Below are 57671 nucleotides of genomic sequence, written 5' to 3' on the forward strand. Positions count from 1 at the left end.
GCCCTGCCCACCGGTGGCAACTACCGGCGCTCCATCTGCGTGGATTACATGTACTACAACCCGGACGGCACCATCAAGCCCATTGTGCAGACTACGAAGGGCGTGGCCCCGGTCAAGTAGAAGCCTGTTTTACGGTCATTCGAAGCACATTCAGAAGTGTGTCTCGTCCGGCTATGTGTTGACACTTTTCCAACAGCTGTCATGAAAAGCCCTTTAGCACCGCGCGAGCGGCCTAGTCAGCGCGACTATAGCTTGCCGTTTAGAGCGGATTTCAGGTTAGTGTACGTGGTATCCACAATGGTCAAATCAGTTTCTAGCGTCCTGCTCGGCTATTCAGTCGATAGCTGCAATGACCTCCTCCAGCGCCTGACGGGTGCGGGCCTGGGCCGTGCACAACCAGGTTTTGAGCTTACTGAAGGCCTGTTCGATGGGATTAAAGTCGGGCGAGTAGGGCGGCAAGTACAGCAGCCGTGCGCCACGGGCTGCGACGAGTTCGGCCAGCCCGGCAGCTTGGTGGGCCGGCAGGTTGTCGAGCACGACCGCGTCACCGGGCACGAGCGTGGAACCAAGCACTTTCACGAGGTAGGCGGCAAACATGTCGCCTTTAACGGCCCCGCTCACGGCCATGGCCACTTGCGGGCCCTGTGGGGTCAGCGCGGCCACCCGCGTCAAGTTTGGCCCGCTGTGCAGGGGCGTGGCTTGCCGGGCGCGCCGGCTGACTTTGGCCCGGGCGTAGCGCCGGCAATAGGTCAGGTTCGTGCTCGTCTCGTCCACAAACTTGAAATAAATAAAACTCTCAGTTTGCAGCGCTTCCACAAAATCCTGGCGCAGGGCCCTCACGCGTTTGGTGTCGCGTTCAGCGGCGTGAACACTCTTTTTTCGCCGCCAGCCCAGCGCCTGTACCGCCCGCCAGAGGGTGGTCTGGCTCACAGCCGGGCCGCCGAAGGCGGCCAGCCAGATGCACAGTTCGGCCAGCGTGGCATTGGGCTGCTAGCGTAAACAGGCCTTCGCCTGGGCCACGGCGTCCAGGCGAAGGCCCGCTGCGTTGCGAAATTTGCGCACGAACGAATCCGATGCGCTAAACTGCGCCGCCACTTCCCCAATCGTGCGATCTGCCTGCTGGCATGCGGCGGTCACATGTTCGCATGAGTCAAGTGAATAGGCTTTCATTGACTTAAGTTAACAAGTGGCCTGTACATAAACTTGAAATTCGCCCAAAGTAGCTTCTAATGTTATGAGTTAGCGCCTGCTATTTCAACTCCAGTAGCTTCCAGCCTTCCAGTGCGCTGGGCTCGGCCATTAGCTTTTCGATGTCGGCCACGGTGCGTGGCGCTTCGGCCGACATGTTTTCATAGGCCGAGGGGGTAATCAACACGTCGTCTTCGATGCGTACCCCGATGTTCCACCACTTGGGGTCGCAGGGCGAGCCGGCGGGGATGTAAATGCCAGGCTCCACGGTAATCACATTGCCGGCTACCAGAGGGCCGTAGCTGCCACGGTCGTGCACATCGAGGCCGAGGTAGTGGCTGGCGCTGTGGGGATAGTACCGCCGGAATTCTTCTTTCTTTTTGATGATGCCCAGCTTCAACAGGCCATTGGCTACTACGTCCTGGGTGGCTTTGTTGGGGGCATCAAAATCGGCGCCGGGGCGGCAGGCCGCAAAGCCGGCTTCCTGGGCCGCGAGCACCAGCTCGTATATCTGGCGCTGGGTGGGGCTGAACTTGCCGGAGGGCGGCGCGGTGCGCGTAACATCGGCGGAGTAGCCATGGTACTCGGCCCCGCAATCCATTAGCACCAAGTCGTTGTCGAGGCGCTGGCGGTCGTTGGTTTCGTAGTGCAGAATGCAGCCGTTGGCGCCGGCGCCCACGATGCTGGGGTAGCCCTGAGACTCGGCGCCATAGCGGCGGTACACGTATTCGTGGAGGCCTTGCACTTCTATTTCGCCCATATCGGGCCGCATCAATTTCATCACCTCGCGCTGGCCCTGGGCGCTGATGCGAATGGCGCGGCGCAGCAAGGCTAGCTCTTCGTTGGTTTTGACGGCGCGCAGCTCGTCCAGCTGCTCGCTTAGGCTGATGCCATCGTAGCGACCTGCGGCGTTGGGATTGATGGCACGTTGGCGCTCGGCATCGTTTTTAGCCGCCAGATAGGCCTTTATGGAGGGCTCGTTGGCCATGCCGGGGCGCTCCTTCACCAGGTTGGTGAGGTAGGCACTCACTTCTTTGGGGCTGCTCGCGCCGTAGCGCTTCAGCACGCGATAGGCGACGGTGCGGCTGGGGTCGTAGTCGGCTGGGAGGCCGGTTTGCTGGCGGAAGGTGGCGACCAAGCTGGCCAAGTCGGCGGGGTCGCGGGGGTCGTCGCGGGCATCGGTGGGCAGGTCCATGAACATAATCTGGTCGAAGTCGGCCCAGGGAATACCGGCGGTGGCGAAGGTTTTGTTGTCGGCGGCGAATTGCAGACCCAGCTGGCTTTTGGCGGCGGGGGCACCCATGCGGCGACCAGTCCACTGCTCCCGGGCCGGGTCGCGGGGCTGCGTGAACAGCGCCTCGGTCACTCCGGCTTGGCCGCCTACGGTACGGGGCTCCTTGAAGAGCACCAGCACGGCATCGGGCTCGACGCAGCCGGTGAGGTAGTAGAAATCGGGGTTCTGGTGGTAAACGTGGTCGACGTCGTTGGCCCGATTGCGGATGGGTGCGGCAAAGAGCACTACTACGCCTTTGGGCGGCAGCTGGGCCCGCAGCAGCTCGCGGCGATGCTTGTGGAAGGCGGGCGACAGAAAGTCGGTGGGCCGGGCTGGTGCAGCCGCGACATTGAGTGGCTCAGGAACGGAAGCAGGCTGCTGAGCCATCAGCGGTGCGCTGGCCAGCATCAGCCAGCTGCCTGCTACTGCTTGAGAGGTGCGCCGCAGGAAACGCCAGGAAAGCAGGCGAGCAAAAGTCGGAAGCCGCATAGGGGGTAGTAAGGTTGCGAACTGGCTGTAGAGAGGCCAGGCTGCGGTAGAGACACCAGAACTGACATCACCGTTGCCCGAACCATACACAATGCTCCTGCACAAGCTGCTCAACGGCGCAATACTCTGAAGATAAGATATGGCCAACAGACAAAGCCAGCGCCGATACAGTTGCCGCGAGGGCAAGCGTATCGGCGCTGGCTTAGAATATTTTGCAGGCGGCAGAGAGGAAGAATAATAGTCTCCCTATTTAGCCAACGTACTAAATACCGGAATCTAGTAAACGATGAAGCCCTGCTCCTTGGCCTTCTTCAATACCGACATAATGCCGTTCTTGTTGATGGTGCGGATGGTGGACGTAGCTACTTTCAGGGTAACCCAGGCGTCTTGCTCGGGAATGTAGAAGCGCTTTTTCTGCAGGTTCGGATAGAACTTGCGCTTAGTCTTGTTGTTAGCGTGCGAAACGTTGTTACCAACGCGGGTACGCTTGCCGGTCAAATCACAAACACGGGCCATAATATCGGAGGGTTAAGAATTACAATGCAGGGAAACGGGCCGCAAATATCGTGAAAAGTATGGTAACTGCCAAATTGCTCACGCATCTTACTGTTCACCACCAGGATTCTTCGTGCCCACAAGCGCAGGGTTAATGCTGGGCTAAATCAGTAGCTTTGCGCCCAATCAGCTCTGCCCGCTGAATAAATACCCGTCCGATTATGCTCAAAGAACTGTACCGTTTTGTTTCACCCAAGTACCAGAATCTATTTCTGGACTATAAAGTAGACTTCCAGCCACGCTATGGGCACGGCAAGCCACCTCACCAGCAGCTCTACGATATTATCAACCGGAACAGGGCCACCTACCGCGAATTATTGCTGGAATTTTTGACTCACCAAAACAATTTTGAGCAGATAAAAGAAGCTAAAAACGAAACCGACGCCAACCAACCGGCCTGGAACAACGCCTTCCTGCCGGGCCTCGACATTGTGGCCATCTACGGCATGCTGGCCCACTTCCGGCCCGCGCAGTACGTGGAAGTTGGCTCGGGCAACTCCACCAAAGTAGCCGCCAAAGCCATCCGCGACCAAGGCCTGGCCACCCGAATTACCTCTATTGACCCCTACCCCCGAGCCGAAATAGACCACTTGGCCCAGAACGTAGTGCGCAAGCCTTTCGAAGACACGGATTTTTCGTTTCTCTATAACCTGAAGGCCAACGATATTCTTTTCATCGACAATTCGCATCGGGTGCTGCCGAACTCTGATGCTACGGTGTTTTTCCTGGAAGTGCTGCCCAAGCTGGCCCCTGGCGTTATCGTGCACATCCACGACATCTACTTGCCTTACGACTATCCACAGTTTATGTGCGACCGGGCTTATTCGGAGCAGTACATGCTGGCTGCTTTCGTGTTGGCCAACCCTGCTAAATACGAAACCATTCTGCCCAATTTCTTCATTAGCGAGGACGCCGAGCTGAATAGCGTGCTTGCTCCGCTGTGGCAGCAGCCTGCACTGCGTGGCGTAGAGACTCACGGCGGGTCTTACTGGCTTCGCATTGGCGCCTAGACATTTGCGAGCAGAAGCATCGCGAAGGGCCTCACCTCTACTATATAAGCTGATTTATAACGAATTATGCCGAATAGTTTCTGAGGTGAGGCCTTTTGCTTTTAACTCCACAATGCTGGAATGAGTGCTGGGTGCTCTGCCCCGCGAGAAGCAAGCTATTTTTTAAGCGCTGCTTTGGCCTTAAAATTCCAGGGGCAATGTCGGCAACCGCTCTGGCAGCAGCTGCCCCGGCGCCGGTGGTACTGCTCGGTGAAGACGAGGTAGCCCTCGGGCGTGTAGTAGAAATCGCCGGGCTGAAGCGGCTTAGGGACAGGTGCAGGCATTGGTGAATCAAAGTTACGGCCGGATGCGTTGAGAAGGTTGCCGGGCGGCATTTCGCTGTTGTCACTTTCAGCCGTTTGCTATGAAGACTCCTCAGGCTTTTGTGTTGCCGCTGCTTGCGGGCGCGGCACTGCTGCCCTGGCCGGTAGCGGCCCAGGGCTCGACCCCCGTTGTACTTACGGTGGCTTCGGCGCCAGCTGGCGTGCGCCCCGCCTTGGTTCGCGACGAAGTGGCTTTTGCTGACCCCATCCGGGAAGCGCAACGCACTCTGCCGCAAGCCAAGAAACGCTTTCTGGCGGGCCTGGCCCACGGCGACCAATTCCTGCTGGTGGTGCGGGTGATGGCAACGGACACCAGCTTCCGGCAGGCCTCGGCGCGGGTGTTGGGCTGGCATGGCAACAGGGTGCAGGCCTTGCTGCTACCGGAAGCCGCTGGTTCGGCCAGTTCCGCGGAGCCGGTGCCCGTAAGCTTCCCCGAAACCGCGGTGGTGGACTGGACGCTGCGGCGGGCCAGCGGCCGCGAGGAAGGCAACTACGTGGGCCGCTACCTCGACACCGCCTGCCAGCTGGAAAGCTTGCCTTTCCGGTAAGTAGAATTCGACCTAACGGGCCAAAATCCCGTAGTTTCGTGCGCTCACCTACTATTCCCACCTGCTTATGAATACTTCCTCCCCTACCGCCACCGCCAGCCGCGCCGAGCAGCTCATGCAGCTCGAAGACCAGTACGGTGCCCACAACTACCACCCGCTGCCCGTGGTGCTGAACCGGGGCGAGGGCGTGCACTTGTGGGACGTGGACGGCAAGCATTATTACGACTTCCTATCGGCTTACTCGGCCGTGAACCAGGGTCACTGCCACCCGCGCATTATTGGCGCGCTCACCAAGCAGGCACAGCAGCTTACGCTCACGTCGCGGGCCTTTTTCAACGACCAGCTGGGCGAGGCCGAGAAGCAGCTGTGCGAACTGTTTGGCTACGACAAGGCCCTGCTGATGAACTCCGGCGCCGAAGCTGTGGAAACGGCCCTCAAGCTGGCCCGCAAGTGGGGCTACCAGGAAAAAGGCATCGCCCCAAACACGGCCCGCATTCTCGTGGCAGAGCACAACTTCCACGGTCGCACTACTGGCATTATCTCATTCAGCACCGACCCCGACAGCACGGGGGGCTTTGGGCCCTACATGCCTGGCTACCAAGTGGTGCCTTACAACGACATCGATTCGTTGGCGGAGGCCCTGAAAGACCCGCATGTTTGCGCCTTTATGGTGGAGCCCATTCAGGGCGAAGCCGGCGTGATGGTGCCCGCCGTGGGCTACTTGGCCCAGGCCGCGGAGCTGTGCCGGGCACACAAGGTGCTTTTTATAGCCGACGAAATTCAAACCGGTCTGGCACGCACGGGCAAGATGCTGGCCTGCGACCACGAGGCCGTGCACGCCGACATTCTCATTCTGGGCAAGGCCCTGAGCGGCGGCGTGCTGCCGGTGTCGGCGGTGCTGGCCAACGATAAAATCATGCTCACCATACAGCCCGGGCAGCACGGCTCCACGTTTGGCGGCAACCCGCTGGCCTGTGCCGTCATGCGGGCCGCGCTAGACGTGCTGGTTGAGGAAGACCTGGCCCAGAATGCAGCCAAGCTAGGCGAGCAATTCCGCGAGCGGATGCGGCAGGTGCAGGCCAAGCGCCCCGAAGTGGTGGAGCTGGTACGCGGCAAAGGCCTACTGAACGCCATCATCATCAAGCCCGCCGACGACGGCCGCACCGCCTGGGACGTGTGCGTTACGCTGATGGAGCGCGGCGTATTGGCCAAGCCCACGCACGGCGACATCATCCGCTTCGCGCCGCCGCTGGTGATTACCGAGGAACAGCTGCACGAAGCCTGCGACATTATAGAAAGCGTGATAATGGCTTTTTAAGGTTTCTCGCACAGAGTCAGGGGAGAAAAAAGGAGTTTCACCGAGCCGTAACTTGCGCTCTCAGTGAAACTCCTTTTTTCTCCCCTGACTCTGTGCGAAACAATTCAAACCTGTCTTATTGGGAGCACCAATCGTTTTTCGGGCCGGCCGAGGTGGCGATTATAGGGGCGGGACTGGTGGGGCTAACGGCCGCTTTGTACCTGAAGCAGCTGCGGCCTACTTGGCGCGTGGTGGTGCTGGAACGGGGCGCCTTGCCTAGCGGCGCCTCAACCAAAAACGCAGGGTTTGCTTGCTTTGGGTCGATTTCGGAACTGATTGAGCAGGAAAAGCGCGGCGACCTGGAAAGCGTGGTGGCGGCACGGTGTGCGGGACTGGCCCGGTTGCGGGAGTTACTTGGCGATGGGGAGCTGGACTACCAGCCGGTGGGTGGCTACGAGCTGTTTCGCCACGAAGAAGCTGCCCTGGCTGCGGAATGCCGCGAGAAAATCGATTACTTCAACAAGCTGCTGGCGCCAATAACCGAGCACGCTCGCACCTTCCGCGACGCGAGCGACGAAACTGGGCGCTTCGGTTTTAGCGGGGTGAGCACCTTGTTCAAAAACGAGTGCGAAGGCAGCCTAGACACCGGCCGCATGATGCGCGCTTTGCTGGCCCGCGCCTGGGCCGCCGGTGTGCCGGTGCTCACCAATTGCGCGGTGGAAGCAATAGCAACCGCCAGCGACGGCTCCGTGCGGGTGTGCCTGGCCAACGGCGCCGTGGTGGAGGCTAGCCAAGCCTTGGTAGCTACCAATGCCTTTGCCACCGAGCTACTCCCTGAAGTGGCGGTGTCGCCGGGAAGAGGGCAGGTTTTGGTAACAGAGCCGCTGCCCGACGTAGCGCTGCCGGGCACCTTTCACTACGACCGCGGCTACGCTTATTTCCGTCAGCTGCCCGACAAGCGCCTGTTGCTGGGTGGCGGCCGTAATCTCGATTTTTCCGCGGAAGCTACCACCGTGCCAGGCCTTACAGATGTGGTGCAACAATACCTGGAGCAGCTGTTGCGCGACGTTATTGTGCCCGGTCAACGGCCTCGCATCGACTATCGGTGGAGCGGGGTGATGGGATTTGGGCCGGCGCTGGCGCCCATTGTAGATTGGGTGCGTCCGGGTGTGCTGGCCGCTGTGCGCTGCAATGGCATGGGCGTGGCCCTGGGCGCGGGCATCGGCTGGCAAGTCGCCGAAAAGCTGACCCGTACATAGCGGAAATAAGCAGATATTCGTAGAGCACAACGCAGCCCTTACTTCCCGCTCTTCTTTATGCTTTTTGCTACGCGCTTTCGCTTATTCCGCTTTCGTTTACTGAGCTTATTAATGGTCGCTGGCGGACTGGCCAGCGGCTGCCAAAGTAGCCGGAGCAGCTTTTCCTTTCAGCCGATGATGGGTCACACACCAACCACGCTCATGGCACAGATGGTTGCGGAAGCCCCGGCAACGGCAGCAATTGCAGCTGACGAACCAGCGGCATTGCCGCTAGCACAGATAACCACGAAGCCGGTGGGTCGAATCTATCGCCGGAAGTCCTTAAAACCACAAAGGCTGCCGGTAGTGCCAAGAGTTGCTAATGCAATGGTTGTCGTGCAAGTGCCGAAAGTGGCACATAAACGCGGCTTATTTAGCCGCCCGCAGGCTACTGCCGAAGTAGGACTCGGTACCACCGTGTTCGGCGTGCTGGGGTTGGTGACGCTGCCGATTGCGCTGCTTGGCTTGGCCTTGAGCGGAGGCGGGCTTGTTTGGGCCATTGTGGCCGGGGCCGCCGCGCTGGCAGTATTGGTGGCTTATATCGACCCGTTTGGGCGGTAGTCCCTAATTGGCCAAATTTTGCAGCTCCATCTTAACTTAGCGTTTCTCCCAATGCTATGTTGACCAACCGCTTGTGCTCTCTACACACACAGTTAGTGTTACTGTTGCTGTTAGTTGGGTGCCGTAGCGAGCGGGTGGCCTTTCAATTACAGCCCTTGGTTTTTGAAGGTAAAGTGCCGCTTACTGACTCAATAACAGCGAAAAACATAGTAGCCCCGAATTGCGCTGTCAGTTATTTACCAGTTAGCCCAAGAGCCACTTCTGCTGCATTTGCTATTGAACGTGCACACCGGCCCAAACGACTTAGGAATAGCAGTGCTACTAATACGGTGCGCCATGAGCTGCTGCTTTGTCCGTACACATTCCAGAACCACGTTTTGCCTCAGGCAGTTGTAGCGCCGAAGCGCTCGGTTGATGACCCTCCTTGGGGAGGCATCATGTTCTTCCTTGGTATTGCAATTTGTGTAGCTGCCGTGATTATTGGCTTCAATCTAGGCGGGTGGCTGGGCCTGGGGGTAGGAATCGTTTTGTACCTCGCGGGTGCCTACCTGGGTGCACGAGGCTTTGCAGGTCCCAATAAGCCAAATTCGCAGCCACCCAACAGAGATGGACGCCCTTGACATTCTGCGTCTATAACCTGCTTGGCTACAGCAATTTAAAATCTGTTTGTTAGCGCTTTGCATATCACAGCACCCAAGCTGACTATTTTCCGCTGGAATTGCCGCGCATTTGCCCACATCTACTCACATAAAGCTTAGCGCTTCCTTCTTTTCTTAATGCTTCCCACCTACTGCCTCCGCCGCAACTACAAGGCGCTGCTGCTACTGGTGGCAGGGCTGCTGGCCGGTTGTCGGGCCGAGCGGGTAACACATAATTTTCAGAATCTATCACTCGCCGGGACAAACCGCACAGCAGGTAGTTTGGTTGGAAAACCAACCACGTTTATTACGGCACCGACAGCGGGAGCCGCGAAAGCCCAGTTCAGCTCTGGGCGCATAATACTACAAGCGACGGAACCCACAACATTGCTAAAAAGGACACGTGGCGCTGCAACAACTTTACCCGCACCCTACCCAACCGATGCGGCCAGGTCTCTTTTGCCGATAGCCGCCATTAAGCAGCCCCTAGGCAATAAGATATCATTGACTCCCCACGTAACGTTACCGGCTGTTCATGCAGAGGAGTTGGCACTACGTACCAGCCTTACCTGGGGCGATGTATTGCAGGGCTTGGGGACGGTGCTCGCCATTGGGGGCGTTGTGTTGGGATTTCAATTGGGCGGTTGGCTGGGGCTGGGTGTGGCGCTTCTGCTACTGCTGGTTGGTGGCTTCATCGGTTTATTTGGCAATTTGAAGAATGGCGACTTGCCTTAACTAAAGAAGCATGCTCCTAACCTACCGCCATAACTACGGGCCGATGCTGCTAGTCGCACTGGTGCTGCTGGCCGGGTGCCGGGCGGAACGGGCAGCATTTGAATTCCGGCCTACTCTATCTGCTGAGTCACAGATTTTGGCAAACGGCCAGCCCCAACTAACTGGGCGATTCATTAGCAATAAACCAGAGTACAATGCCAACCAAGGAGCGGCAGGTTGGCAACCGTAGTCTATCAAAGGCAGAAGTAGCATTACTGAGGCCGGACCAGCGTAAGAACTTGTCCTTTCCCCCAATATATCGCCCTAGTAAAATTCTGCCATTTCCCTTCTCTGCTCAAAGCAAATCCTATCAGGAAATCACAAAAAGGCAGGCCCGGATTCCTAGAAGCAAAGTCCCCTTTTCATGGATTTTGAACAAAATGTTTCTGGTTAGCGGTCTACTTTTATTAGCAGGTGGCCTAATCACAGGAATTTCTCTGGGCGGTATCAGTGGATTAATAACTGGGCTGCTTCTAGCTGTGGCTGGCCTGGTCATACTGTTGGGAACAATGCTTTTGTTGGGCTTTATTGTCTCCAGCGCAATGGATAGCCTCCGGTATCCTTCACTGTCCTTTGCTGCGCTAATTATTGGTGCTCTGGCTGCTTTAGTCTGGCTAATAATTGGAATAACTCCAGGGTATATACTGCTTATTGCAGGTCTGTCGATTACAATAGCTGGTCTTTTACTCGCAATTGGATCCGTTATCAAATCAAAAACTTTCTAATTTTTAATTACAGTTTCCTCCATGCTGTCCACCCACCGCCCCTGCCGCAGCCGCAATCGCAAAGCGCTGCTGCTAGTATCGGGGCTGCTGGCCGGGTGCCGGGCGCAACGGGCAGCATTTGAATTTCGGCCGAATAACATCTCAAAATTATCAAGTTATGAGACTTACAGCCAGCTTAATCCAGCTGATATTTGGCAAGGACCGACGCTAGTAAGCAAGGCAGAAGCAAAGCTGAGCGGCTCCGGCCTTGCGCCTAAGCGTCTTGCCATTATGGGAGCCAGGCAATCCACGAGGATAATCCTATCGCCTCACAAAACGAGGACTTCGGCAATTGTTCGTTATCGAGGCCACATTAAATCTGGGGTTGCGAATTTGTCGCTGCCTCTTATTTCTGCTTCACTGCCAGCTCCGCAACTCAAAAACCTGCACGACGCCCCCCCCGATTCTGCTACCAGCCTTGGAGAGGCAGTTTCTATGATAGGCGGATTGCTGATTTGGACCGCACTAATCTTAGGAATTATAACCCTGCTCGGCGGTGCAAGCTTGGGCACATCGGCGTTGTGGCTACTGTTGGCTGGCGTGCTGCTGGGAGGAATTGCCTATGGCGGAATCAAATAACAAGGCCTAGGCCCTTAACCTTACCTTTGTGAGAGCTGTTTTCCCTGCCCTCACTGTAACACTATACGCTTTGTCTATCCTCCCCACCCACCGCCCCCGCCGCAACCGCAAGTCCGAAGTTATCCGCGACATGGTGCAGGAAACCCGCCTCACCACCCACGATTTTATCTTTCCGCTGTTTCTCATCGAAGGCCAAAACCAGAAGCTGGAGGTAAAATCCATGCCCGGCATCAACCGCCTCACCGCCGACCGCATTGTGGATGAGATTGGCCAGTGCGTGGAACTTGGCATCAAAGCATTTGCGCCGTTTCCGAGCATCAGCGACAACCTGAAGGACCGGCTGGCCAAGGAATCGGCTAACCCCGAGGGCTTGTACCTCAAGACCGTTGCCGACATCAAGCGGCAGTTCCCCGACGTGGTGCTGATGACCGACGTGGCCATGGACCCCTACAGCAGCGACGGCCACGACGGCGTGGTAGATGCCGAGTCGGGCGAAATCCTGAACGACGCCACCCTGGAAGTGCTCGGCCAGATGGCCCTGGCCCAGGCCCGCGCCGGTGCCGACATCATCGGCCCCAGCGACATGATGGACGGCCGCGTGGCCTGGATTCGGCGGGTGCTCGATGAGAATGCCTTCCAGCACGTGAGCATCATGAGCTACACGGCCAAGTACGCCTCGGCCTTCTACGGCCCGTTCCGCGACGCGCTGGACTCGGCCCCGAAAAAAGGTGACAAGAAAAGCTACCAGATGAACCCCGCCAACAAGCGCGAGGCCCTGCGCGAGCTGGCCCTCGACGAAGCCGAAGGCGCCGACATGGTGATGGTGAAGCCTGCCTTGAGCTACCTCGACGTGATTCACGCCGTGAAAGAGCGCACCCACCTGCCCGTGACGGCCTACAACGTATCGGGCGAGTACGCCATGGTGAAGGCCGCCGCTCAAAACGGCTGGCTCGACGGCGAGCGCACCATGATGGAAGTGCTCACCAGCATCAAGCGCGCTGGGGCCGATGCCATTCTCACCTACTTCGCCAAGGAAGCAGCCGCCGTACTGCGCCGGGGCTAATGCAGCGCTGAGATGCTAGTAACCCACCGTGCTGCGCTGGCCGATATGCCGGCTATTCTCGCCCTGGTGCAGCGAGTGGTGCCGCTGATGCATGCCAACGGCAACTTCCAATGGTCGGCCGACTACCCCAATGAGGCTGTATTTACCGATGACATCGAGCGCGGCCATCTCTGGGTGGCAGAGCTCGACGGCGAAGTGGCTGGCGTAGCCGCCCTTACTACGGACCAGGACGAGGAATACGCCCAGGCTGACTGGGACGTGACCGAACCGGCATTGGTAACGCACCGCCTTGCCGTGGACCCGGCTGCGCAGGGAAAAGGCATAGCACTAGCGTTGATGGAGCAAGCTGAGAAACAGGCGGTAGCGCAGGGGCTACAGGTGCTGCGTGTGGATACCAACTCCGAAAACGTGGCCACGCAGCGGCTGTTTCCGAAGTTGGGCTACCGGTTTGCAGGCGAGATTACGCTGGCATTTCGGCCAGGGCTGCGGTTCTTTTGCTATGAGAAGCGGCTGGGGTAAGTCCTATTACAATGCCTAGTTATGTTATTCAGGACTAATGCATCTGCAAGAACAATCACTGCTCTGACCGCCTTGGGTCAAGTTGGGCTAAACGATTAGTGCCAGCGTTAGTCCTAAAAAGCAGTTGCGAAGGCGGCGAGCTCGGCCAACTCCGCGGCCAACTGACGCTCCCATTCCTGCTGTTTATCCAGAAACAAGCCGTACTTGGTTTCGTCAGCATACTGGACCGTACGGCGGTTCCCTTCTTCATGGGCTGCCCGAAACAAGTCGTTGACGTCAGGTTTTCCTACCAGAATTATCTTTTTAGCGGAAGCGCGGAGCTGCTGCCGGAGCCGGCGCGCCGACACCTCGTAAATGTCCCACTGCGTTTGCATATACAATAGGTGGCGAGCCACTTCTGCCGAGTCTGTGGAATCAATGTAAGACCCAGACCGGTGGAAGTAATTTTGCACCATATGGTTTGCCTGCTTGCTTAGCAAATCCATATTGCTTCCGTTCATCTGTAATCCGAAGCTGGCCAAGCTTTGGTTTAAGTTGTTCTGTGGCCGGAGCTTCATTTCGAAGTCACTCGCTTTTAAGCGGCGTGTTGGGCTCCAGAGCAGGTAGTCGGCAGGCAGAGGCTTTACGGGCTGCCACAATTGTGCTGAGCCGGGCAACCCCGCAAGCAACAGGAATAAAACCAAGGTCAAGCGAATGGCCATGAACACCTTTAAAGTTAGATTGATTCGTTCGACTTTTTCTCAAACGGCCAGCGCCCCAGCCGCCGGCTCCAGAGCAGGAACACCACCACGCCCAGCGCCGTCACGGCCAGCCCCGAGAGCATAAACTTGGTGCCGGTGCTGTAGAAAATCAATAGCCACACCGCAATGGCGATAATCACCGGCAGCGGGTAGAGCGGCATTTTAAACGGCAGCGCGGTCGTGCCATTTCGCCGCCGCAGCAGCATGAGACCCACGGCCTGGCCCACAAACTGCACCAGGATGCGCATGGCCAGAATGGCCGTAATCACCTCGCCCAGTCGGAACAGCAGGCTGAACACGAAGCCGGTACCGCCGAGAATCAGCAAGGATACATGGGGGAAATTTTTGGTGGGGTGCAGGCGGCCGAAAATGGGCAGGAACTCGCCGTCGGCGGCGGCAGCGTAGGGAATGCGCGAGTAGCCCAGCAGCACCGCAAACAGCGAGGCAAACGCCACCAGCAGCACCAGCGCCGTGGCCGCCTGGGCGGCGGCAGGGCCGTACAGCCGCTCCACAAAAATGCTGACGATGAACTGCGACTTGTCGGCGATGGCGCCCGCGCCGCCGGCCTGCCAGCTCTGCACTTCCTGCCAGGGTATGACCGTGCCCACGCTCCAGTTCATGAGCAGGTACAGGGCCATGATGCCGAGAATGCTGAAGAAAATGCTGCGCGGAATTACGCGCTGGGGGTTTTGGATTTCGCCGCCCAGGTGGCACACGTTGTAGTAGCCGAGGTAGGAATAGATGGTTTTGATGGCGGCCTGGCCCATGGCCGCTGAGAGCAGCACGCCGGGCAGGGCCGACACGCCGCCGCTGGGCAGCCAAGCTACCTCGTGGTTGGCATGGGTGAGGCCGCCGAAAATCAGCCAGCCCATGAGGCCCAGCACGCCCACCCAGAGGGCCACGCCCAGCCGGCCAATGTCCTCGATGCGGCGGTAGAGTAGCACGATGAGCAGCAGCACCACGGCGCCACTCACCATTTTGGGCTGCCACCACTCGGTCATGGGCACGAGGTAGCCGAAGTATTGAGCGAAGCCAATGGCGCCTGAAGCCAGCACCAGCGGCGACTGCACCAGCGTTTGCCACACGTAGAGGAACGACATCAGCCGGCCCCATTTCTGCTCACCGTAGGCCAGCTTGAGGAAGCGGTAGGAGCCGCCCGCCTCAGGGTAGGCTGCGCCCAGCTCGCTCCAAATCAGGCCATCGACCAGGGCCAAGCCGGCGCCCACCAGCCAGGCCAGCAGGAAGTTGGGGCCCATGAAACCCATCACGAGCGGCAGGGTGACGAATGGTCCTATGCCGACCATGTCAATCATATTCAGGGCCGTGGCTTGAACGATGCCGAGGCGGCGCTGCAAAGTGGGTTGAGACATGGGGCGAAAGTAGCGCCTGAGGCGGTAGTTGTAGCCTCCTCGGCAGGGGAATGCAGCAAAGACAGGAGCTTAACTAAGCGGGTCCATCGTAGATTTCGAGCGCCTGCCAACTAAGCTCGTCGGTAACCAAGGCGGCCTCTTTTCGGTATGAATGAACTTCGGCCCGCCGCTTCGCTACTCCCTCATCTCATCTTATGGCTGTAACTTCTGCCAACCCTTTTCGCTCGTTTTGGATGGGCGGCTTCGAATGCACCGACCAGCTTAACGCCTTCGGCAACCGCGTCGATTTCCTGACCCTGACCGGGCATTTGCAGCTCCTCGACGAAGACTATGCAGCCCTCGACCAGTTTCAGGTACGCACCGTGCGCGAAGGGATTCGCTGGGCTCAGATTGAGAAAATTCCTTATCAGTACGATTTCAGCACGGTAAAAACCATGCTGGCCGCGGGCCAGCGCCATGGAATTCAGCAGGTGTGGGACCTGTGCCACTTTGGCTACCCCGACGACCTGACGCCCCTGCACCCCATGTTTGCGCGGCGCTTTGCCGCGCTGTGCCGGGCCTTTGTAGACTTCTACCGCAGCGAGCGCCCCGAGGGGGAGCTCATCGTGACGCCCATCAACGAAGTCAGCTTCATCTCCTGGCTCGGCGGCGATGCCCGCGGCACCTCGCCCTACTGCCACCACCAGGGCTGGGACGTGAAGTACGGGCTAATGCGCGCCTACATCGAAGGCAGCTATGCGCTCCGGGAGGCAGACCCCACCATTCGCTTTCTCACCACCGAGCCGCTGGTCAACATTGTGCCGCCGCCCAACCCCTGGCCCCAGCACCGCCGCGAAGCCAAAGACTCGCACCGCAACCAGTTTCAGGCCACGGACATGCTCTGCGGCAAGATGTGCCCCGAGCTGGGCGGCTCGCCGGAGCTGCTTGACATTGTGGGGTTCAATTACTACTACGACAACCAATGGCAGCTGCACCCCTACCGCAAGCTGGGTTGGAACGACGAAGTGATGGACCCCAACTGGCGCCCCCTGCGCGAGTTGCTGCGCGCCGCCTACAAGCGTTACAAACGGCCCTTCGCCATCACCGAGACCAGCCACCCCGGCATAGACCGCCCGCTGTGGTGGCACATGATTGGGCAAGAGTGCGCCGCAGTCATCAGCGAAGGCTTGCCGCTGTGGGGCGCGTGCATCTACCCCATCATCGACCGGCCCGACTGGGACCATACCGACCAATGGCACCAGTCCGGCCTCTGGGATGCCGACCTCAGCCAGCCCGGCCCGGCTCGGGTGCTACACCAGCCCAGCGCCGAAGCGCTGCTCAAAGCTCAGGCGGCAGTAGCCGCTGCAGTGCCGCCCCGCCGCCGACAAGGAGTCAAAATCAGCACGGTGCAACCCCTCGTATCCCAGGCAGTGCCTAATTTTAAGCTATGATTACCACGGCTTACCTCGACTCTCCACTAGGACTGGTTTCGCTTACTGGTTCCGACGCGGGCTTGAGTGCCGTGAGCTTTCACAACACCGAGGGGAATACGGCCACGCCGTTGGCGGCCGTGCCTGCTTGCCTGCAGGAGGGGCACCGCCAGCTGCAGGCTTATTTTGGCCGCGAGCTACGGGCCTTCAGCTTAAGCTACGCCCCGGCTTTTGGCACCGACTTTCAACGTCAGGTCTGGACGGTGCTGAGCAACATCGGCTACGGCCGCACCGCATCTTACCTCGACGTAGCCAAGCTGCTGAACAACCCCAAATCGGTGCGGGCCGTGGGCGCTGCTAATGGCCAAAACCCGCTGGCCATTGTGTGGCCCTGCCACCGCATTATTGGCGCCGATGGCAGCCTGACGGGCTACGCTGGCGGCATGCACCGCAAAAAGTGGCTGCTGGAATTTGAGCAGCCCACGCGGCAAGGCGGGCTGTTTGGGTAATACCTGCTAGGGTACAGAGATGAAAAAAGGCGTCATGCTGAGCGCAGCCGAAGCATCTCGCGTGTGGTTGTAATTCAATCGTTCAACGAAGCAAGCGAGATGCTTCGGCTGCGCTCAGCATGACGTTCTGTTGCTATGACGGTCTACATGCCGTGCTGTTACAACTGCTTCTTACATCGAATTGATAGTTGGTATAATCAGCCCCTACGCTCCCACCATCTTCAGCAGGCCTTTGTAGATAATGTTGTGCTGCCAATACATCTGTAGCACCATGGGAATGTGGTGGCGCCCGGGAATGACGGTATAAGGTGCCGGCTGCCCAATGGTCTTGAGACGGTCGCGAAAACGGCCGGAACTGCTGCTGATGCTGGGATACGTTTCGCCGCCGATGAAAAACAGAAACGGTGGAATACCGGGCCGGATTTTGTAGATGGGCGACTGCGCCTTCCACACGGCTGGGTCTTTGCCGAAGGGCACGAGGTACTGCTGGTCACCGTCGTACTTCATTTCTTTGAGGTAGCTGTACATATCGAGTCCGGCCGGGTCGTTCATGATGGCGCCGCGCACTGGGTTTTGAGGCAGGCCATGACGCGCCAGCAAGTCGTCGTCGGTGGCGAGCAGGGCTGCCAGGCCGCCCCCGGCCGAGTGGCCCATCACGAAGACCCGGGCCGGGTCGCCCTGGTACTCGGCAATGTACTGCACGGTCCAGGCCAGGGCGCGGGCGCAGTCGGCGGCTTGCTCGGGCACCTGCACGGCGGGCGCGAGGCGGTAGTTGATAATGACGGCCACCACCCCTTGTTTGGCCAGGCGGCGCCCGATGAAGGTGTAGATGTTCTTGCTGCCGCTCGTCCAGCTACCACCGTGGATGAACAGTACCACCGGGTAGCCGGCCGCGCTGGGCGAGGCTTTATTGGGCGAATACACGTCCAGAATGTGCCGCTCTTTGTCGAACCCGGCCACTGAGGTGGGCAGATAAGCCAGGTCTTTGGTGCGGCGGCTCGGGCGAGCCGCCACGTATTCGGTGGCCAGAACCAGCACTACCACCGCCAGCAACAGGGCCACGGGCATCAACAACAGGAAACGACGCATACAGTCAACAGCAAGGAAGAGCCGCCGCCAACTGCTGGCGGGGTGGCCCACCTACGCCCTGGCGCCGGCTGCAGTTTGCCGCAAGCGCCGCCCAGGGCCATTGAATGCCCGTGCCGCTATTGGCTTTATCTTTGTCAGTAACCTTACCCGGTGTTTTTTAAGAAGATTGGGTTCACTTATTATTTATTTCCCTGCCGTGTTGATTTCTGCTTTTTTCAAAACTGTTTCGCAGTCGCTGGCTGCGGCGCTGCTCTTCGGGCTGCTTGTAGCGGCACCTGCACAGGCGCAGCGCAAGGGCCGCACCAGCTCAACCGCCAACGCCGATGGCAGCCTGGCCGCCACAACCGGCTCCCGCGCGGCGCGGCTGCAGCCCCTGTTTGGTGGCCTTAGCCCAGCGCAAGCCACCCAGATAATTGGCGAGGCCCAGCTAAAGGCCATTACCGCCAGCTTTCCCTCCTCTGCCGAGGCCAGCACCTTTTTCACCACCAAAGGCTACGAGTACCTGAGCGAAAACCAGCCCGATACCGCCGCTTACCGCTTCAATCTGGCTTGGCTCCTTAACCCCCAAAACGCCGACGCGTACCGGGGCCTGGGCATTGTGGCCAGCGCCCAGCCTACGCCCGATGCCGCCATCGACCTGCTCACCAAGGGCCTGGCGCTTTCTCCCAGCAACACCCTAATGATGAGCGACCTGGGCACCAGCCACCTCATTCGCTACGGCCAGACCAAGAAGAAAAAGGACCTCACCACGGGCATGAGCCTGCTGCAGCGCGTGACAACCCTCGACCCCAACAACGCCATAGCCTGGCAGCAGATGGGCCGCGGCCTGTACTACCAGGAGAAGTACGCTGAGGCGTGGGAGGCCGTGCACAAAGGCCAGTCACTCAATGTAAGCAGCCTCGATTTTGACCTCATCAGCGACCTGCTGGCCAAGCAGCCCGACCCGCAGGGGACTTTCAAATAAGGCTGGCTCGCGCATCAGGTTTCGGCGGTTTGAGCGTTAAGCTTCGTATAAGCGGACTTCACGCGGCGCTCTGGCGGTGAGCCTACCCAAACCAGATGTCCGGTTTAGTGGCCAAACGCCTCAGCCAACGCGGCTTTTTTTAACTTTAAACCGTTTCTATGCAGTTTCGTGCATTGTTTTTTGGACTCGTGGCCGCTGCCCTGTTGGGGAGCCATGCGGCACAAGCCCAGTTCACCCGCCAGGTGCGCCACTACAACACCCAGGGCCGGCCCTACTACCGCGGGCCACTGCACGTGACGCTGGGAGCGGGCACCGCTCTCTACGACGGCGACCTGGGCAACAGCCCAGCCGACAACTTCTTTGGGCCCGCCGCAAGCCTGGGCGTGCTCTACCGCCTGACTACGCGCCTGCACATTGGCAGTGAATTTTCGTACGTGAAAATGGGTGCCCGCGACAAAGCCCAGGAACGCGGCCTGGCTTTCACCAGCAACAATGGCTTGGGCACGGTCTTTTTCCGGTTCGACCTGCTGCACGACGAGTCCATTTTTGCAGCCTCGCAAGCGGAGGCGCCCATTTTTCAAGTGTACTTGCAAGCCGGCGCCGGGCTGATGCTTTACAACCCACGGTCGTACATAGGCAGGGAGCGGCCTGTCGGACAAACCGTCTATTTGACTCCCGAGCGCAATGACTACCCGGCCCTGGCCGGCGTGCTGCCCGTAGGCGCCGGCTTTCAGGTGCGCCTTACCGACCGGCTGCGCACGGGCATAGAAGGTAACTACTACTTCACGTCCACCGACCAGCTCGACGACATCAACCTGCGGCTTGGTGGCGCTTCCCGCAACAAAGACGGGTTCGGAACGCTGATGCTGAAATTCGATTACGCCCTGGAGTAGCAGCCGGGCTGGCAACACCACACCCACTCACGCCACCACAAGAAAGGCCCGTCAGCATTGCTGACGGGCCTTTCTTGTGGTGTTATGCAGTCAGGCTATTCCTTCACAAAGCGCTGATGGAACACTTTCTGCCCGTCGCTCACGCTCAGAGTGTACATGCCCTTGGCCAGGCTGCTCACATTGAGGGTGCCGTTGCTGTAGCTGGCGCCGGACACCCGCACCCCGCGGATGTCGGTGAGCACAACGCTGGTGGCCTCGGCATTGCCGGGCAGCACGAGGCGCACGGCGTTGGTAGCGGGGTTCGGGTACACTTCCAGCGTGCGGGCCATCTCGTTGCCGAGAGGCGTTGCGGCGCCGGTCAGGCTGTAGGAGTCGGCGGCGAGGGCTGCGCCGCCGGTGATGTTCACGGTGTAGTCTTCGGTTTCGCCGTAGCTGTAGCTGTTGCAGCTGGTGGTGGCCGAGTTGTCGCTCACAATAACCCGCATGCGGGTAGTGCCCGTTTTGGCCGTGGTGGGCACCGTGAAGGTTCCCGACAGAGTGGCCGCGCTGCTGCTCGAGCCGCTTACCACCAGCTCCCCGGCATCGGTGAACACGCCGTTTTTGTTGTAGTCAATGTATATTTTCCAGTACTCGGTGTAGGCAGTGCCCGCAAAGCCGGCGCTGAAGCTAACAGTTTGCGAGGTGCCGGCGCCTATGCTCGGAGCGGCCAGGGCCGTGCCGTTGTAGTAGCCACCATCGGCGGCCGAGGTCCGCGCCAGGGTGCCCAGCTTCACGTAGTCAATCCACTCGTAGGCAACGCTGCTACCTTTGGAGGTGCAATACGTAACCGTAGCGGGAGGAGTGCTGCCACCGCTATACGCGGCACCCACGCCCACGGCGCTCCAAGCGTTGGTAACGGCGATTTCCTGGGCCGAGCCAGCCCCATACAGGTCTTTGGCCGACTGGATGGAGTAGGTGCGGGCGGCCGCGTAGTTGCTCGAAGCCGTGAGGTAGACGCTCTCGGTGCGGTAGGCTATTTTGGCCGCCGCATCAATGCCAATGCCGGTCACGCTGTAGGCGGTGCCCAAATCGTTGGTGCCGCTGCCTCCCACCGTGAGGCGGTAGAACCAATGGTTGAGCACGCCCGAGTTGGTGTGCACGCCGCCGTTGTCGCCAGTGCCGGCATACCAACTAGTGCCTTTGTAAGTATCGGGCTGGCCTTCGGCGTTGGGGTTGCTCATGGAGCGCAGGGCGGGCCGCACTTTGTCAATGTCTTCGCCGATGAGCCAAGTTTGCTTGCTGGGTGCTTTATAGTACTCCACGCAGGCCCCCCAGATGTCGGAGAAACCTTCGTTCAGAGCGCCCGACTCATTAGAGTAAGTCAGATTGGCGGTGCTAGAGCACACGGCGTGGCCAATTTCGTGCGCCGCCACGTCGAGCGACGTCAAAGGCTGAAAGCGGGTGTCGCCGTCGCCGTAGGTCATCACCGAACCGTTCCAATAAGCATTTTCGAAGCCCTTGCCGTCGCTCGGGGTGTCGTCGAAGTGCACGTAGCTCTTGATTTTGGCGCCCGCATTGTTGTAGGAGTTGCGGGCGTGCACGTTTTTAAAGTAATCGTAGGTGCTTTGGGCGCCCCAGTGCGCGTCGAGGGCGGCGTTGTCGAAGTTGGCGTTGTTGTATTCCGTCCAGCTGTTGTCGGCGTCGATGAAGTCGACGGCGGCGGTGTAGCTGTTGCCCTTGCGGGCGTTGTAGGTTTCTATGCCCGAGCCGCGGGTGAACTCCCGCAGATAATAGCCTCCGGTAGTGGTTTCGGTGGCGCTGCTCACAGTGCCCGAATAGCGCGTGCCAAAGGTGCCGGTAGCGGCCGCATGCTTGATGATGTTGTCCTGCAGCACCACTTCGCCGGTGCGGGCGTCCACGTAGATGTAGGCGCGGCTCACGGGCTGCTGGGCGTAGATGTTAAACTTCCAGGCCAGCACCAAGGGGCCGTTTTCGGCGTCGCGGCGGCTGTCGCGCACTACCACTAGCTCCCCTTTGGGCGCGTAGGTGGCGGCTTGGTCGTTTTCCTGCTCTTTCAGGCCGGCTTCCTCGGCGGGGTCCTGCCACATGTATTTGCGGGCGCCCACTTTGGCTAGCGCCTGGCGCAGAGCGGCAGCTTCTTTCAAGGCCGGCGTAGTGTTTAGGCCTTTGATTTTTTCAAAGTCCCCGCTAATGCTTTCAACTGCGCCGCCTTTGGCGTGCACGTTATAGTCGGCATGCTCTACGCGCACGCCTTTGTAGAACTGCGCGAATTTCTGGTGGGTAAAGCCCAGCTGGTCGGTTTCGGTGCGGCCAGGCCGCAGCTGGTCGTCGTCGGTGAGGGCCAACTGCTGGCGTAGTACCAAGGCAGCATCAGCAGCTTTGTAGCTGGCTTTGCCAGCGGCGTTGAATTCTACTAGTTCGGGTTGGTTGTCGGGGCCCATTACCTTGGCCTTAATGCGTGCGGCGTCCTGCGCCTGTGCCGTGGTAGCGGCCAGGGTGCCGAGCAGAAGCAAGGCAGCAGTAGAGTATTGTTTTCTCATGTAGACAGTAGGCTTTTGAAGTGATTCACGTATGGCTTATTTTGAATATTTATCAATTAAGCCAACGCAAACTAGTCAAATTCATTAACACTTCTGCTTTTTATTGAAAACATCGATAAAAAACACGCGTTTACTTGAGACAGTTAAAATGCGAATTGCATTCTACTCAATTGAAACATTCCTTTAACACGAATTACTAAAACGGGTCGGTTCTTGCTAGCGCTTTGCCGCGTTGAGGTAATCGGCCGCAAGAGTGGCCAGCGTTTTCACGCCCAGCGTCAGGCCGCTTTCGTCGATGCGAAACCCAGCCGTGTGGTGGTCGGCCGTCTTGGCCGGGTCCTGGCCTTTGCTCATGCCGCCCACGAAGAGGAACAACCCGGGCACTTTCTCTTGGTAGAAAGAGAAGTCTTCGGCTCCCGTCACGGCCTTGATTTCGCGCACATGCGTCGGGCCTGCCGCGGCCTGCAGGGTGGGCAGCATCTGCGCCGTGAGGGCGGGGTCGTTGTTGGTAACGGGTACGTATGGCTCGATTTTTACTTCGGCTGTGGCGCCGGCACTCTCGGCAATGTTGGTGGCAATGCGGCGGATGGAGGCCCAGATTTGTTTTTGCACGTCCGTATTCAGGGCCCGAATGGTGCCGCTCATTTCCACATCGGGCGGAATCACGTTGTAGCGCACACCGGCGTTGAGGGTGCCCACCGTTACCACGGCGGCATCGTCAATCAGCTTCACTTGGCGGCTCACGATGGTTTGCAGGCCCAGGATAATCTGGGCGGCGGTCACTACCGGGTCCACGCTGTTCCAGGGGTAGGCCCCGTGGGCGCCTTTGCCGCTCACCTTGATGGTGAACCGGTCGGACGAAGCCATTATCCCGCCCGGTCGATAAGCCAGGTTGCCCACCTCGGTCTGCGCGTTGATGTGCACGCCGAACACCGCGTCGACCTTGGGCTTGTCGAGCACGCCTTCTTTCACCATGAGCTTGGCGCCGCCCTCCACGCCCGGCAACGACCCTTCTTCGGCGGGTTGAAAGATAAATTTCACGGTGCCCGGCAGGTCTTTCTTAACCTGGCTCAACACCTCGGCCGCGCCCATGAGCATGGCCACGTGGGTGTCGTGGCCACAGGCGTGCATCACGCCCACGGGCTGCCCAAGGTAGGTGGCGGTGGCCTTGGAGGCAAACGGCAAGTCATTAGACTCGGTGATGGGCAGGCCGTCCATGTCGGCCCGCAGGGCCACCACCGGGCCGGGCTTGCCGCCCCGCAAAATGCCCACTACGCCGGTGCGGGCCACGCCGGTTTGCACCTCTATTCCCAGCTTTTTGAGGTGGGCGGCGATAATGCCAGCGGTTCGGGTTTCCTCATTGCCTAGTTCGGGGTGCTGGTGCAGGTCGCGCCGCCAGGCTATCACCTTGCTTTCTTCCTGCGCAGCCAGCTGCGCAATGCGGGCATTAAGGGCGGGAGTTTGGGCAAGGGCGGGGCCGTGGGCCGTGGCCAGCAGCACGCCAGCCGTGAGTACAGAAGTGAGGGTACGCATTGTCATTAAAAAATTGAACGGTAAGGGAGCGCAGCACGCCATTGGGGTGTTGCAAGGCAATGTTAAGCCAACGTAACCAAGCAACGTGCTACTGTTGAGCCGGCGCCGTATTTTTGTGCTTTGTTTTTTGGTTATCGATTTCCAAAACTCATCTTTTCCGTGGCTACGCTACTAACTCCTTCTTTCCCGCAAACAGCTTCTGAAAACCACTCCACCCAGCCCGGCGCGCATGCCTGGCCAGCGGCGTGGGCGTGGGCGGGCTTCCGCTGGCGCTTAGGCTTGGTGGTGCTGCTGCTGCTGAGCCTGCTGCTCGTGGTTCCGCAGTTCTACCATTTCATCCAGTCGCGCCCCGGCCAATTACTGAACGACCCTTTGCTGGCGCTGCTGCCCGTGCACGATGTATCGGGCCCGACGTTCGCCCTCATTTACAGCAGCATCGCGGCCACGCTGGTCTTTTTGCTGCCGCGGCCCAAGCTGTTGCTGCGGGCCCTGTGGGGATACTATTTGCTGCAGCTGCTGCGCATGCTCACACTGTGGCTGGTGCCGCTGGAGCCTCCCACTGGCCTGGTAATCTTGCACGACCCGCTGATAGACCACATTTTTGAAGTCACGACCCAGCCCATCGTCCGCGACTTGTTTTTCTCGGGCCACACGGCCACCATGGCCTTGCTGGTGCTGGCCGGGCGTGGCCGCAAGTGGCGCCACGTGATGGTGCTAATGACCCTAGCCGTGGGCCTGCTGGTGCTGGTGCAGCGGGTGCACTACTCTTATGATGTGCTCGCGGCGCCGTTTTTTGCTTGGCTAGCCTACTGGGTAGCCGGCCAGGTGTGCAAGCGCAGAGACTTCCGCTTTTAAACTAAGCAACTGCTAAACAAGAAAGGACACCCCGGTCGGGGTGTCCTTTCTTGTTTAGCGACACGTGTACTCTACAAATACTTCTCGTAGATACCCGCCGCAATTTTCTCCACAATGCCCTTCGGGACCACGCTGGTGAGCCCCGCCGATACCTTGTTTAGAATGCCGGGAATGAGTTCGGCCTCGCCAGCCAGCATGCCGGTTACAGCGGCTTCGGCCACGGCTTCGGCCGTCATCGATACTTTGTTGGCGGTGGCCTGTAGCTCGGCGCCCATGCCTGCCCGGTCGGCAAAGCTGGTGGTGGTGGCGCCGGGGCACAGGCACGTAACCGATATATTGCTAGTCTTCAGCTCGTAGCGCAAGCCCCTACTGAAGCTCAGCAAAAACGCCTTGCTGGCCGCATAGAGCGCTAACGACGGCACTGCTTGGTAAGCGGCTGTGCTTGCCACATTCAGAATGTAGCCTTTCGGGGCCTTGTGCAAGGCAGGCAGTAGGGCATGCGTGAGCGCCACGGGCAGGGTCATGTTCAGCTGCAGCATGTTTTGCTGCTCGGCCAGACTGAGCTGCTCGAAGCGCCCCCACAGGCCGTAGCCGGCATTGTTTATCAGGATGGCCAGCTCGTTGGTTTGCCGGTTGGCCCAGGCAGCTACGGTTTCGGCGGCACCGGCAGTGGCCAGGTCCAGGGCCAGCATATGCGCTTGCCGGTGATGCTTCTGCCCTATCTCCTGGACCAGGGACAGCAGCTGGTCTTCGGAGCGAGCTACCAGGAGCAAGTCGTAGCCGCGCTGGGCCAATAGGAGCGAAATAGCCCGGCCAATGCCGCGAGAGGCGCCGGTAACAAGAGCATAACTCATTTAACAATTATCATTTAACATTTAACAATTCGTTCTACAGCAATCTATCATTTAGCAAGAGGCGCAGCTTAACTCACCATCAGTTGTTAAATGGTAACTGTTAATTGTTGAATGAATTATTTTACAAGGTGCAAGAACCGCAGGTAGAACGGCGTGGGGCTGTCCTCGCTCTTGGGCTGGTACTTGCCCGAAATAATGGGCACGTACATCACGCGGCGGCGGCTGGGCTCGCCCGTGAGCGGCGACTGGGCCACGCGGTGCCACATGCGGCCGTCGTGCACGGTGAGGTCGCCGGGCTCGGTTTCGATGGCCACCTCATTGGGGTCGTAGTACACGTCTTTGTAGTATTTCTTGCGAAACAGCATCTTGTGCAGGCCCTGCCGGTGCGTGCCCGGAATCACGCGCAGGCCCCCGTTGGTGGCCTTGGTGCCGTCGAGGTGCAGGCCCACGTTGAGCATGGGGCCGATGCGCTTGCCGTAGAATACGTCGCGCAGCGAATCGGTATGCCAGCCCATTTGTGAGAATTCCGAGCCCTCTACGTTCACGTAGTGGTTCACCACAAGGCCGTCTTTCTCGTTTTCGCCCACCCGGCCGCCTTCGGCTTCGAGCAAGGGAAATAAGGCCTTGAAGCGGGCATCCTGCAACAGCTCGTGCAGCACGGAGCTGTGCTGAGAAGCAAAGGCAAAGCGCTGCACAATGCGCGAGCCGTCGACGTCCTGCCCGTACTTAATGGGCACGCCGTTAACCTTTTCCACACCCTCGGCCAGCCATTTGGCTTGCACGTCCTGGGTTGCTTTCAGGATTTGCTGAACGTGTTCGGGGGTAGCGAAGGGCCGAAAGTGAAGGAAGCCGTACTTAGCAAAAAAAGCTCGCTGCTCGGCCGTAAGGGCACTACCGAGAGTGAAGCGTGGGTAGTTAGGTGATAAGGACATAGCAGAAAAAGAGGGTGCCGCCGGGTATGCCCAGCGGAGTGCAAAGGTAACAAGGGCAACGCCGCCCCCTCCCTTTTGCGTTGGGTTGGGGGCACGCACGGGCCTATCAACCGCCCCGAGACTCGAGAGTTTTAACGGCCCAAAGGCATTTGAAGCAGCTAAATTGACCGGGAGCTCCCGGCCCATTGAACCACCATAGACGCATAAGTCTGGTCAATACCTTAGTTACCTAAATATAAGCAGGAGGCCGCTACCGTTATACTCATCGCGCAGTGGAATGCGAAAATCGGCTGGCGGAGGTAGCGACGCAATCTGTTGCGTCTCGTCGTTGAACGACTTGAATGGAACGGCTTAACGGCGCGGTCCCGGAGACGCAAAATGTTGCGTCTCTACCTCGTTCTCGCAAATCACTTCCTGACTAGAATAAATAGCGCACCGAAATTCGAGGGTCTGCTTTCTCAAAATTCTTATCGGTGTTCACTTCATAAGCTCAGGGGGCAGCGCACATGCGCAGGCTTGGGCCGGCGTGGTTCGCAACCAGCATTCCGTATGGTTGCAGCCCCGAGTGCTCTACTTTAACGCGGCAACAAGGCACTTTTCTCCCTAAAATTTCCCACCTTCACTCCCGCGCACTTCCTTGCCCACCTTCTGTATCACCTCATACCCACCTAAAAGATGGTATTCACTCCCAGTCCCATGCTCCTGAAGCTGCTTTACACCCGCGGCAGCCTACACAACCTGCCCGAAAATGCGGGCGTCGCGTTCAGCATCAAAAATCGGTTGGACACGGTGAAGGTCACCGGCTTTAAGCAGGTGCAAATTGGTGGGGTAGTGGTTCCGGCGGAGAACATTCGGGTTGATTTGGGCAACGGCGAGCAGCAGAGTGCGGCCGACATCAACGCCGATGGCCAAGCCATTGAGCTGCCCGTGGGCCGGTCCCTGAAGATTATGCTCGATACCCAGCCCCTACCCCAAGGCATTCATCCGGTGCAGGTATGGTTTTCTACCGATGCGTTCGGCGACTTGCACGTGGAAGTGGAAGACGCCATTGTGAGCGCCGACAACCACAAGCCGCGCATTCCGCGCTCCCCCGAGGATGACTATTCCGACACCGCCATTGCCGCCCGCCAACGCTTTGCCGAGGAGTTTTCGGGCAAGGAGTTCCAGCACCTCAAGCACTACTCCTTCGACGCCCACAAGCTGCAGGGCAACTGCGAGCATTTTGTGGGCGTGGCCCAGATTCCGGTGGGCCTGGCCGGGCCCCTGACCATGAACGGCGAGCACGCCCAAGGCGACTTCCTGATTCCGATGGCCACCACCGAAGGCACGCTCGTGGCCAGCTACAACCGCGGCATTCAGGTGCTGAACCTGTGCGGCGGCGTGAAGTGCACCGTGGTGGGCGATGCCATGCAGCGCGCCCCCGTGTTTGTGTTTCACGATGCCCGCGGCGCCCGCGACTTTGGCAAGTGGGTGGAAGACAACATCGACCAGATTCGGCCCGAGGCCGAAAGCACGTCGAGCGTGGCCAAGCTGCAATACATCGACACCTACCTGAGCAACAAATTTGCCTACCTGCGCTTCAATTTCAGCACCGGCGACGCCGCGGGCCAGAACATGGTGGGCCGCGCCACGTTTGCCGCCTGCTCCTGGATTTTGGAGAACTACAAAGACCATAAAATCGAGCACTTCTACCTCGAATCGAACTTCGCCACCGACAAGAAAGCCTCGCAAATCAACGTAATGCGCACCCGCGGCAAGCGCGTGGTGGCCGAGGCCGTAGTGAAGCGCGACGTGCTGATGCAGCGCATGCGCGTGACGCCCGAGCAGCTGGCCTACCATGGGCAGGTGAGCAACGTGGGCGCCTTCATTTCGGGCGCCAACAACAACGGCGCGCACTCGGCCAACGGCATCACGGCCTTGTTCATTGCCACGGGCCAGGACGTGGCCAACGTGAGCGAATCGAGCGCCGGCATTCTATACTCTGAAGTCACGCCCGAGGGCGACCTCTACATCAGCATCACCATTCCTTCGCTCATTGTGGCCACCCACGGCGGCGGCACCGGCCTGGCCACCCAAAACGAATGCCTGCAAATGCTGGGCTGCGTGGGCCGCGGCACGGTGCGCAAGTTTGCCGAAATCGTGGCCGGCGTGGTGCTGGCCGGCGAGCTCAGCCTCGGCGCCGCCATCAGCAGCTCCGACTGGGTGAGCAGCCACGAGCAGTACGGCCGCAACCGCTAAGCGTCGCGCTTAAGGGCAGATAGCTGCTTCTCATTCCTCAAATGGCTCTCCCCTGCCATTTAAGAAATGAGAAGCAGCTGTCAATGATTTGGGCGATGCTCTCATTTTTAGTTCATGCCGCATCGGCCCTCATCAGCGCCAAGGAAGCCTTGAAGTCGCAGCCTAGCGCCCATCTTTTTGGCTGCATATAATTCTGCCCATCATCACGCAAATTAGAATAGCACAATTCATTGTCGCTAAAACTTAGTGCGTGATAAATGCATGTTATCAGCTGCACTTGGCTTCTATTCTTATGTTGACCTTTTATATCTATCAGCATAAGAAAACCAACTAGTTACAAACAACAGAAATATTGTTTGCTCATAAGTTAGAGCAGTGGCATGGAGATTGAAATAAGGCTGAAAATGCGAGATACTTGGCGATGTTATCGTATTTTTGGTACCCTTATAATTCAGTTTCCCATTATAATTAGTTAGTGAAGCACTCCTACTACTTATTTGCCATATTCATTATGGCTTGCTGTCAGCCGACCCAGGCTCAGACAGCGCGGGACCAGGCCGAAGCGCAACTGGCTTACCAGCAAGCCAATGCTTCACCCTCGGGGCAGGCCTTGCGGACTTCGCTCAGCCAGCAGTCGAAGGGGTTTGTGGGTGATGGAACGTTCCAGTTTGGGGCCCTGCGCACCTTCGACGGCCGGTATCGGCCCATACCGGGGCTCCGCTACCACGCCGGCCTGCAATTGGTAGAAGTTCAGGACTCCATCGATATCGAAGAAACGCATTTGTGGTCGGCCGCCAGCCTGCGCGGTTTCGACGTGGGCGACCCCGAGGATAAAGACACGCCGGTGCGCCGTTTCCGCTGCCGCCAAGTGAAGGAAGGCAACGGCGGCACCCGCCGCGAATTTGTGGAGATACTCACGGCCATCGACGCGGGGCCGCTGGTGCTTGGCTGGCTCTACTCCATTGCCCTGGTGCCCACGCCCAATGGCAACCGGCCGCTGGTGGCCACTCTTATGGCGGGCCCGGGCACCATTGGCGCCGAGCCGCTACGCCCGCTCGAGCCCACCCAGACCGCGGTGCTGCGGTTGTTTGGCGCCCGCGCCGACGACGTGCGCACGTTCGCGGCTGCCAATAACCTTGACTACACTCGCCCGGCCGACATTGCCCGGATGATGGACCACTACAACCGGAAGGTAGTGGTGAAATAACAACCCATACTTGCTGCAAACGCCAACGCCGGCCCTTATCGGGGCCGGCGTTGGCGTTTTTGTTTGAACCCGGTTTTCAGCTGACCTTAGAGCGGGTCGGCGGTTACTTTGAAGGTGGCATCCGACCGAACGGTGAAATCGTTGGCGTTGAAGCCTATCACCCTCGCGTCCACGGTCAGCTCATACTTTTCGGCTTTGAGGTACTCGTCGAGCTTGGCAGTGGTGGGCACCAGCGTGATGACGTTGGTTCCACGGGGCACGGTCTGCAGGTTGGCCAGCAGAATCTTGTTGTTGGCGCCGGGGGTGTTGATGAAAATATCAATCTTTTCCAGGAAGTCGAACGTGGAGCCGCTGGGGTTGGTCACGGTCAGCACCATCCTGCTCAGGTACACGTCTTTCACCTTCTCGCGGGAGGTTTTGTTGTTGCGAAACGACTCGGCCGAGCCGGTAGTCACGCTCACGGGCGGCAGCTGCGCTCCCACGAAAAAGCCGGGGATAGTCACGCTTTGGGCCACGTCCACATTGAAGGTCAGCAGCTTGTCAATCTTCTTGCAGCCGACCAAGGCCAGAAACAGCACCAACGGTGCAAGCAGGAGTATCTTTTTCATTGAATTATAATAGTTTGAGAGATTATATAGGGCACGGCAAAAATTAATCCATCATGTCGGCCGCCCGGGGCGGGTCGGGCACGAAGCCGGGGTTCCAGCTCATGGGGTAGCGGGCGTCGACGTAAGGCAGGGCGGCCTCGGTGAGGTAAAGCGGGCGGAAGGTATCGAGCATGACGGCCAGCTCGTGGGTTTCTGTTTTGCCGATGCTGGCCTCTACTGTGCCCGGGTGCGGGCCGTGCGGCAGGCCCGTGGGGTGCCAGGTAAACGAAGCCAAATCGACGCCCTTGCGCGACATGAAATTGCCGGCCACGTAGTACAGCACTTCGTCCGAATCGACGTTGGAGTGGTTGTAGGGCGCCGGAATGGCGAGCGGGTGGTAGTCGAACAGGCGCGGCACAAACGAGCAGATGACGTAGTTGTGGCCCTCGAACGTCTGGTGCACGGGCGGCGGCTGGTGCAAGCGCCCGGTGATGGGCTCAAAATCGTGAATGCTGAAGGCGTAGGGGTAAAAGTACCCGTCCCAACCCACCACGTCGAAGGGCGAATGCGCGTAGGTCAGCTCGTGCAGCATGCCTTCTTTCTTAACCTGCAGCACATAGTCGCCCTCCGGAAAGTCGTCGGTGATGAGTTCCGACGGTGGGCGCATGTCGCGCTCGCAGTAGGGCGAGTGCTCCAGCAGCTGGCCGAAATGGTTGCGGTAGCGGCGCACGGTTTCTACTGGGCTGAACGACTCAATAATCATGAGACGGACCGGGCCTTCCTCGAAATGCAGCTGGTGAATGACGGTGCGCGGCACCACCACGTAGTCGCCGGGCTCGAAGGCTACTTTGCCCATCTGGCTCCACAGCTCGCCGCGGCCTTCGTGCACAAAAATCACTTCATCGGCCTGGGCATTCTTGTAATAATACGCCATCCGCCGTTCCGTGGGATTGCAGATGCTCATGGTCACGTCGGCGTTGCCGAGCAGGGTTTGCCGGGCGGTCAGGTAGTCGCCGCCGGTGCTGGTTTGGGCCAGGGTGCGCAGGTGCTCGGGCTGCAGCGGCCGGTCTTTCAGCAGCTTGGGGGCATACGGCCGCGGCTGGCCCACGTGCTTAATCTGAGTGGGCGGATGCACGTGGTAGAGCAACGACGATACGCCGTGGAAGCCCAGCGTGCCCACCAGCTGCTCCGAGTAGAGCGTGCCGTCGGGCTGCCGAAACTGGGTGTGGCGCTTGCGAGGAATTTGACCGAGACGATGGTAGTGCGACATAACAGAGGGGTGGGATTTGAGTAGTGAAGTTACGGGCTCCGCCTGCTATTGGGTTCCTGAGCAGTGCGCGCAGGCTGAACTACACGTGTTGGGAGGGCCTGCATGGCGTTCTGCTGTACTCGGTTCAGACTCTTAATTCTACTCTCATTACTTCCCAAGCAACGCCAGTTGGGCAGTGCTGTCGCCCACGGCGTGCAGGGCACGCTGCAGTTCGGGGTCCTGCTCGCGCAGCACCGTGTAGTACGCCACCGGCCCGTAAGCACTGCGGGCAATGAATGCCTTGAGCTGATTGCGCAGCAACGGAGCACAGCGGCGCATGGCGGCCGCATCGGTCTTGGCGCCGGCTTGGGCGGCCTGGGCCGCCAGGCTCACAAGCTGGGCGTCGGTGATGCGAAAGGTGGCGTTGAACTGCTCGAAGCGCAGGCCTTCAAGTTCGGCCTTGTTGGCTTGGTAAAACGCCAATGCGTAGGCACGGGCCACGCCGTGGCTCATCAGCTTGGTGAAGTAGGCCGAGTGCGCCAGCGTGTCGCGGGGCACAAACACATCGGGCATGATGCCGCCGCCGCCGTACACCACGCGGCCGTGGTCGGTGCGGAAGCGAAGCTCTTTGGCAAAGCGCACGCTGTCGGCGGTGGTTAGTTCGCCGTTGGTGAGGCGGTTGGCGAGGTCACGGCTGTAGTCGGCGTGGCTGGCACCGTAGGGCTTTTGAATGGAGCGTCCGGAGGGCGTGTAGTAGCGGGCAATGGTCAGGCGCAGCTCGCCGCCATCGCTGAGGGCTATGGGTTGCTGCACGAGGCCTTTGCCAAAGGTGCGACGCCCTACGAGGATGGCGCGGTCGTGGTCTTGCAGGGCGCCGGCCACGACTTCGGCTGCTGAGGCGCTGCCTTCGTCCACCAGCACCACCAGGGCGCCTTGCTCGAATTCGCCGGCCACGCGGGCATAGGTCTGCGAATCGTAATGCTCGCCCTTGCCGTCGGTGTACACAATTTTGCGCGAGCCGCCAATGAACTCATCGGCCAGGCGGGTGGCCCGGTCGAGGTAGCCGCCAGGGTTGCCGCGCAAATCGAGCACAAGGCGGGTGAGGCCTTGGCGGCGCAGGTCGATTAGGGCTGCCTTGAACTCGTCGTAGGTATTCGAAGCAAAGCGGCTCACCTTGATGTAGCCCGTTTGGTCATCAACCAGATAAGCCGCGTCGACCGATGAATTAGCAATGCGGCTGCGGGCAATGGACAGTAGCAGCGGGCGGGCCAGCCCCCGGCGACGAAGCTCCATGCTGACGGTGCTTCCGCGCGGGCCGCGCAGGAGCTCGGTGAGGCGACTCATGGTGAGGTGGGCCCCTGACACCCGGCGGTTGGCGATGCTCATCACCTGGTCGCCGGGTTGCACGCCGGCCTGTTCGGCTGGGCCGCCGCTGAGCGGGGCCACCACGGTCATGGTATCGCGAAACAGGTTAAACTCAATGCCGATGCCGTCGAAGTCGCTTTGCAGAAAGGCGTCGGACTTTTCGCGGTCACGCGCCGGAATGTAGACGGAGTGCGGGTCGAGCTTTTCCAGCATCTGCGCCACGGCGTAATCGGCCAGGCGGTCGGTGTCGACGGAGTCGGCGTAGTCCCGGTCGACGTAGCTCAGGATTTCCTTGAAACGCAGGTAGCCGCGCGCCGTGGCATCGGGGTTGTCAGAGGAAGGCCGAAACGGATTATTAGCGACCAGCATGCCGCAGCCCACGGCCAGCACCAGCAAAGCCCCTTGGCGCAGCCACCCGTACCGCTTGGTGGCAGCGGGCCGGCCGGTATCTGGTGCAGCAGGCAAGGGAGCAGCCATGCGTGTAAAACGAGTACTAGCGAATAGATAAAACTCAAATAGATACCAAAACTATTGAAATTTTCCTGGTCACAGGCAGAGCAAGTCCCTTATAGGGATATTTCATAAATCAATACAATCATTTCATTTAAAAGGCAAATACCGACTCCATGGCCGGGATATTGCAATTATTCGGCATTGTGTAGCCGTATTCCCACCCCGCACTACACTATCACTTTATTATGAAACACCATATACAGCCTTTCTGAAGGCTGCTCGCGTTTAGTCGAACTCAATTACTTCGTGCGGTCACCTTATATCAACCCATCCAACTAGGGCCTGCTCCAGTGACAATAACTCCAGGTAGCAACTACTGATACTCTCGGCCCCGGCTTCGGCGCAGGCAATGAATTGAGGCCTCCCGGCCCGGGCGTATCTTTGCGGCGGCAATACCTGCCACTGCATACGCTTCGCACATTCACCACCGGGCACATGGGCCGCATCCTCGCCATCGATTACGGAAACAAGCGCGTGGGCCTGGCCATCACCGACCCCATGTGCATGATTGCCTCGCCCCTGGAAACCATCCACAGCCAGGACCTGGTGGCGTATGTGCTGGCTTACCACAAGCGGGAGCCGCTGCGGGCGGTGGTGGTGGGCATGCCACGCACCCTGCTCAACGAGCCCACCGACGTGACCAGTGCCGTGGTGGGCCTGCTGCGCCGCCTGCGCCGCGAGCTGCCCGAAGTGCCCGTGCACGAGCTTGACGAGCGGTTTACCTCCCGCATGGCCCACGCCACCATGCTGGCCGGCGGCCTCGGCCAAAAGGCCCGCCGCGACAAGGCCACCGTAGACCGCATCAGCGCCACCATCATTCTTCAATCCTTTCTCGAATCGCCGCTGATGCGGGAAATTTAGTTGGTGGTTGTTTGTTGTCAGTTGTTAGCCCGGAGGGGAGATGACTGACAACATCCACAGCAATTACCTCTGACAACCGACAACGAATACCTGACAACGACCACCGTTATGATTTACTCCATTGTCGCCATCGGCGACCCCGTGCTGAAAACCAAAGCCAAAAACCTACCCACCGACCTGCCCGCTGCCGACTTGCAGCAGCTGATTGCCGACATGTACGAAACCATGTACTACGCCCACGGCGTGGGCTTGGCCGCGCCCCAAATCGGCAAAGGCGTGCGCCTTTTTGTGATGGATTCGGGCCCCATGGTGGAGGTTGACGAGGAAGACCAGGAGGAAGGCGAAGAGTTGGAAGCCCCCATCAAACGCGCGTTCATCAACCCCGTGATGGTGAGCGAAACCGGCGAGCACTGGGGCTTTGAAGAAGGCTGCCTAAGCATTCCCGGGGTGCGGGAGCTGGTGCAGCGCAACGCCGACATTGTGCTGCGCTACGAAGACGAAAACCGCCAGGTGCACGAGGAAGCCTTCACCGGCATGGCCGCCCGCATCATTCAGCACGAATACGACCACCTAGAAGGCATTCTCTTTACCGATAAGCTTTCGGCCTTCAAGAAGCAGCTGCTGAAGGGCAAGCTGGCCCGCATCAGCAAAGGCGACGTGAAGCACGACTACCGCATGCGGTTTGCGGGCGACGGCAAGCGGCGGTAGCTGCTGGCAGGCACCGGCGCGGGCATTGGCTCTGGGAAAAGCCTACCGTTGACTTTGCCAGCCGGCCCTATACCTTGTTAGTCGTGAAAAAGTACGTACTGCTGCTGTTGCTTAGTTTGCCGCTGCTGTTTCTGGCGCGCCAGGCGCAGGCCTGGGGTTTTTTTGGCCACCGCCTGCTCAATCGGCTGGCGGTGTACACACTGCCGCCAGCCATGGTGGGCTTCTACAAGGCCAACATCGAGTACCTGACCGCCAACGCCACGCGCCCCGATTCGCGGCGCACCCTGGTGCCCGGCGAGGCGCCCAAGCACTTTCTCGACGTGGACCGCTACGGCGACAGCGCCGCGTACAGGCTGCCGCGCAAGTACGCCGATGCCGTTGCGCGCTACGGCGAAGACTCGCTGCTCCGCCACGGCATAGTGCCCTGGAACGTGGTGACGATGAAAAACCAGCTCACCGCCGCCTTTCAGGCTCGCGACACCGACCGCATCTTGCGCCTTTCGGCCGACATGGGCCACTACATTGCCGATGCCTGCGTGCCGCTGCACACCACCCGGAACTACAACGGCCAGCTCACGGGCCAGCGCGGCATTCACGGCCTGTGGGAGTCGCGCCTGCCCGAGCTGCTGAGTGCCGACTACGACCTGTTTACGGGCAAAGCCAAGTACCTTGATAGCCCCAGCGATGCCATTTGGGGCGCGGTTATCCGCTCGCATGCTGCCGTAGACTCGGTGCTGCGGTTTGAGCGCGAGCTGACGGCCCAATACGCCGGCGACCAGAAATATGGCTACGAGCAGCGCGGCACTCAAACCATTCGCACTTACTCGCGGGAGTTCAGCCGGGCTTACCACGCCCGGCTCAACGGCCAGGTGGAGCGTCAGATGCGCTACGCGGCGGCCCTCATCGGCAATTTCTGGTATACGTGCTGGGTCGATGGCGGCTCGCCCGACCTTAGCAAGCTGGCGCGCGCCCCTTCCGAAACCGAACGGCAGCGCCTGGAGCGCGAAGCCAAGGAAACCGCCGCAGCACCGATAAGCACAGTACACGGCCACGACGAATAGTACCGTGACTCAGGGCTTAGGTCTCTGGATGTAGCACGAATCTTGTAGCCACCGCCTCAGAGCGAGCTAAAGTGCGTGGAAATACAGCTACAACTTCGCGCTACTAAAAGCGGCATTTACCCCAACCATATGCCCCTCTTATGTACCAAGCGCCCGCAGCCGCCGACCTATAACCTCAGCCTTGGAACAACGTATAGAGCAACCTGAAATAAACTATATACCAAAACCCGTGAGTAACAACTAGGTTCGCAGTGCCGAAGCTGATAACTACTCGCTTAACCAGCACACTCGCCTTATGATATTAGTCAGAAGTTTACTCAAAAAATCCGGGCTGCTTTCGTTGCTGGTTTTGCTGCTGGCTTCGCAAAGCTGCACCAAAAAAGAAGCCGAAGTGAAGCCCGACGAAAACCAAACGCTCGGCGGCATCAGCAAAATCACCGGCAGCATTCCCGGCTCGTGCAAGCAGGTGTGCCTGGTGGCTAACCAAAGCAAATACGTGGGCGCGGTGGGCCTGGTCACGCGCAACGGCGAATTGCTGGTGACCTACAAACTAACCACGCCAGGCGTTTACCTCACGGAGGTTCACCTGGATATTTTCACCAGCCTGGCGCAGCTGCAGGCCGCCGGAAAGCTGAGCGGCGCCGGCGTGGTGCCCACAAAATTTGAAGTTTCGCGCACCTGGACACCCGCCGACCAGACAACCACCTTCACCGCCATCATTCCGAAGGCGTACGTGGACCAGCTGAGCAGCGACTGCTATTTCGTGGCCACTAACGCCGTGCTCTCCAACGGCGATAAGGCCTGGGGCGGGCTGTGCACCGACGCGGCCGATGGCGTGGCGCAAGACGGCGCCAAGCAGTTTGCCGGCAGCCCGGGCTCCGGCTACTTCGAGTTTTGCAAAACCGACTGCGCCCCCGGCATTGTGTATACCTACGCCTGGGAAGACCGGCAGGCCAACGGCAACGACAGCGACTACAACGACCTGGTGGTGCAGTCAACCATTGCCAAGTCGGCCAGCGAGCTGAAGGTGAATTTCCAGCTGGTGGCCCGGGGCGCCACCTTCGACCATAAGGTGCGGTTTCGGATTCCGAAAACGGGCATAGCCGGCATTTTCGGCTCTACGTCTTACACCCAGGATGCCAATTTTTACTACGTAACCGTGTTTGAGAGCACCAAGACTGCCCTTCCCGGTCCGGGCGGGTTTGCCAATACCACCTCCCAGCCGCCGTGTGTGCCCTTCGTGCGCCGGGAAGTGGTGATGACCCTCAACAACGCCTTCTCCTACAACAGCGCCAAGCCCTTTGAGCCCTACATCACGGTGTTCAACTCTGGCAATGCCACCTCGGGCACTGGCTACGACCTCTACATCCACGAAGTATCAAATCGGGACACCTGGACGGCCGCCAACGGCAAGTCCTACCCGAACGGCATCCTGATTCCCTTGGACTGGCGGTGGCCGCTGGAAGGCGTCACCATCACGGGGCCATACCCGCGCTTCACGAGCATCACCGACGGGTTTACGGCCAACTGGGCGGGGGCTCCGGTCGACCCATCCAAAACCTTCGACAAAAGCATCTGCCAGTAGCGGGCCCCGGCTGCCTGTTGGTACTAGCCCTCCAGAACCATGGTTTTGGAGGGCTATTTTGTGGCTGCGGCGCGGCTAAGCTTTGGGAAGCAAGCTGTTTGGAACGGCCAAGCCCTATGCAGGCGCTGGTCGAAGCCTGGCTGCTTTCGTTATTCATTCACCCCCGACCTGGCCTTTATTCCCTTTTAAAGTCATGAAAGGCATATCCTCCCTCCTGCTGCTGACCATCTCTAATCTGTTCATGACATTTGCCTGGTACGGGCACCTGCACCTGTTCAAGAAAATGGCTTGGTTTGCCAAATTGGGGCTGTTCGGTGTCATTATGGTGAGCTGGGGGCTGGCGTTGTTCGAGTACATCTTCCAGGTGCCGGCCAACCGGCTGGGGTTTGAGGGCAATGGCGGACCGTTCAGCTTATTTCAGCTGAAAGTGATTCAGGAAGTCATCTCGCTCACGGTTTTTTCGCTTTGCGTGGTGTTCGTTTTCAAAACCGACAAACTGGCCTGGAACCACGTGGTGGGCTTTCTGCTGCTAATAGCGGCGGTATATGTAGTTTTTAAGAAATGGTGAGCCACTACCACCACCAACCGCGCTGCCCATACCAAAAGCAGGGCAGCGTACTTGCGTACAACAACCCGCCCAACTTGCGCGGCGTAGAGAAAACCGTTTGGGCTAAAAAGCCCATTTCCTTGCTTTTATGCTAAAAATATTACCGCGTACTGTTGTGTTTATGGGGCTGGGCTGGTTGCTGGCATTCTCGGCCCAGGCCCAGCGCGTGGGCGTGGTGCTGAGCGGCGGCGGCGCCAAAGGCATTGCCCACGTGGGGGTGCTCAAGGTGCTGGAAAAGAACGGCATCCCCATCGACTACATCATTGGCACCAGCATGGGCTCCATAGTGGGGGCGCTGTACGCGGCGGGCTACTCGCCACGCGAAATGGAGCAGCTGATGCTGCGGCCCGATTTTCAGAACTGGGTGAGCGGCAAACTGACCGAAGATAAGACCTTCAACTACCTCACGGCCGAGCCATCGCCGTCGGCCCTGCGGGTGGGCGTGGCGCTGGACTCTACGTTTCGGGCCCGCGTGAGCACCAACCTGGTCAACGACCTGAACCTGAACTTCGCTTTGGCCCGCACGCTGGCCCCAGCCGCCGCCCAGGCCAACTACGACTTCGATAAGCTGTTTGTGCCCTTCCGCTGCCTGGCGGCGGAGGTGTTTACGCGCAAGCAGGTGATTCAGAAAAGCGGCTCGCTGGCCGATGCCGTGCGCAATTCCATGACGGTGCCGTTGGCCTTCCGGCCCATTCGCAACCCCGATGGGCGCTACCTGTTTGACGGCGGCATCTACAACAACTTCCCCACCGATGTCATGCGCAAAGAGTTTGCGCCCGACGTCATCATTGGGGTGAACGTGGGTGATGTGGCGTATAAAAAGTATCCGTTTGAGAAGGACGACGACCTGCTGACCGGCACGCTCCTATTCCTTGGCGCCAACGTGGCTGATACTTCCAGCGTGGGCAAAAACGGCATCTTCATTCAGCCCGATTTGGAAGGCTTCGGCGGCACCGACTTCGACCGCGTGAACGCCCTGATTGCCAAAGGTGACACCGCCACCCAGCGGCAGCTCGAATTGCTCAGGAAACGTATTCCCCGGCGCGTAGATACGCTGGAGCTGCAAAAGCGCCGGCAGGCATTTCAGGCGGGGGCGCCTGCGCCGCGCTTTGTGCAGGTGCGGGTGCAGGGCCTGCGCCCCGAGCAGAACGCCTACGCCCAGCAGTTTTTTCGGCGTTCGGGCAGCACCTATACCATCGACGGCCTGGAGGAAGGTTACTTCCGGCTGGCGTCGGACGACTTTTTCCGCAACATTTACCCGCGCCTCAAGTTCGACCCGGCTCAAAACGGCTACGTGTTGAGCGTAGACGCCCGCCAGAACAACAACGTGTCGGCCGAAGTGGGCTTTGTGCTCAGCAACCGTCCCCTCGACAACCTGTATGTGGGCCTGGAGTATCGCTACCTGCGCCGGCTGCTGTACACGGCTGCGGCCAACGTGAGCCTGGGCCGCTTCTACAACGGCGCCCAGGGCAGCTTCCGGGTGAACGTGCCCGGCCGGCTGCCCTTCTACGTGGAGCCAACCATCACCTACAACCGCTGGGACTACCAGAACACCAGCGGCCTGCTCGGCCGCGACGTGCTCAGCACCCAGGTGCGCCAGCAAGACACCAAAATCGGCGCCCAGATTGGGGCTAGCCCCAACTACCGCAGCCGCATTGTGCTGGATGTGGGCGCCTTCTACCTCAGCGATGACTACGCCAACGTGCGTGAAATAACGAGTTCGACGAGGCTCGACAAAACCAATTTCCGGGGCGGCACGGCGGCCCTGCAGTTTGCCCGCAACTCCCTCAACCGCAAGCAATACGCCACCCGTGGCAAGCGGAGCGTATTAACCCTGCGGGGCGTAACCGGCTCGGAAGACTACCGAGCCGGCGACACTTCGCTACAGGAAGGACTCTCCCAAAACCACCAATGGGTGCAGCTCCGCGGCACCTTAGAGAAATACTTCTCGCTTAAAGGCGACAAACACTCCTGGGGCTACTACGCCGAGGTAGTGGCTAGCACACAGGGCGTATTTGCCAACTACCGCTCCAGCCTGACTACAGCGCCAGTGTTTGCCCCGTTGCCCGACTCGCGCACCTCGTTTATGGACAACTACCGCTCGCCGCGCTACACAGCCGTGGGCTTGCGCTACGTTCTGCCCGTGCTGGGCCGCCTGGAGTGGCGCAACGAGGTATTTACTCACGTAAACTACCGCCCCCTGCGGCAAACCGACGAGCAGCGGGCCGTGAAAAGCAACGGCTTCGAACGGCCGCGCCTCACGGCGAGCTCGGGCCTGGTTTTCCAGACGCCCGTGGGCCCGCTGGCGGTGCACGCCCTGTTCTACGACGACCCCTCGCGCCGCTTCAGCGTGTATGGGCACTTGGGCTACCTGCTGTTCCGCAGCCGGGCACTGGAATAAGCGAGTTTGCCGAGAAGTGCTTGTCAAGAGGCGTTTGGCTCACTCACTCCGCTTTGGCGGGGTAGTGCGGCGGCGCTTCGGCGTGCGGCGAGTTGGGAGTTGCTTCGCAGCCGGCCACGATGGCACACGCCAGCGGCTGCCCGAGGCGGAAGCGCAGAAACAGCATCGTAGCCAGCCACATGGCCGTCGTTGGCGCCACAAAGTACACCCACAGGCTTTCGAAATCATCGGCAACTACGGCCGACGCCAGCGAGCGCGCCGGGTTCAGGCTCATGCCCGAGTAAGGTGTTTCGAACAGAATATAGATGGCGAGTAAGGCCCCTACCAGCCAGCCAGTGACCTTTTTGAGGCGCTTGTGGTGCAAGGCGGTGAGCAGTACGCCCATCAGGATAAATGAAATAATGAATTCGGCCACAAAGGCCACGCCTGGCCCCGCGGGCCCGGGCTTGGTGGTGACGTAGTGCACGCTGGGATGGGCATAATAGCCTCCGAGCACCTTCGCCCACAGCCAGGCGCTGGCAATGCCGCCCAGCCCCTGGGCCAGCACGTACCAGAGCGCATCGGCCAACCGGATTTTGCCCATTTGCCAGAACGCCAGCGTGACGGCGGGGTTTATGTGAGCGCCCGACTGCTTGCCCCAGGGGCTGTACACCACGGCCACTATCACCAGGCCCATGCCTAACCCAACCAAGCCCAGCCGCACCATTTCAAATTGTGACCCTGGCAGCGCCTGGTGCAGCGGCGAGGCCGGATGCTCGAACGCGACGGTGAGCAAACTGCCCCAGGTAATGAAGAAAGCCAGGCCCGCAGCCTCGGCCAGGTAGTGCCGCCAGTGGCAGCGAAGCGCAACATATAATTCGGTGGCGAGGGACATAGGTAGAGTGACAAGGCTGGCAGCCCAACGCAGAGCAGCCAGGCGCTGCTAAGCCGGCGCCTGCACCAAGGCGGCTACGGCGGCGGGGGCTTCGAGGGGCAGCAAGTGTCCGGCGTGGGGCTGTACGCCCAAGGGCGTGCCCGGGGGCAGCCACGGCAGGGTTTGTTGGCGTTGGGTTTGGGGAGTAATGGCGCGGTCGTGCGCTCCTACCAGCACGGTACAAGGCACTTCCAGCTGGGGCATCAGCGGCGAAATATCTTCGCGGGAGCCGCGCTCCAGCCACGCGTTCCAGGCCGGGCGTTGGCTGCACAGGTTGTCGGCCACTACCTGGCGGTGCAAAACCTGCGACAGGGGCTGCTGGGTGATGTTGCGAAAGGTTTGCTCGGCGGCGGCCGGGTGGCCAAACGCGGCCAACGCCGCGGCCCGGCTGGCATCGGTGAAGGGCTCGGGGGTGGGCGGCGAGGGCGACAACAGCAACAGCCGCTGCAGGCCCGGCGGGCGGCGGGCCGCCATGGCCAGGGCAATTTTGCCGCCCATGCTGTGCCCCAGTAGGGTGTACTGGCCCACGGCATGCTGCCGCAGGTAGGCCGCCACCCAATCGGCGTAGGCTTGCACCGAATAGTCGAACCCGGCCGGAGCCGGCTGCTGGCCAAACCCGGGCAGGTCGGGACTCAGCAGCCGCACCGTGGGCAACAGCGCGCGCAGGGCGTCGAATTCGTGGCCGGCGCCGGCCCAGTAGTGCAGGGCAACGAGGGTAGTAGGCATAAACAGCAGCGGTGAGCAAACCCCTACAGCTGAGCCAGGCAGGGCTTCAACAAGCAGCACCTTGCCCAACTTGTTTGCCCGGCACCCGCAGCAAGCAGCGGGCCTGCCGCAGCCAGGGCAGCAAGGCAACAAAAAAGGGCTGCCAAAGCGGCAACCCTTTTTCAACGCATCAACAGCAAAAGCTACCTGACTATCATCAGCTTTTGGGTTTGCACCTGGCCATTGAGCACCAAGCGGCAGGTATACAGGCCGGTGGGCAGCCCTTTGCTTTCCAGGGTCAGCGTGTAGGCTTGGCCGGCTTCGGCCACCCCATCGAATAGGGTAGCCACCACCTGGCCAATGCCGTTGAACACCTGCAGGCGGGCCGCGCTCTGCCCGGCGCTCTGGAAGCTGATGCTGGTGCGCTCCATGAACGGATTAGGATAAGCTTCGAAAGCGGTGGGCCGGGCCAGTGCGGCGGTTGCTGCCTCGGCGCTGGCAACGGTGCCGGGGCAGGCGCCCAACACGTCGCGGTACCCGGCGCTGGTGAGGCGCTCCTGCACATCAGCCGCATCGATGCAAATGGTATTGCCGTTGTGGCACAGCAGCACTTTGTCGTTCTTGTTGCCACACACGGCGTTTATCACGGTGAGGGTGACGGTGGCCGTGGCCGTGCAGCCGTACTCGTTGGTGGCCGTCACGGTATAGGCATAGGTACCTGGCGCCGTGGCCGTGAACACCGGCGCATCCCCGGCGGCGGTGCTCAGGCCAGCGGCTGGGCTCCACTGGTAGCTCACGCCTCCCGAGGCCCGGAGCGTGGCTGCTTGCGGCCCATAGCCCAGGTAAAGCGTAGTAGGCACGCCGCCGGTATACACAGTGCTCGAGGGCGTGACGGCAATGCTTGGCGTGGGAATGCTCCCGACTACCGTAACCGTGGCCGCTGCCGTCGCGGTGTTGCCGTTGTTGTCGGCGACCGTGAGGGTGACGCGGTTTTCGCCCAGCGTGGCACAAGTAAAGGTGGCCGGGCTTGCCACGATGCTGGCGATGCCGTAGTCGTCGCTGCTGCCATTGTCCACGTCAGCGCCTGAGATGCTGGCCGTGCCATTAACCAAGGTCACCGTAAAATCTTTGCTGAGCACGGTGGGAGCCACTAGGTCCTGCGCCTGGAACGACCACACGCTGCCCACAGCTACTTCGCCGTCGCGGGTGCCTTCGCCGTCTTTCAGAGCGTCTACGCGCCAGTAGGAGGTGCCCAATGGATTGGCTCCAGCCAGGAGGTACTCCGACTGTGTTATGCCTTCGGCTACCAGCTGCAGGGCGCCGGGCGAACTACCCACGAATACATTGTAGCGGTCGGCGGCACCGTCCCAATCCAGGCGAATGTCTTTGCCATACACGGCGGCTGCGTTGGCGGGCGCCAGGTAGCTGGCGGGGCTCACCATGGGCGTAATAGCGGCGCCAATCAGGCTGATGTTATACGTGGGGGCCGTCATGCCCTCGCCCAGGTAGAAGCTGGGGTGAGGCGGCTGGTTGTAAGCCGAGTTCTGCAGCGCCACCTGGGTCCGGTACTGCGCATCGTGCATCAGCGTGGGAATGCGGGTGGCCGTGGGGATGGTAGTGGTGTAAATGAGCAGCTGGGTGTTGTCGGCGGAGCGCAGAATGAACTCCTCGCGCCAATCGCCGAAAATATCAGCCGAAATGCACGGGTTGGCCTTGGTGGTGTTGATGGTCTGACCGGTGCCATTTTCAGGCAAGCTGGGCGTCAGCAGGCGGGAGAGGCTATTGGTGAGATAATTCCACTTTTCCAATCGCACCGTGCTAACCCCGGTGGTGGAATTATAACCAGCATCGAGGAGCTCGCGCTGCAAGTCGCCGTCCCACCACAGGCCGAAGTTCACCGTGGGCTTGGCCGTCCCGATTTGCTCGCCTTTGGCATTATACAGCCCTCCCGAGGAGCCCCACATTTCATAGCCCAGGTGCCTCGGGTCGATGTCCGCGGCCATGGCCCGACCTATATCGCCGGTTGTGTTCACGCCCCACAGCAGCTCGCCGGTGCGGGCGTCGCGCAGCTGCAGTCCTTTGCCAGCGTATTGGGAAGGCGTTTCGTGCGACATCCACACTTCTTGGCCGGGCCGGGAGGGGTCCATGTCGGTCATGTGCAGGGCGTCGCCGTGGCCGTAGCCGGTCGAATACAGGCCGCGGCCGTCGTCGTCGATGATGCTGGCGCCGTTGCAGATTTCGTCTTTGCCATCGCCGTCCACATCGCCCACTGTGAGCTGATGGTTGCCCTGCCCAGCGTATGCGCCGTTGCCGGGGTCGTTGCTGTCGAAGGTCCAGCGGTGGGTGAGCTGGCCATTGCGCCAGTCCCAGGCCACGCGCACCAGGCGGGTGTAGTAGCCGCGGCCCATCACCAGGCTGGGGCGCTGGCCGTCGAGGTAGGCAATGGCCGAAATGAAGCGGTCGACGCGGTTGCCGTAGCTATCGCCCCAGCTGCTCACGGCGCCACGGGCGGGCAGGTAGGCAGTGGTGGCCATGGCCGCACCAGTCAGGCCGTTGAATACGGTCATGAATTCGGGGCCAGCCAGCACGTAGCCGGCCGTGTTGCGATAGTCGGCCGCCGCATTGCCAATCACTACGCCCTGGCCATCCACGGTGCCATCGGCGGTTTTCACCGAAATTTCAGCTTTGCCGTCGCTATCGAGGTCGTACACCATGAGCTGGGTATAATGCGCCCCGGCGCGAATGTTGCGGCCCAAATCGATGCGCCACAGGCGGGTGCCGTTCAGCTTGTAAGCATCGATGTAGACGTTGCCCGTGTAGCCCGACTGCGAGTTGTCTTTGGCGTTGGAGGGGTCCCATTTCAGCACTATTTCGTATTCACCGTCGCCGTCCAGGTCGGCCACCGAGGCATCGTTGGGGCTGTAGGTGTAGGCCTCGCCGGTGGGGGTAGTGCCGCCGGTAGGCACTTGCAAAGGCACCGACAGGAATTGCTTGGCCTGCACCAGCGCCGTTGACGAGCCAGCCTGCTCCACGCCATTCACCACAGGCCGCACACTGTAGGTGGCGTTGGCCGTGGTGTTGTCGACGAAGTTGGTGGAGTTGGTGATGGGCGCGGCATTGGCTTTCACTGCGCCGCGGTACACGTTGAAGGCGATGCCGCTGGGGTCGTTGCCAAACAAGCGCCAGCCTACATAAACCTGATTGCTGCTGGTGCGCACGGCCACTACGCCGCGATTGAGTTTTTCGAGGACTTTCTGGGCCTGCGCCGGCGCTATCAGCAGCAGGCAGGCCACGCAAAACAGCAGCGCTGCTTTGAAAGAGGGAACATTTGTTATCATAGTAGAGCAGGGAATTTTGGGGTATGGTGGAAAAGGACAAACGACTGCGGCGGCAAACCGCTGACCATCCAAAAGTCCTTAATCACACTAACCCAAGCGTCCTGCTCATTCCTGTTTTTTGTTAAGAATCAGCACACACGGTTCTTCACCCATGCATCGGCAACCCGCTTGCAAGCGCCTGGAGCAAACCAGCTTTGCGAATGCTTTCGCCTGGCCATGAGGGTACAGGTAAGTAAGTTTCTGCTTGTTGAAGCCCGGTAGGCAAGGGAATTAAATTGGCTGGCTACTGCCCCACGCAGCGATGGGCTGATTTACGCATGCTGTTTTCCCAATTTTGCTTTCAACGCATACTACAATTCGAGCCATTATGCCCTTGTTCCTTCACAATTGCCCCATTAGCGCGGGCACTCCTCGCGTGTCAGGCCTTCGTTGATAACGATGGCTGCTTTGTTGCCGGCGGCGGCGGCTAGCAGGGCTTGCTGGGTGCCGGGCGTGGTGTCGCCGGCCGCGTAGAGGCCCGGAATAGAAGTTTGCATAGAAGAGTCGACCCAAACGGCGCCTTTGCTGGTGTGTCGGGCGCCCACCTTTTCGGCCAGGTCACTCCGCTGGTGCTGAGGTGCGTGCAGAAACAGAGCCGTGCGCTCCAGCTCGCTGCCATCGGCAAACTGAACGCACCGCAAATCGTTGCTTTCGGTACCCACCAGCCGGACGACCTGCTCCTCAACAATCCGAATTTTCTGGCGCCGCAGCCGGCGCCGGGCGTTGGGAGAGAGGTGGCCCGGCCCGTCGGTCACCACCACCACATCGGGGCTCCAGCGGCTCACTAGCAGCGCCAAGCCCGTCACAATGCGGCCCCGTCCGTACACGGCCAGGGGCTGGCCCCGCACCTCCCAGCCATGGCAATAGGGGCAGTGCAACACGCCCCGGCCCCACAGCTCGCGAAAGCCCGGCAGCGGCGGCAGAATATCGGCCACGCCAGTGGCCAGCAGCACGCGCCGGGCCGTGACGGTGACCGGCAGGTCGTCGGCGGTGCCCACACCCGTAGCCCGGAAGCCCCTGCCCTCTTGGGTAATATTTTCGATTTCCAGGCACTGCACCTCAACTGAGTCGTATTGCTGCAGCTGTTCGTGCCCCAGGCGCAGCAACTCAGCCGGCTGAATGCCGTCGCGGGTCAGGAAGCCGTGCACACCCGGCGAGGCTTCGTTGCGCGGCCGGCCACCATCGGCCACCAACACCCGGCGCAGGCAGCGCCCCAGGGTGAGGGCCGCCGAAAGGCCGGCGCTGCCCGCCCCGATAATTAAAACATCGTATTGCATCACAAAGAAAATAGGCTCGCGTAAGCCAGTTCTAACCCAAACCGCGGCCCAGGGGTTACGCCAAACTGCTCAGCTAAAACACAAAAAAGCCCTTCCCGAAGCGGAAAGGGCTTTTTTTCCTTCGTCGGCAAGCCGACTGCAGCCTTATTCTTTAATAAGACGCTTGGTCAGGTTGACCACCTGGCCACCGTTCTGGCCACGTACCAGCAGCGTGTAGGTGCCGCTGGCAATGGTGTTCAGCTCCAGGGTGTGCGCCAAGCCAGCGGTGAGCGTGGTGTTCAACACGGTCCGTCCGGTGGCGTCGAGCAGGCTCACCTGGTAGGCACCCGCGGGCAGCTGGCTCAGGTCGAGCTTGGTCTCGGCGGTAGCGGGGTTAGGATACACGCTGATGGAAGGCACCAAAGCCTTGGTGAAGGTTACGGTGCGCACGGGCGAAAAGGTGGCCGTGCCGTCGGTATCCACCTGCTTGAGGCGGTAGTACACCAGGCCGCTGGCCTTGCGGCCGATGCCCGCGTCGGTCAGGGCGTAGTCCGTCGCGCTGGACTTGGTGCCCTGGCCCCGCACCTGGCCAATCGCGGCGAAGTCCACCCCGTTGAGGCTGCGCTCCACTTCGAACCGGTCGTTGTTCTTCTCCGTGGCTGTGCGCCACACCAGCGCCGCGTCCAGGTTTTTCACTGCGGTAACAGTGAACGTTACCAACTCTACGGGCAACGGGAAGCTGCCGATGACGAACGTAACGGGCTGCGTGGTAATGCCGCCGTAGGCGTCAACCGTAGTGATGGTGACCACATAAGTACCCGTGCGCAGTGCCGTAGCATTGCTCACGAAAAGCTGGCCGGTAACGGTGTTCAGGCTAACGCCAGCCGGCAGGGGGTTGGAACCCGAAGCCAGAGCGATGCTGCGCACACCGTTGTCGATGACCGCCCCCGCGCTGGAGTACGTGCCGCCGTTGACATCAAACACGTTGCTGATGATGTCGCCGTTGGCGTAGGGCGAAGCGCCGCCGCGCACCGGCGTGTTGGTGTAGAGCGAGGCATTGTCCTGGCCTACCATCAGCGTGTACAGGGCCACGTTGCTCAGCGCGCTGTTGTTGTCCGTAGCCGTGTAGGTGAAGTAGGCATTGCCGACAAACCCACTGGCTGGGTCAAAGCGCAGGCTAATCGCCTGGGCGGTCGTCAGGCTCAGGCTGGCAAAGTTGGCGGCCGTGATGGCCGTGAAAGTGCTGCCGCTGCTATTGTAGAACAGCACACCTTCGCTGGTGGCGGGGATGCTGCGCACCTGGTAACGGAAAATCGTACCATCGGAATCGGTAGCCACTAGGGGCGAGATAGCCATGGCATCGGCCGTGTTGCCTTGCGGTGCCTGCAGCGCATTCACCACGTTGTTGGCTAGGGGCGCTACGTTGGTTACCGTGTTGTCTCGCGTAGTGGTAACGCTAGCCGAGTTGTTGCCGGTGTTGATTTCGCCGGAGGCGGTTACCGCAGCAGTGATGGTCACGGTGTTGCTGCCCCCGGTGGGAATGATGAGGCTGAAGGTGTTCGTCACCACCCCGTCGGCACCCGGCGCCTGGTTGGTTACAGCTGGGAAGGTAATGGTTCGCCCGTTGCCAGACAGCGTGCCGCCGTTGGAGATAGACGCTGGGTCTACGTCCACGTTGTTGGGCAGGTTCACCGTCTGCGTAACCGAGAGAGTGTTCGAGGGACCGTTGTTGATGGTCAGCACCGTGTAAGTCACGCGGGAACCGCCGGCGGCCGTAGCCGGGCCGGTGATGGTGGTCACGGCGTCGTAGCGCGCGTTGATGTCCACGCTGACAGTAGCGGAGTTGTTCGTGCTGGTGGGGTCGGACGTGGTCGAGGAAGTAGCCGAAGTAGCTACCAGCGGGCCAGTGGTCGGAGCCGTCAGCTGCACGCTATAGTTCACGCTATTGCCGCTGGCCTGGCTGGCAATTACCGGCCAAGTCACTGTGCCGGTGGTGGGGTCGTACACACCGCTGTTGTTTGGCACTACATTGCTGAGGCCGGCTGGCAGGTACATCACCGGGGCCACATTCAACGCCGGGTTAGGGCCAGCGTTGCTGAAGGAGGCCGTCAGCGTCAGCGTAGCATTGGCGTTTACGTTGCTGGGGGGCGCAACAAAGGCCGTGGCGATGTTAGCCGAAGCTTGTACCAGGCTGTTCGTCGTAGCCGGAGCCACGCTCGTTTGCAGGGCCTGGCTGTTGTTGGTGGGGTTGGTGTCGGCGGTGCTGCTGCTTACCGAGGCGGTAGCAGTCAGTTGGCCACCCACCGCGTCGGGCATGTTGAACCGCACCGCGTACGTCTGGCTAGCACCAGCGGCCAGGCTGCTGATGGGTGCAAATGTTACGAGGCCCGAAGTGCTGTTGTAGTTGGCACCGGCTGGCACCACCACTCCAAGTAGGTTCGGGAAGAGTTGCAGGGTGGTAGTAACGTTGCTTGCCGCCAGTACGCCGTTGTTGGTCGTAGTCACGCCGTAGGTTACGGCATTGCCTATCACGGCCACTGTGGGGCCACTCAAGGCGACGGCCACGTCGGTTGCAGTTACTTGCGTGGTGCTGGTCGTGATGCTGGCCGCGTTGTTGGCGCTCACGCCATCAAAGCTGGTGCTGCTCACGCTGGTTTGCACCGTGAAGTTGTCGGCAACCGGAGCCGTGAAGCTGATGGTGAAGGACTGCGCAGCACCGGCCTCGGTGGTTGCCAAGGCGGGGAAGGTTACCAGGCCTGTGGTTGCGTTGTACGCACCGCTTACGACAGCACCGGTTTTATCGGTCACTACCACGTCGGTGAGGCGGCTGGGCAGCTGGGCAAACTCGGTTACACCACTGGCTGTGGCGTTGCCGGCGTTCACAAAGCTGGCCGTGTAGGTAACGGTCTGGCCGGCCACGGCGTTGGTGGGGCCCGTGATGGTGGTGGCCATATCGGCCGTCGTCCGCACGGTGACCACCGTCGCTGCCACGTTGTTGGCGGGCATGGGGTCCGAAGTGTTGCTGCTTACGGCAGCCGTAATTAGCATCTGACCGTTGTTGCCGACATTGGCCGGGGCGGTGAAATTGATGATATAGGTTTCGGAAGCGCTGCTGGCCAGCGAGGCAATAGCGGGGAAGGTAACCACGCCGGTCCGGGTGTTGTAGTTAGCGCCGTTGATGAAGGTCAGCAAGGGGCCGTTCATCGAGCCGCTCTGGCCACCCACGCCCAGGTCTGCCGCGCCGAAGCCCGGCAGCAGCTGCACGGTCTGCACCACGTTGGCCGAAGCGCTGGGTCCATCATTGGCGACCACCACTGTCAGGTTCACTGAAACGCCAGCGTCTACAGTGCGGGCTGAAGCCGTAATAGCCGTGCTGATGTTGGCCTGCTGCGTGGTGGCAGGCAGGATGTTGAGGTTGGCAGCCGAAGCCGCACCGTTCAGGTAAGCCGTGTTGTTGGTCACATTGCTTTCGCCTGCCGCCGTCGTGTTCGGAGTAACTACCGCCACCGGTGCGAAAGCCGTAGCCGGCGCGCTGAAGCTGATGGTGTTGGCCACCGTCTGGCCAGGCGCTAGTGAGGCGATGGGCAGGAACGTTACCAAGCCGTTGCCGCTGTTGTAGCTACCGTTGTTGCTCACGAATACATTGCTCAGGCCGCTAATCAGCTGCACTGTTTGCACGGCATTGGGGGCGGGCAGGCCGCTGGCATTAGTCGTGGTTACGTTCAGGGTCACAAGGCCACTGGCGGGTGCGCTGGCAGGGCCGGTCAGGGTCGTGGTCAGGTCAAAGCCCGTGGTCACGCGGATGGTGCTGATGGCTGTGTTGTTGGCCGTTGCGCCGCCCTCGTTGGTAGTGGTGCTCACGGAGGCTACCGCCGTGACGGAGCCGCTCGCGGGAGCCGGGAAGCTGATTACCGAGGTCAACGGCACACCAGCGGGCAGGTTGCCGATGGGGTAAGTCACCAAGCCGGTAGCACTGTCATAAGTACCGCCGTTGGTCACCGTTAGGCCAGCCAAACCCCCTGGAAGCTGCACGGTGGCCGTTACGCCAGCCGCTGTTTGCGAACCGTTGTTGGTCAGGGTCGCCGTGAAGGACATGGGCTGACCAGCTGGTACCGAGGCCGCATTTGGTGTCAAGGTAGCAGCCACATCGGCCGTAGCGTTCACGTTCAGGCTGAGGGTAGCCGTGTTTGGAGCCAGGTTGGTGCCTTCGGCGCTGCCAGTAGCCACGTTGCTGATGAGCGTAGCGGCCCCCGTAGCAGCCGGAGCCGTGAAAGTGAAGCTGAACGTATTGGCCGAGCCACTGGCCAAAGTAGCCAGGGTGCCGAAGTTGAGGGTGTTGTTGACGCTGTTGTAAGTAACGCCGCTGGGCAGCGCCGTCACTTGCGCAGCCGTGAGGCTGGCACCGGCAGGCAGCGTCACCACGCGGGTTACGTTAGCCGCCGTGCCCGGGCCCTGGTTGGCAAAAGTCACGCTGTAGGTCACGGGCTGGCCAGCACTGGGCTGGGCTGGCCCGGCTAGCGTAGTGGTCACGTCAACTGCTTCGCCCACCGTGAGGGCAAGCTGCGACTGGTTGTTGCCCGTGGCGCCGTTCTCACTGGTGGTGGTGCTGGTGTTGCTGCGAATCGTCACGCCGCCAGTAGCAACCGGAGCAGTGAAAGCAAACACGAATGAGGCAGTACCTGCGTTGGGCTGCGTCGTCAGGGTGGGGAAGTTGATGGTCGTAACCGAAGTCGCGCCAGTTCCGGTGGTGCCGAAAGTGGTGCCGGGATAAGCGGCTACGATGGTGTTCTGCTGGGCTGGAGTCAGGAACGCGCCAACTGGCAACGTTATCGCGCGAGTTACTGCTGCACCCGTGCTCGGGCCGTTGTTGGTGAACACGGCCGTGAAATTGCCCGTGGGCTGGCCTTGCAGAATGGTAGCCGGGCCGGTCAGGTTGGTCAGCACATCGGCTATCGGGGTTACGGTTATCGTAGTGCTGGCCGTGTTGTTGGTCGTAGCCCCATTCTCCGAGGTAGTGGTGCTCGTGGCCGAAGATGCCGTGATGGACGCGAACGTAGCCGCCACCGAAGGAATGTTAATGGTAACGTTGGCATTCGCGCCGCTGGCCAGAGTGGTCGGCGGAGTTGTAAAGGTTACTTCGCCGGTGGCGTTGTTATACGCACCGCCGGTCACAGTCACGTTCGTTCCCAAGCCAGCTGGCAAGGTGATGCTGCGCGTGTAGCCAACTGCGGTGTTGGGGCCATTGTTAGTAAAAATGGCCGTCAAGGTCAGGCTTCCGCTGGCATTCACTGGGCTAGGAGAAGCAGAAATTGTAGTAGCTACGTCAGCTACCTGTACTACCGGAATGGTGTAAGTAGCTGCGCCAGTCCCGATGGCCCCGCCGTTGTTGTTGGAAGTGCTGGCGATGCCGTTGGCATCAGTTACGGTGTAGTTAAAGAAAACCGAACCACCCGTGAAACCCGACACCGGCGTGTACGTCAGCGTGCTCAGCAAGGCGGGCGTAATCTGGGTACCAGCAATATTGGCCGCCGTCAGCACTAATCCATTATACGTAAGCGTGCCCGTAGCAGGCAGCGTGGTGATGGTGTAGAAGCTGATGCTGTTGCCCGCGCCGCTCACCGTAGCCGACAGGTTGGGATTGAGTACCGTTGCACCACTGGTGTTGGCCAGGGTTGCGTTCGTGAGGGTGTTTGGCACCGGAGCACTGTTCACCGTCACGTTACCCGAAAACTCCGAGGTAGCGTTAGCCAGCGTGGCCGTGCTGGTGAGCAGCGTGCCAGCCGCGTAAGTCGCAAAGCGGCCGGTCAGCGGAATAGTAAAGGTGAAGCGGTTGGTGTTGTCGGTTCCCTGGTTCAGGCCATTGATGAGGCCGGAGTAGCTGCCCGTGCCTGTGTTGGTGTCGGCGCCGCTGCCTTCGGTGAAGGTGCCCAGGTAGGTCTGGCCCTCACCGAAGCCACTGGGGTCGGCGGTGGTACCAGGATTAAAGAATTCAATGATAGAACCCGGGCGCGCAAAGCCTTGCACCACCAGGTTGGTACCCACAACAGTGGCCGAGGTGATAACCGGGAAGTTTAGCAGGCCGTTGGCGTCTCCGTCCGTGTCGTTCAGGTCGTTGATGGTAACAAAGGGCGAGCTACCACGGTCCAGGTTGTTGCCCGTAGCCAGCAAGTCAATGCCAATCTGGCCGCTGGCCGCGCCACCGGCCGTTGTCAGTACTGTGCCATTGCCAAAAATGGAGTTTTGAGTGAAGGTGCTGGTAGTAGTACCAGGCTGGGCCAGTATGCCCGCGCCGTAGTTGTTGCTGATAACGTTGAAGCTAATAACATTGGCTGCACCCAGCAGGCGCACGCCCGAAGTCTGACCACCGCCGTTCAAGCCATTGTTGCTGATGGTATTGTTGGTGATAAGCACATTGCCAACGCTGCCAGCCAAATCTACCCCAGGGCCCTGGTTTTGGGCAAACAAGTTGTTGCGAACTACGCCGCCGTTTACCCCCAGGCGAATACCGTCCGACGACGAGTTGCCAATGGCATTGCCGCGGATTTCGTTGCCTTCAATAAAGTAGCCGGTAGTAGTGCCGTTGCCGTTGCTATTCACAATCAACTCAATGCCGCCGGTGCTATTGAAACCAATGAGGTTATTGGAGATGGTGCCGCTGAAAAGGGTGTTGTCTCCCGCTGTTGTAGGCGCAAGGTAAATGCCCTGGCCGAGGCTGCGGCTGGCACCTGGGTCGGTGAAGCTGGTAGCCGTGGTGCCAATAACGTTGCCCGTGATGAGCGTGCCCGAAGTGGCACCGGTGGTCACGTAGATGTTGCCCGTGTTAGTGTTGTTGACCGTGTTGCCGAAGCCGTAGATGGCCAGGCCCGTCACGGTGGTATTGTTAGCGGCCAGGGTCAGGCCGTTATCGCTGCCTGCCTGGCCCGGTGTGCCCACAATCTGTACTTCGGGGCCATTGAGCTGGCTCAGGGCCGTAAGGTTGGTGCCCACGGTGCCGCCGGCACCCAAGGTCACGTTGTTGGTGTTGCCAACATTGGTGGTCTGCGTGGTGCCGTTGACGGACGTGCGGGCATCGGTGATGCTGGGCAGCGCCGATGCAGGTGTGATTACGGCCACGCCGTTGGTGAGGCCCGAAACCAAGCCCGCGCGCAAGCCCGCCGGAGGAGTTGCTGAGCCGTTCGGAATCATGAAAATAGAAGTCTCCACGCCAGCAGTCAGACCCGCCTGCGCCAGATTAGTATTGGTCAGCGCATTGGAGTTGATGAGGAACTGGCGCAATGAGCCCTGGCCTTGGTCGCGGGTGCTCGTGATGACATCGAAGTTGAAGCCAAAGTCGATGTTAGTCAAACCAGCCGCAGGTACAGTTATGCTCGTAATGGACTGAGGCGTGAGGGAATTGACACCCGTGCCGGAAGTGAGGGCAGCCAGCGTCTGCGAACCCGTGTTGGCAGCAGCGTCCTGTCTTTCGGGAGCTTCGCCGCCCACTCTATTCGTAACGCCGTTTACAAAAGTCTGAACCGCCTGCGTGTTGGCAGTGGTGAAGCCTGCATTCAGGGCGCGCACCGAATTTACCGTCGAGTTCACCACCCGCACCGTATAGGATGCGGCCGAAGGAACATTGAAAGAATACAGACCGGCCGCGTTGGTAGTTGTGCTGCCGACAAAGACTCCGCCAGCAGTATAAAGCTCAACCACGGTGCCCGCCTGGCGAATGGCCCCGGTGGCAAAGCCTGAGTTCACAGCCGCGGTATTGGCAGCGGCATAGGTACGCCCGGCACCGCCGCCGTAGTTCACGTCGTCAAATATGGTACCCGTCAGCAGGATGGGCGTAATGGCAATGCTGGCCGTGGCTGTATTGTTAGTAGTGTTGCTCTCCGCCGTGGTGGTGCTAATGGTGGAAGTTGCCGCCACAGGACCCGTATTGGGCGCAGTAAAGTTGATAGTGGCACTGAACGTGGCACCGGGAGCTAACGCGGTGGTAGGCGTACCGGAGAACGCAACCAATCCCGAAGACGGTACATACGTTCCGGTTACCCCCGTCGTGATATTGGTAAAAGTTACGTTGTTCAGGTTAGCCGGCAGCTGAACCTGGGCCACTACCCCAACCGCGTTATCAGCGGTAGAAGCATTGCTGTATGCTACGTTGAATGCTCCGGTGGTGCCGGCCGTAACGGTTGGCGCCACTGCCGCGATGGTCGTGGATACATCGGACTGGCCGCACCACGAGAAAGACTCGAATGTAAACACCTGCTGAATTGGGTCAGCAGCCGTGTTTGTGTTGGCATACGTCACTACAACCCGCGAAATGGCTTGGGGCCACGTCACAGTGGTATTAGCATCGGCGGTAGCACTGCTAGCAGTACCGGTGATGATGTTATTTCCCGAATAGACAGCAGAATTGCCAACGCTAATGTCAGCAGCGGTCAGGGTCACTAGCGTACCAGCAGCGGTATACCCTTCAAGTCGCAATTGGTCCGTCCAACCGGCCAAGTCGATGTCACCAAGCGACATGGTAAAGCCAACCAGCGGCCGGCTAAAGGAGAAGGTTACACTGGCAGTTTTTACCGTTGCCCCGTTAGCGTAGTCAGCGGTCCATACCAAGGCTTTCCCTGGCATGGTTGGGTTGTCTTCAATCCGCAGTGCAGTGGCGCCCTGCGCAACGGCCGGAGTAGTATAGGTACCAGCAGAAATAGTCACCCCCTGCACGGCCACCGACCGCGCTATGGTCCAGTCTTCTAACTCGGCGCGGCTATAGAACAACAAATTATTCCCCGAAGTACACGTTGCATTCCCAACGGGAATAGAGTAAAAAGCTGGGGTCGCATCCACTACCCCGCCGTTGTCCACAGATGTATACCGGAAAATGGCATTCCCGAAATAGTTTGCGACAGGGGTAAACGTCAGGTTCCCGGCATTAGCGACGCTAATACTTTGGTTCACCGTAACCGCCGTGCCATTGAGCGCGAGCACCCCAGCAGCAGCAGCAGGAAGCGCCGTGATGGTGTAAGAGGCAATGCTGCCGTCCGAGTCGGTCGCAAATAAAGGCGTTTGCAAAGTGGTGATGCCGCCCGTATTCAGTACGTTCTGCGACGTTTGCTCACGCGTTAGCGGGGCTTGGTTGACTGCCGCAGTATTGAGAATGTTGATGGTATACGTGGCATTGGTTGAAGCCGCGCCCGTATTGTCGATGCCCGCAAACGTGAAGCTTACGGAAGTATTTGCATTCCCATCCACCGGATTATAAGCCAGGTTGGGGAATTCAAACGGATTGACAAGTTGGTTTACAGCAGTAATCTGCACCGACCTGCCCGAACCCGTATTATAGGCAAAAAGCTGCCCGGCAGCGGGAAGCGAGGCAAAACGGAAAGATGCCAACGATGGGTTGCCATCGGGGTCGAGCACGTTTAGGTTCGTGATGACCGTTCTTCCATTTGCATCTGGTAGGCCATTGAACGTGACGTTTGCTGCCACCGGGTTTGCGGCCCAGGCTGGCGCGAGTCTCGAAAGCATACCTATAAGCAGCAGGACTGCAAATCGTAAGGGTATTCTCATTAAAAATGGTTTTTTGATTAATAGATATGAAATCCTGACTATGCCCTGAGCGGCTGTAAAACTGTTTTGAAAGCTTTGGACCAAAAGTCCGTTTACCTCTAATTGCTGCTTTCTCTGTCTGAACAGTGAGCTATTAGGAGGTTTGGCTACTGACTGATATGCGCCCCCGGTGGCTATTAGCCCGAGTCTCATCCAAGTCCGCAGCATAGCTACTATTGGTAGAAATGCTTTCATGGAAAGGTGTTTTGGTTAAAAACGTTCTATTGATTTATTTCAAGAATCTCCAAAACTAGGTTTCGCTATAGGCAGGGCACTTCCTTTTTAGCTGAACTGTTCATTTCCCTCGGTTAACATCAATATGTCACCGTTGACGGCAAGCTTAGCTGTAAGCCATTTGTCAGACTGTAATTGAGCAATGACAAAGAATTACTGCATCAGCTTTAGGAACCGCATGCCTTTGGTCGTGAACATTGAAACGGGAGCGTAACAAGTACCATCAGCAGTACATCGCATATTTTTCGGATAACATAAGCTCATCCTTACCATGGTTTCGCTTCTGTTAGATTTAGCAATAAATTGCATTATTATAATTTAAATCATCATCTATTGAGCATAGTATTTTTAATTATCATAATCCTTTCTTAGATAGATGCTCTATGCAATAGCTGAATTATTTAAATTAAATTTATTTTATTATTAAACCATATAACTATACTGAATCAACGGCATAAAAAAAGCCCCCTCCTTATTGGAGAGGGCTTTTGACTTACCAGCGAACTGGCACTAATACTATTCTTTTACAAGGCGCTTAGTGAAGTTAATTACATGGCCGCCGTTCTGGCCACGCACCAGCAGCGTGTAGGTGCCGCCTACAACACTGTGC

44 protein-coding genes (1 of these 44 running past the window's edge) are annotated in these 57671 nt (G+C 59.6%); 23 read left to right on the forward strand and 21 right to left on the reverse strand.

Annotation, left to right across the window (positions count from 1 at the left end):
* Positions 1–333: 333 nt before the first annotated feature.
* From BMZ66_RS20330 to rpmB, 4 genes are all read right to left on the reverse strand, one after another.
* Positions 334–975 (reverse strand): IS630 family transposase, encoded by a 642-nt coding sequence (locus BMZ66_RS20330; protein ID WP_092677828.1) that lies wholly within the window; start codon positions 973–975, stop codon positions 334–336.
* Positions 976–990: 15 nt separating this feature from the next.
* A complete protein-coding gene (locus BMZ66_RS20335; RefSeq protein ID WP_092677831.1) occupies positions 991–1170 on the reverse strand; it encodes a hypothetical protein in 180 nt (59 codons plus the stop codon).
* Between the two features lie 79 nt (positions 1171–1249).
* On the reverse strand, positions 1250–2950 hold the full coding sequence (locus BMZ66_RS20340) for an aminopeptidase P family protein (RefSeq protein WP_234795186.1): 1701 nt from the start codon (positions 2948–2950) through the stop codon (positions 1250–1252).
* 276 nt (positions 2951–3226) lie between these two features.
* The gene (rpmB, locus tag BMZ66_RS20345) at positions 3227–3466 is read right to left on the reverse strand and encodes a 50S ribosomal protein L28 (RefSeq protein WP_044003635.1); all 240 of its coding nucleotides are present in this window, start codon (positions 3464–3466) and stop codon (positions 3227–3229) included.
* 200 nt (positions 3467–3666) lie between these two features.
* Here rpmB and BMZ66_RS20350 point away from each other — a divergent pair, with 200 nt between their 5' ends.
* Positions 3667–4515 (forward strand): class I SAM-dependent methyltransferase, encoded by an 849-nt coding sequence (locus BMZ66_RS20350; protein ID WP_092677833.1) that lies wholly within the window; start codon positions 3667–3669, stop codon positions 4513–4515.
* Positions 4516–4670: 155 nt separating this feature from the next.
* Here the strand turns inward: BMZ66_RS20350 and BMZ66_RS25610 are convergent, their stop codons facing one another.
* A complete protein-coding gene (locus BMZ66_RS25610; RefSeq protein WP_177204830.1) occupies positions 4671–4838 on the reverse strand; it encodes a C1orf53 family protein in 168 nt (55 codons plus the stop codon).
* Positions 4839–4918: 80 nt separating this feature from the next.
* On the opposite strand from BMZ66_RS25610, the gene BMZ66_RS20355 reads away from it, so the two are divergent.
* The 9 genes from BMZ66_RS20355 to BMZ66_RS20390 all read left to right on the forward strand — a co-directional run bounded on the left by BMZ66_RS20355 (position 4919) and on the right by BMZ66_RS20390 (position 12918).
* Positions 4919–5425 (forward strand): hypothetical protein, encoded by a 507-nt coding sequence (locus tag BMZ66_RS20355; protein ID WP_092677835.1) that lies wholly within the window; start codon positions 4919–4921, stop codon positions 5423–5425.
* Positions 5426–5492: 67 nt separating this feature from the next.
* Positions 5493–6743 (forward strand): ornithine--oxo-acid transaminase, encoded by a 1251-nt coding sequence (rocD, locus tag BMZ66_RS20360; RefSeq protein ID WP_092677837.1) that lies wholly within the window; start codon positions 5493–5495, stop codon positions 6741–6743.
* A 92-nt stretch (positions 6744–6835) separates the two neighbouring features.
* Entirely contained in the window at positions 6836–7981 is a 1146-nt protein-coding gene (locus BMZ66_RS20365) for an NAD(P)/FAD-dependent oxidoreductase (protein WP_214607039.1), read from the forward strand.
* A 57-nt stretch (positions 7982–8038) separates the two neighbouring features.
* Positions 8039–8581, forward strand: a complete 543-nt coding sequence (locus BMZ66_RS25250) for a hypothetical protein (protein ID WP_143080308.1) — start codon at positions 8039–8041, stop codon at positions 8579–8581.
* Between the two features lie 776 nt (positions 8582–9357).
* Positions 9358–9954 (forward strand): hypothetical protein, encoded by a 597-nt coding sequence (locus tag BMZ66_RS20375; protein ID WP_092677842.1) that lies wholly within the window; start codon positions 9358–9360, stop codon positions 9952–9954.
* Positions 9955–10148: 194 nt separating this feature from the next.
* The gene (locus tag BMZ66_RS25255) at positions 10149–10718 is read left to right on the forward strand and encodes a hypothetical protein (protein WP_143080309.1); all 570 of its coding nucleotides are present in this window, start codon (positions 10149–10151) and stop codon (positions 10716–10718) included.
* A 21-nt stretch (positions 10719–10739) separates the two neighbouring features.
* The gene (locus tag BMZ66_RS25260; protein WP_143080310.1) at positions 10740–11336 is read left to right on the forward strand and encodes a hypothetical protein; all 597 of its coding nucleotides are present in this window, start codon (positions 10740–10742) and stop codon (positions 11334–11336) included.
* A gap of 70 nt (positions 11337–11406) precedes the next feature.
* The gene (gene hemB / locus BMZ66_RS20385) at positions 11407–12399 is read left to right on the forward strand and encodes a porphobilinogen synthase (RefSeq protein WP_369407609.1); all 993 of its coding nucleotides are present in this window, start codon (positions 11407–11409) and stop codon (positions 12397–12399) included.
* Positions 12400–12411: 12 nt separating this feature from the next.
* On the forward strand, positions 12412–12918 hold the full coding sequence (locus tag BMZ66_RS20390) for a GNAT family N-acetyltransferase (protein ID WP_092677847.1): 507 nt from the start codon (positions 12412–12414) through the stop codon (positions 12916–12918).
* Positions 12919–13031: 113 nt separating this feature from the next.
* Here BMZ66_RS20390 and BMZ66_RS20395 read toward each other — a convergent pair whose 3' ends face one another.
* Both BMZ66_RS20395 and BMZ66_RS20400 read right to left on the reverse strand, forming a co-directional pair.
* On the reverse strand, positions 13032–13619 hold the full coding sequence (locus tag BMZ66_RS20395; RefSeq protein WP_092677850.1) for a hypothetical protein: 588 nt from the start codon (positions 13617–13619) through the stop codon (positions 13032–13034).
* A gap of 14 nt (positions 13620–13633) precedes the next feature.
* Positions 13634–15028, reverse strand: a complete 1395-nt coding sequence (locus BMZ66_RS20400; protein ID WP_092677852.1) for an APC family permease — start codon at positions 15026–15028, stop codon at positions 13634–13636.
* 194 nt (positions 15029–15222) lie between these two features.
* Between BMZ66_RS20400 and BMZ66_RS20405 the strand changes: the two genes are divergently transcribed.
* Both BMZ66_RS20405 and BMZ66_RS20410 read left to right on the forward strand, forming a co-directional pair.
* Positions 15223–16458 carry an amine oxidase gene (locus tag BMZ66_RS20405; RefSeq protein WP_092677854.1) on the forward strand — a complete coding sequence of 412 codons (1236 nt, stop codon included), beginning with the start codon at positions 15223–15225 and terminating at the stop codon, positions 16456–16458.
* The gene (locus BMZ66_RS20410) at positions 16455–16946 is read left to right on the forward strand and encodes a methylated-DNA--[protein]-cysteine S-methyltransferase (RefSeq protein ID WP_214607040.1); all 492 of its coding nucleotides are present in this window, start codon (positions 16455–16457) and stop codon (positions 16944–16946) included. Before BMZ66_RS20405 ends, BMZ66_RS20410 begins: the two co-directional genes overlap by 4 nt.
* A 204-nt stretch (positions 16947–17150) precedes the next feature.
* Here BMZ66_RS20410 and BMZ66_RS20415 read toward each other — a convergent pair whose 3' ends face one another.
* On the reverse strand, positions 17151–18035 hold the full coding sequence (locus BMZ66_RS20415) for an alpha/beta hydrolase (RefSeq protein WP_092677856.1): 885 nt from the start codon (positions 18033–18035) through the stop codon (positions 17151–17153).
* Between the two features lie 196 nt (positions 18036–18231).
* On the opposite strand from BMZ66_RS20415, the gene BMZ66_RS20420 reads away from it, so the two are divergent.
* Together BMZ66_RS20420 and BMZ66_RS20425 are read left to right on the forward strand one after the other, a co-directional pair.
* Complete coding sequence (locus BMZ66_RS20420) at positions 18232–18999, forward strand: tetratricopeptide repeat protein (protein WP_143080311.1); 768 nt, start codon at positions 18232–18234, stop codon at positions 18997–18999.
* Positions 19000–19157: 158 nt separating this feature from the next.
* Positions 19158–19892, forward strand: a complete 735-nt coding sequence (locus tag BMZ66_RS20425) for a hypothetical protein (protein ID WP_092677861.1) — start codon at positions 19158–19160, stop codon at positions 19890–19892.
* Positions 19893–19987: 95 nt separating this feature from the next.
* Here BMZ66_RS20425 and BMZ66_RS20430 read toward each other — a convergent pair whose 3' ends face one another.
* Together BMZ66_RS20430 and BMZ66_RS20435 are read right to left on the reverse strand one after the other, a co-directional pair.
* The gene (locus BMZ66_RS20430) at positions 19988–22432 is read right to left on the reverse strand and encodes a M4 family metallopeptidase (protein ID WP_092677863.1); all 2445 of its coding nucleotides are present in this window, start codon (positions 22430–22432) and stop codon (positions 19988–19990) included.
* 216 nt (positions 22433–22648) lie between these two features.
* Complete coding sequence (locus BMZ66_RS20435; protein ID WP_092677865.1) at positions 22649–23965, reverse strand: amidohydrolase; 1317 nt, start codon at positions 23963–23965, stop codon at positions 22649–22651.
* Positions 23966–24124: 159 nt separating this feature from the next.
* On the opposite strand from BMZ66_RS20435, the gene BMZ66_RS20440 reads away from it, so the two are divergent.
* Positions 24125–24820 carry a phosphatase PAP2-related protein gene (locus BMZ66_RS20440; protein WP_143080312.1) on the forward strand — a complete coding sequence of 232 codons (696 nt, stop codon included), beginning with the start codon at positions 24125–24127 and terminating at the stop codon, positions 24818–24820.
* Between the two features lie 71 nt (positions 24821–24891).
* Here BMZ66_RS20440 and BMZ66_RS20445 read toward each other — a convergent pair whose 3' ends face one another.
* Both BMZ66_RS20445 and BMZ66_RS20450 read right to left on the reverse strand, forming a co-directional pair.
* A complete protein-coding gene (locus BMZ66_RS20445) occupies positions 24892–25674 on the reverse strand; it encodes an SDR family NAD(P)-dependent oxidoreductase (RefSeq protein WP_092677869.1) in 783 nt (260 codons plus the stop codon).
* A gap of 116 nt (positions 25675–25790) precedes the next feature.
* Positions 25791–26606: a phytanoyl-CoA dioxygenase family protein gene (locus BMZ66_RS20450; RefSeq protein WP_092677872.1), complete on the reverse strand. Its 816-nt coding sequence runs from the start codon at positions 26604–26606 to the stop codon at positions 25791–25793.
* Between the two features lie 675 nt (positions 26607–27281).
* Between BMZ66_RS20450 and BMZ66_RS20455 the strand changes: the two genes are divergently transcribed.
* Together BMZ66_RS20455 and BMZ66_RS20465 are read left to right on the forward strand one after the other, a co-directional pair.
* On the forward strand, positions 27282–28844 hold the full coding sequence (locus BMZ66_RS20455) for a hydroxymethylglutaryl-CoA reductase (protein ID WP_092677874.1): 1563 nt from the start codon (positions 27282–27284) through the stop codon (positions 28842–28844).
* Positions 28845–29355: 511 nt separating this feature from the next.
* The gene (locus tag BMZ66_RS20465) at positions 29356–30051 is read left to right on the forward strand and encodes a hypothetical protein (protein WP_143080313.1); all 696 of its coding nucleotides are present in this window, start codon (positions 29356–29358) and stop codon (positions 30049–30051) included.
* 86 nt (positions 30052–30137) lie between these two features.
* Here the strand turns inward: BMZ66_RS20465 and BMZ66_RS20470 are convergent, their stop codons facing one another.
* From BMZ66_RS20470 to BMZ66_RS20480, 3 genes are all read right to left on the reverse strand, one after another.
* A complete protein-coding gene (locus BMZ66_RS20470; RefSeq protein ID WP_092677880.1) occupies positions 30138–30659 on the reverse strand; it encodes a hypothetical protein in 522 nt (173 codons plus the stop codon).
* Positions 30660–30702: 43 nt separating this feature from the next.
* Complete coding sequence (locus BMZ66_RS20475) at positions 30703–31908, reverse strand: homogentisate 1,2-dioxygenase (RefSeq protein WP_092677882.1); 1206 nt, start codon at positions 31906–31908, stop codon at positions 30703–30705.
* 147 nt (positions 31909–32055) lie between these two features.
* Positions 32056–33729, reverse strand: coding sequence for a S41 family peptidase (locus tag BMZ66_RS20480; protein WP_092677884.1), 1674 nt, complete (start codon positions 33727–33729; stop codon positions 32056–32058).
* A 471-nt stretch (positions 33730–34200) separates the two neighbouring features.
* On the opposite strand from BMZ66_RS20480, the gene ruvX reads away from it, so the two are divergent.
* The 6 genes from ruvX (at position 34201) to BMZ66_RS20510 (ending at position 40988) form a co-directional block, all read left to right on the forward strand.
* Positions 34201–34626, forward strand: a complete 426-nt coding sequence (gene ruvX, locus BMZ66_RS20485; protein ID WP_092677887.1) for a Holliday junction resolvase RuvX — start codon at positions 34201–34203, stop codon at positions 34624–34626.
* A gap of 108 nt (positions 34627–34734) precedes the next feature.
* Positions 34735–35334 (forward strand): peptide deformylase, encoded by a 600-nt coding sequence (gene def, locus BMZ66_RS20490; RefSeq protein ID WP_092677890.1) that lies wholly within the window; start codon positions 34735–34737, stop codon positions 35332–35334.
* 83 nt (positions 35335–35417) lie between these two features.
* Positions 35418–36395, forward strand: coding sequence for a zinc dependent phospholipase C family protein (locus BMZ66_RS20495; protein ID WP_234795187.1), 978 nt, complete (start codon positions 35418–35420; stop codon positions 36393–36395).
* 295 nt (positions 36396–36690) lie between these two features.
* Positions 36691–37980 carry an LruC domain-containing protein gene (locus BMZ66_RS20500; RefSeq protein WP_092677893.1) on the forward strand — a complete coding sequence of 430 codons (1290 nt, stop codon included), beginning with the start codon at positions 36691–36693 and terminating at the stop codon, positions 37978–37980.
* Positions 37981–38173: 193 nt separating this feature from the next.
* Entirely contained in the window at positions 38174–38548 is a 375-nt protein-coding gene (locus BMZ66_RS20505) for a DMT family protein (protein WP_092677895.1), read from the forward strand.
* 127 nt (positions 38549–38675) lie between these two features.
* Positions 38676–40988: a patatin-like phospholipase family protein gene (locus BMZ66_RS20510; RefSeq protein ID WP_092677897.1), complete on the forward strand. Its 2313-nt coding sequence runs from the start codon at positions 38676–38678 to the stop codon at positions 40986–40988.
* A gap of 43 nt (positions 40989–41031) precedes the next feature.
* Here the strand turns inward: BMZ66_RS20510 and BMZ66_RS20515 are convergent, their stop codons facing one another.
* The 6 genes from BMZ66_RS20515 to BMZ66_RS20540 all read right to left on the reverse strand — a co-directional run.
* A complete protein-coding gene (locus BMZ66_RS20515; RefSeq protein ID WP_092677899.1) occupies positions 41032–41862 on the reverse strand; it encodes an MIP/aquaporin family protein in 831 nt (276 codons plus the stop codon).
* Positions 41863–41910: 48 nt separating this feature from the next.
* A complete protein-coding gene (locus BMZ66_RS20520) occupies positions 41911–42627 on the reverse strand; it encodes an alpha/beta fold hydrolase (protein WP_143080314.1) in 717 nt (238 codons plus the stop codon).
* Positions 42628–42809: 182 nt separating this feature from the next.
* Positions 42810–45944 carry a rhamnogalacturonan lyase family protein gene (locus BMZ66_RS26370; protein ID WP_092677903.1) on the reverse strand — a complete coding sequence of 1045 codons (3135 nt, stop codon included), beginning with the start codon at positions 45942–45944 and terminating at the stop codon, positions 42810–42812.
* A gap of 395 nt (positions 45945–46339) precedes the next feature.
* Positions 46340–47260, reverse strand: coding sequence for an NAD(P)/FAD-dependent oxidoreductase (locus BMZ66_RS20530; protein ID WP_092677905.1), 921 nt, complete (start codon positions 47258–47260; stop codon positions 46340–46342).
* 144 nt (positions 47261–47404) lie between these two features.
* Entirely contained in the window at positions 47405–56746 is a 9342-nt protein-coding gene (locus BMZ66_RS20535) for a T9SS type A sorting domain-containing protein (protein WP_177204831.1), read from the reverse strand.
* Between the two features lie 831 nt (positions 56747–57577).
* On the reverse strand, positions 57578–57671 hold the final stretch of the coding sequence (locus tag BMZ66_RS20540) for a right-handed parallel beta-helix repeat-containing protein (protein WP_092677910.1). It continues 3983 nt past the right edge of the window; only the last 94 of its 4077 coding nucleotides appear in the window; its start codon lies beyond the right edge, outside the window — the gene reads right to left on this strand; the stop codon is at positions 57578–57580.

This window comes from Hymenobacter arizonensis (assembly GCF_900115775.1).
GTDB lineage: Bacteria > Bacteroidota > Bacteroidia > Cytophagales > Hymenobacteraceae > Hymenobacter > Hymenobacter arizonensis.

Excerpts from the sequence above, each read along its gene's own strand:
- BMZ66_RS20335 (WP_092677831.1), bottom strand. The coding sequence starts at position 1,170 with ATGAAAGCCTATTCACTTGACTCATGCGAACATGTGACCGCCGCATGC.
- BMZ66_RS20340 (WP_234795186.1), bottom strand. The coding sequence starts at position 2,950 with ATGCGGCTTCCGACTTTTGCTCGCCTGCTTTCCTGGCGTTTCCTGCGG.
- rpmB (WP_044003635.1), bottom strand. The coding sequence starts at position 3,466 with ATGGCCCGTGTTTGTGATTTGACCGGCAAGCGTACCCGCGTTGGTAAC.
- BMZ66_RS20350 (WP_092677833.1), top strand. The coding sequence starts at position 3,667 with ATGCTCAAAGAACTGTACCGTTTTGTTTCACCCAAGTACCAGAATCTA.
- BMZ66_RS25610 (WP_177204830.1), bottom strand. The coding sequence starts at position 4,838 with ATGCCTGCACCTGTCCCTAAGCCGCTTCAGCCCGGCGATTTCTACTAC.
- BMZ66_RS20355 (WP_092677835.1), top strand. The coding sequence starts at position 4,919 with ATGAAGACTCCTCAGGCTTTTGTGTTGCCGCTGCTTGCGGGCGCGGCA.
- rocD (WP_092677837.1), top strand. The coding sequence starts at position 5,493 with ATGAATACTTCCTCCCCTACCGCCACCGCCAGCCGCGCCGAGCAGCTC.
- BMZ66_RS25250 (WP_143080308.1), top strand. The coding sequence starts at position 8,039 with ATGCTTTTTGCTACGCGCTTTCGCTTATTCCGCTTTCGTTTACTGAGC.
- BMZ66_RS20375 (WP_092677842.1), top strand. The coding sequence starts at position 9,358 with ATGCTTCCCACCTACTGCCTCCGCCGCAACTACAAGGCGCTGCTGCTA.
- BMZ66_RS25255 (WP_143080309.1), top strand. The coding sequence starts at position 10,149 with ATGCCAACCAAGGAGCGGCAGGTTGGCAACCGTAGTCTATCAAAGGCA.
- BMZ66_RS25260 (WP_143080310.1), top strand. The coding sequence starts at position 10,740 with ATGCTGTCCACCCACCGCCCCTGCCGCAGCCGCAATCGCAAAGCGCTG.
- BMZ66_RS20390 (WP_092677847.1), top strand. The coding sequence starts at position 12,412 with ATGCTAGTAACCCACCGTGCTGCGCTGGCCGATATGCCGGCTATTCTC.
- BMZ66_RS20395 (WP_092677850.1), bottom strand. The coding sequence starts at position 13,619 with ATGGCCATTCGCTTGACCTTGGTTTTATTCCTGTTGCTTGCGGGGTTG.
- BMZ66_RS20400 (WP_092677852.1), bottom strand. The coding sequence starts at position 15,028 with ATGTCTCAACCCACTTTGCAGCGCCGCCTCGGCATCGTTCAAGCCACG.
- BMZ66_RS20405 (WP_092677854.1), top strand. The coding sequence starts at position 15,223 with ATGGCTGTAACTTCTGCCAACCCTTTTCGCTCGTTTTGGATGGGCGGC.
- BMZ66_RS20410 (WP_214607040.1), top strand. The coding sequence starts at position 16,455 with ATGATTACCACGGCTTACCTCGACTCTCCACTAGGACTGGTTTCGCTT.
- BMZ66_RS20415 (WP_092677856.1), bottom strand. The coding sequence starts at position 18,035 with ATGCGTCGTTTCCTGTTGTTGATGCCCGTGGCCCTGTTGCTGGCGGTG.
- BMZ66_RS20425 (WP_092677861.1), top strand. The coding sequence starts at position 19,158 with ATGCAGTTTCGTGCATTGTTTTTTGGACTCGTGGCCGCTGCCCTGTTG.
- BMZ66_RS20430 (WP_092677863.1), bottom strand. The coding sequence starts at position 22,432 with ATGAGAAAACAATACTCTACTGCTGCCTTGCTTCTGCTCGGCACCCTG.
- BMZ66_RS20435 (WP_092677865.1), bottom strand. The coding sequence starts at position 23,965 with ATGCGTACCCTCACTTCTGTACTCACGGCTGGCGTGCTGCTGGCCACG.
- BMZ66_RS20445 (WP_092677869.1), bottom strand. The coding sequence starts at position 25,674 with ATGAGTTATGCTCTTGTTACCGGCGCCTCTCGCGGCATTGGCCGGGCT.
- BMZ66_RS20450 (WP_092677872.1), bottom strand. The coding sequence starts at position 26,606 with ATGTCCTTATCACCTAACTACCCACGCTTCACTCTCGGTAGTGCCCTT.
- BMZ66_RS20455 (WP_092677874.1), top strand. The coding sequence starts at position 27,282 with ATGGTATTCACTCCCAGTCCCATGCTCCTGAAGCTGCTTTACACCCGC.
- BMZ66_RS20465 (WP_143080313.1), top strand. The coding sequence starts at position 29,356 with ATGGCTTGCTGTCAGCCGACCCAGGCTCAGACAGCGCGGGACCAGGCC.
- BMZ66_RS20470 (WP_092677880.1), bottom strand. The coding sequence starts at position 30,659 with ATGAAAAAGATACTCCTGCTTGCACCGTTGGTGCTGTTTCTGGCCTTG.
- BMZ66_RS20475 (WP_092677882.1), bottom strand. The coding sequence starts at position 31,908 with ATGTCGCACTACCATCGTCTCGGTCAAATTCCTCGCAAGCGCCACACC.
- BMZ66_RS20480 (WP_092677884.1), bottom strand. The coding sequence starts at position 33,729 with ATGGCTGCTCCCTTGCCTGCTGCACCAGATACCGGCCGGCCCGCTGCC.
- ruvX (WP_092677887.1), top strand. The coding sequence starts at position 34,201 with ATGGGCCGCATCCTCGCCATCGATTACGGAAACAAGCGCGTGGGCCTG.
- def (WP_092677890.1), top strand. The coding sequence starts at position 34,735 with ATGATTTACTCCATTGTCGCCATCGGCGACCCCGTGCTGAAAACCAAA.
- BMZ66_RS20500 (WP_092677893.1), top strand. The coding sequence starts at position 36,691 with ATGATATTAGTCAGAAGTTTACTCAAAAAATCCGGGCTGCTTTCGTTG.
- BMZ66_RS20505 (WP_092677895.1), top strand. The coding sequence starts at position 38,174 with ATGAAAGGCATATCCTCCCTCCTGCTGCTGACCATCTCTAATCTGTTC.
- BMZ66_RS20510 (WP_092677897.1), top strand. The coding sequence starts at position 38,676 with ATGCTAAAAATATTACCGCGTACTGTTGTGTTTATGGGGCTGGGCTGG.
- BMZ66_RS20515 (WP_092677899.1), bottom strand. The coding sequence starts at position 41,862 with ATGTCCCTCGCCACCGAATTATATGTTGCGCTTCGCTGCCACTGGCGG.
- BMZ66_RS20520 (WP_143080314.1), bottom strand. The coding sequence starts at position 42,627 with ATGCCTACTACCCTCGTTGCCCTGCACTACTGGGCCGGCGCCGGCCAC.
- BMZ66_RS26370 (WP_092677903.1), bottom strand. The coding sequence starts at position 45,944 with ATGATAACAAATGTTCCCTCTTTCAAAGCAGCGCTGCTGTTTTGCGTG.
- BMZ66_RS20530 (WP_092677905.1), bottom strand. The coding sequence starts at position 47,260 with ATGCAATACGATGTTTTAATTATCGGGGCGGGCAGCGCCGGCCTTTCG.
- BMZ66_RS20535 (WP_177204831.1), bottom strand. The coding sequence starts at position 56,746 with ATGCTTTCGAGACTCGCGCCAGCCTGGGCCGCAAACCCGGTGGCAGCA.